This is a genomic window from Mesobacillus sp. QJM3NY_10, from assembly GCF_056173465.1.
The window spans coordinates 1942148-1998116 of record NZ_CM149675.1; the positions used below are offsets into that span (position 1 = coordinate 1942148).

Annotated in this window: 69 protein-coding genes and 1 riboswitch (2 of these 70 cut by a window edge); of the genes, 54 read left to right on the forward strand and 15 right to left on the reverse strand. The window is 40.9% G+C overall.

Annotation, left to right across the window (positions count from 1 at the left end; genetic code table 11):
- From AC0VX7_RS09570 to AC0VX7_RS09595, 6 genes are all read left to right on the forward strand, one after another.
- A protein-coding gene (locus tag AC0VX7_RS09570; protein ID WP_475427611.1) for a fumarylacetoacetate hydrolase family protein crosses the window boundary here: on the forward strand, positions 1–323 show its final stretch. 601 nt of this gene lie to the left of the window's left edge; the window shows 323 of its 924 coding nt (coding positions 602–924); its start codon lies beyond the left edge, outside the window; its stop codon occupies positions 321–323.
- A 15-nt stretch (positions 324–338) separates the two neighbouring features.
- Positions 339–1496, forward strand: coding sequence for a homogentisate 1,2-dioxygenase (locus AC0VX7_RS09575; protein WP_475427612.1), 1158 nt, complete (start codon positions 339–341; stop codon positions 1494–1496).
- Positions 1497–1877: 381 nt separating this feature from the next.
- On the forward strand, positions 1878–3536 hold the full coding sequence (locus AC0VX7_RS09580) for a ribonuclease J (protein ID WP_475427613.1): 1659 nt from the start codon (positions 1878–1880) through the stop codon (positions 3534–3536).
- A gap of 123 nt (positions 3537–3659) precedes the next feature.
- A complete protein-coding gene (locus AC0VX7_RS09585) occupies positions 3660–4073 on the forward strand; it encodes an SRPBCC family protein (RefSeq protein ID WP_475427614.1) in 414 nt (137 codons plus the stop codon).
- 1 nt (position 4074) lies between these two features.
- On the forward strand, positions 4075–4401 hold the full coding sequence (locus tag AC0VX7_RS09590; protein WP_475427615.1) for an ArsR/SmtB family transcription factor: 327 nt from the start codon (positions 4075–4077) through the stop codon (positions 4399–4401).
- A 151-nt stretch (positions 4402–4552) separates the two neighbouring features.
- Complete coding sequence (locus AC0VX7_RS09595; protein ID WP_475427616.1) at positions 4553–7735, forward strand: DEAD/DEAH box helicase; 3183 nt, start codon at positions 4553–4555, stop codon at positions 7733–7735.
- Between the two features lie 87 nt (positions 7736–7822).
- Here the strand turns inward: AC0VX7_RS09595 and AC0VX7_RS09600 are convergent, their stop codons facing one another.
- A complete protein-coding gene (locus tag AC0VX7_RS09600) occupies positions 7823–8662 on the reverse strand; it encodes an STAS domain-containing protein (RefSeq protein ID WP_475427617.1) in 840 nt (279 codons plus the stop codon).
- 226 nt (positions 8663–8888) lie between these two features.
- Here AC0VX7_RS09600 and AC0VX7_RS09605 point away from each other — a divergent pair, with 226 nt between their 5' ends.
- The 3 genes from AC0VX7_RS09605 (at position 8889) to AC0VX7_RS09615 (ending at position 9735) form a co-directional block, all read left to right on the forward strand.
- Complete coding sequence (locus tag AC0VX7_RS09605) at positions 8889–9014, forward strand: hypothetical protein (RefSeq protein WP_475427618.1); 126 nt, start codon at positions 8889–8891, stop codon at positions 9012–9014.
- Between the two features lie 187 nt (positions 9015–9201).
- A complete protein-coding gene (locus tag AC0VX7_RS09610) occupies positions 9202–9348 on the forward strand; it encodes a hypothetical protein (RefSeq protein WP_475427619.1) in 147 nt (48 codons plus the stop codon).
- A 231-nt stretch (positions 9349–9579) separates the two neighbouring features.
- Positions 9580–9735: a hypothetical protein gene (locus AC0VX7_RS09615; RefSeq protein ID WP_475427620.1), complete on the forward strand. Its 156-nt coding sequence runs from the start codon at positions 9580–9582 to the stop codon at positions 9733–9735.
- Here AC0VX7_RS09615 and AC0VX7_RS09620 read toward each other — a convergent pair.
- Together AC0VX7_RS09620 and AC0VX7_RS09625 are read right to left on the reverse strand one after the other, a co-directional pair.
- On the reverse strand, positions 9732–10253 hold the full coding sequence (locus tag AC0VX7_RS09620; protein WP_475427621.1) for an undecaprenyl-diphosphatase: 522 nt from the start codon (positions 10251–10253) through the stop codon (positions 9732–9734). The genes AC0VX7_RS09615 and AC0VX7_RS09620 overlap by 4 nt on opposite strands.
- 238 nt (positions 10254–10491) lie before the next feature.
- A complete protein-coding gene (locus AC0VX7_RS09625; protein WP_475427622.1) occupies positions 10492–10800 on the reverse strand; it encodes a DUF4257 domain-containing protein in 309 nt (102 codons plus the stop codon).
- Between the two features lie 258 nt (positions 10801–11058).
- Between AC0VX7_RS09625 and AC0VX7_RS09630 the strand changes: the two genes are divergently transcribed.
- The 15 genes from AC0VX7_RS09630 (at position 11059) to AC0VX7_RS09700 (ending at position 20773) form a co-directional block, all read left to right on the forward strand.
- On the forward strand, positions 11059–11496 hold the full coding sequence (locus tag AC0VX7_RS09630; RefSeq protein ID WP_475427623.1) for an NUDIX hydrolase: 438 nt from the start codon (positions 11059–11061) through the stop codon (positions 11494–11496).
- Positions 11497–11602: 106 nt separating this feature from the next.
- Positions 11603–12211: a kinase gene (locus AC0VX7_RS09635; protein WP_475427624.1), complete on the forward strand. Its 609-nt coding sequence runs from the start codon at positions 11603–11605 to the stop codon at positions 12209–12211.
- A gap of 18 nt (positions 12212–12229) precedes the next feature.
- A complete protein-coding gene (locus AC0VX7_RS09640; protein WP_475427625.1) occupies positions 12230–12739 on the forward strand; it encodes a DUF4253 domain-containing protein in 510 nt (169 codons plus the stop codon).
- 13 nt (positions 12740–12752) lie between these two features.
- Positions 12753–12836, forward strand: a complete 84-nt coding sequence (locus AC0VX7_RS09645; RefSeq protein ID WP_475428120.1) for a hypothetical protein — start codon at positions 12753–12755, stop codon at positions 12834–12836.
- Positions 12837–13179: 343 nt separating this feature from the next.
- Positions 13180–14199 (forward strand): DUF2332 domain-containing protein, encoded by a 1020-nt coding sequence (locus AC0VX7_RS09650; RefSeq protein ID WP_475427626.1) that lies wholly within the window; start codon positions 13180–13182, stop codon positions 14197–14199.
- Positions 14200–14231: 32 nt separating this feature from the next.
- Entirely contained in the window at positions 14232–14828 is a 597-nt protein-coding gene (locus AC0VX7_RS09655) for a hypothetical protein (protein WP_475427627.1), read from the forward strand.
- 21 nt (positions 14829–14849) lie between these two features.
- Positions 14850–15278 (forward strand): ester cyclase, encoded by a 429-nt coding sequence (locus AC0VX7_RS09660; RefSeq protein ID WP_475427628.1) that lies wholly within the window; start codon positions 14850–14852, stop codon positions 15276–15278.
- A gap of 12 nt (positions 15279–15290) precedes the next feature.
- Positions 15291–15518, forward strand: coding sequence for a hypothetical protein (locus tag AC0VX7_RS09665; protein WP_475427629.1), 228 nt, complete (start codon positions 15291–15293; stop codon positions 15516–15518).
- A 46-nt stretch (positions 15519–15564) separates the two neighbouring features.
- On the forward strand, positions 15565–16026 hold the full coding sequence (locus tag AC0VX7_RS09670; protein ID WP_475427630.1) for a GNAT family N-acetyltransferase: 462 nt from the start codon (positions 15565–15567) through the stop codon (positions 16024–16026).
- 102 nt (positions 16027–16128) lie between these two features.
- Positions 16129–16731 (forward strand): hypothetical protein, encoded by a 603-nt coding sequence (locus AC0VX7_RS09675; RefSeq protein WP_475427631.1) that lies wholly within the window; start codon positions 16129–16131, stop codon positions 16729–16731.
- Entirely contained in the window at positions 16724–17290 is a 567-nt protein-coding gene (locus AC0VX7_RS09680) for a ribonuclease FAU-1 family protein (protein ID WP_475427632.1), read from the forward strand. Before AC0VX7_RS09675 ends, AC0VX7_RS09680 begins: the two co-directional genes overlap by 8 nt.
- A gap of 11 nt (positions 17291–17301) precedes the next feature.
- Positions 17302–17637, forward strand: coding sequence for a hypothetical protein (locus tag AC0VX7_RS09685; RefSeq protein ID WP_475427633.1), 336 nt, complete (start codon positions 17302–17304; stop codon positions 17635–17637).
- A complete protein-coding gene (locus AC0VX7_RS09690; protein WP_475427634.1) occupies positions 17634–18050 on the forward strand; it encodes a hypothetical protein in 417 nt (138 codons plus the stop codon). The genes AC0VX7_RS09685 and AC0VX7_RS09690 overlap by 4 nt, the downstream gene beginning before the upstream one ends.
- A gap of 10 nt (positions 18051–18060) precedes the next feature.
- On the forward strand, positions 18061–18450 hold the full coding sequence (locus AC0VX7_RS09695; protein ID WP_475427635.1) for a hypothetical protein: 390 nt from the start codon (positions 18061–18063) through the stop codon (positions 18448–18450).
- A gap of 394 nt (positions 18451–18844) precedes the next feature.
- Complete coding sequence (locus AC0VX7_RS09700) at positions 18845–20773, forward strand: ATP-dependent DNA helicase (protein ID WP_475427636.1); 1929 nt, start codon at positions 18845–18847, stop codon at positions 20771–20773.
- 205 nt (positions 20774–20978) lie between these two features.
- Here AC0VX7_RS09700 and AC0VX7_RS09705 read toward each other — a convergent pair whose 3' ends face one another.
- Together AC0VX7_RS09705 and lexA are read right to left on the reverse strand one after the other, a co-directional pair.
- Positions 20979–21182, reverse strand: coding sequence for a hypothetical protein (locus tag AC0VX7_RS09705; protein ID WP_102262341.1), 204 nt, complete (start codon positions 21180–21182; stop codon positions 20979–20981).
- A 163-nt stretch (positions 21183–21345) separates the two neighbouring features.
- Positions 21346–21969, reverse strand: coding sequence for a transcriptional repressor LexA (gene lexA, locus AC0VX7_RS09710; protein WP_023614724.1), 624 nt, complete (start codon positions 21967–21969; stop codon positions 21346–21348).
- 154 nt (positions 21970–22123) lie between these two features.
- Between lexA and yneA the strand changes: the two genes are divergently transcribed.
- The 5 genes from yneA to AC0VX7_RS09735 all read left to right on the forward strand — a co-directional run bounded on the left by yneA (position 22124) and on the right by AC0VX7_RS09735 (position 26525).
- Positions 22124–22438 carry a cell division suppressor protein YneA gene (gene yneA / locus AC0VX7_RS09715; RefSeq protein ID WP_475427637.1) on the forward strand — a complete coding sequence of 105 codons (315 nt, stop codon included), beginning with the start codon at positions 22124–22126 and terminating at the stop codon, positions 22436–22438.
- Positions 22439–22462: 24 nt separating this feature from the next.
- Positions 22463–23107 (forward strand): YneB family resolvase-like protein, encoded by a 645-nt coding sequence (locus AC0VX7_RS09720; protein ID WP_475427638.1) that lies wholly within the window; start codon positions 22463–22465, stop codon positions 23105–23107.
- A gap of 78 nt (positions 23108–23185) precedes the next feature.
- Complete coding sequence (locus AC0VX7_RS09725; RefSeq protein WP_214737807.1) at positions 23186–23419, forward strand: DUF896 domain-containing protein; 234 nt, start codon at positions 23186–23188, stop codon at positions 23417–23419.
- Positions 23420–23750: 331 nt separating this feature from the next.
- Positions 23751–25760: a transketolase gene (gene tkt, locus AC0VX7_RS09730; protein WP_475427639.1), complete on the forward strand. Its 2010-nt coding sequence runs from the start codon at positions 23751–23753 to the stop codon at positions 25758–25760.
- 339 nt (positions 25761–26099) lie between these two features.
- The gene (locus tag AC0VX7_RS09735; RefSeq protein WP_475427640.1) at positions 26100–26525 is read left to right on the forward strand and encodes a VOC family protein; all 426 of its coding nucleotides are present in this window, start codon (positions 26100–26102) and stop codon (positions 26523–26525) included.
- 40 nt (positions 26526–26565) lie between these two features.
- On the opposite strand, the gene AC0VX7_RS09740 is transcribed toward AC0VX7_RS09735, so the two are convergent.
- The 4 genes from AC0VX7_RS09740 to AC0VX7_RS09755 form a co-directional block, all read right to left on the reverse strand.
- The gene (locus tag AC0VX7_RS09740; RefSeq protein ID WP_475427641.1) at positions 26566–28506 is read right to left on the reverse strand and encodes an ABC transporter permease; all 1941 of its coding nucleotides are present in this window, start codon (positions 28504–28506) and stop codon (positions 26566–26568) included.
- Complete coding sequence (locus AC0VX7_RS09745) at positions 28496–29257, reverse strand: ABC transporter ATP-binding protein (protein ID WP_215032020.1); 762 nt, start codon at positions 29255–29257, stop codon at positions 28496–28498. The genes AC0VX7_RS09740 and AC0VX7_RS09745 overlap by 11 nt, the downstream gene beginning before the upstream one ends.
- A 98-nt stretch (positions 29258–29355) precedes the next feature.
- Positions 29356–30360, reverse strand: coding sequence for an ATP-binding protein (locus tag AC0VX7_RS09750; protein WP_475427642.1), 1005 nt, complete (start codon positions 30358–30360; stop codon positions 29356–29358).
- Positions 30353–31048, reverse strand: a complete 696-nt coding sequence (locus AC0VX7_RS09755) for a response regulator (RefSeq protein WP_475427643.1) — start codon at positions 31046–31048, stop codon at positions 30353–30355. Before AC0VX7_RS09755 ends, AC0VX7_RS09750 begins: the two co-directional genes overlap by 8 nt.
- Positions 31049–31271: 223 nt before the next feature.
- Here AC0VX7_RS09755 and AC0VX7_RS09760 point away from each other — a divergent pair, with 223 nt between their 5' ends.
- The 3 genes from AC0VX7_RS09760 to AC0VX7_RS09770 all read left to right on the forward strand — a co-directional run bounded on the left by AC0VX7_RS09760 (position 31272) and on the right by AC0VX7_RS09770 (position 33122).
- Entirely contained in the window at positions 31272–32018 is a 747-nt protein-coding gene (locus AC0VX7_RS09760) for an SDR family NAD(P)-dependent oxidoreductase (RefSeq protein WP_475427644.1), read from the forward strand.
- 107 nt (positions 32019–32125) lie between these two features.
- A complete protein-coding gene (locus tag AC0VX7_RS09765) occupies positions 32126–32821 on the forward strand; it encodes a lysozyme family protein (protein WP_475427645.1) in 696 nt (231 codons plus the stop codon).
- A 151-nt stretch (positions 32822–32972) separates the two neighbouring features.
- Entirely contained in the window at positions 32973–33122 is a 150-nt protein-coding gene (locus AC0VX7_RS09770) for a hypothetical protein (RefSeq protein ID WP_475427646.1), read from the forward strand.
- 41 nt (positions 33123–33163) lie between these two features.
- On the opposite strand, the gene AC0VX7_RS09775 is transcribed toward AC0VX7_RS09770, so the two are convergent.
- Positions 33164–33799 carry an FMN-dependent NADH-azoreductase gene (locus tag AC0VX7_RS09775; RefSeq protein ID WP_475427647.1) on the reverse strand — a complete coding sequence of 212 codons (636 nt, stop codon included), beginning with the start codon at positions 33797–33799 and terminating at the stop codon, positions 33164–33166.
- A 252-nt stretch (positions 33800–34051) separates the two neighbouring features.
- Between AC0VX7_RS09775 and sirA the strand changes: the two genes are divergently transcribed.
- Positions 34052–34492, forward strand: coding sequence for a sporulation inhibitor of replication protein SirA (sirA, locus tag AC0VX7_RS09780; protein WP_475427648.1), 441 nt, complete (start codon positions 34052–34054; stop codon positions 34490–34492).
- Between the two features lie 169 nt (positions 34493–34661).
- Positions 34662–34877, forward strand: coding sequence for a YneF family protein (locus AC0VX7_RS09785; RefSeq protein WP_041966564.1), 216 nt, complete (start codon positions 34662–34664; stop codon positions 34875–34877).
- A gap of 483 nt (positions 34878–35360) precedes the next feature.
- Here AC0VX7_RS09785 and AC0VX7_RS09790 read toward each other — a convergent pair whose 3' ends face one another.
- Positions 35361–35522: a hypothetical protein gene (locus AC0VX7_RS09790; RefSeq protein ID WP_215031168.1), complete on the reverse strand. Its 162-nt coding sequence runs from the start codon at positions 35520–35522 to the stop codon at positions 35361–35363.
- A 138-nt stretch (positions 35523–35660) separates the two neighbouring features.
- On the opposite strand from AC0VX7_RS09790, the gene AC0VX7_RS09795 reads away from it, so the two are divergent.
- The 4 genes from AC0VX7_RS09795 to AC0VX7_RS09810 all read left to right on the forward strand — a co-directional run bounded on the left by AC0VX7_RS09795 (position 35661) and on the right by AC0VX7_RS09810 (position 38648).
- Entirely contained in the window at positions 35661–36116 is a 456-nt protein-coding gene (locus tag AC0VX7_RS09795) for a GNAT family N-acetyltransferase (RefSeq protein ID WP_475427649.1), read from the forward strand.
- A gap of 11 nt (positions 36117–36127) precedes the next feature.
- Positions 36128–36502 (forward strand): DUF2750 domain-containing protein, encoded by a 375-nt coding sequence (locus AC0VX7_RS09800; protein WP_475427650.1) that lies wholly within the window; start codon positions 36128–36130, stop codon positions 36500–36502.
- Positions 36503–36621: 119 nt separating this feature from the next.
- A complete protein-coding gene (locus AC0VX7_RS09805) occupies positions 36622–37887 on the forward strand; it encodes an MFS transporter (protein ID WP_475428121.1) in 1266 nt (421 codons plus the stop codon).
- 119 nt (positions 37888–38006) lie between these two features.
- On the forward strand, positions 38007–38648 hold the full coding sequence (locus AC0VX7_RS09810; protein WP_475427651.1) for a Type 1 glutamine amidotransferase-like domain-containing protein: 642 nt from the start codon (positions 38007–38009) through the stop codon (positions 38646–38648).
- Positions 38649–39046: 398 nt separating this feature from the next.
- Here AC0VX7_RS09810 and AC0VX7_RS09815 read toward each other — a convergent pair whose 3' ends face one another.
- Positions 39047–39400, reverse strand: coding sequence for a response regulator transcription factor (locus tag AC0VX7_RS09815; RefSeq protein ID WP_475427652.1), 354 nt, complete (start codon positions 39398–39400; stop codon positions 39047–39049).
- 193 nt (positions 39401–39593) lie between these two features.
- Here AC0VX7_RS09815 and AC0VX7_RS09820 point away from each other — a divergent pair, with 193 nt between their 5' ends.
- Genes AC0VX7_RS09820 through AC0VX7_RS09840 form a run of 5 tightly spaced genes read left to right on the forward strand, consistent with a single transcriptional unit; the run spans position 39594 to position 43497 of the window.
- The gene (locus AC0VX7_RS09820) at positions 39594–40235 is read left to right on the forward strand and encodes a class I SAM-dependent DNA methyltransferase (RefSeq protein ID WP_475427653.1); all 642 of its coding nucleotides are present in this window, start codon (positions 39594–39596) and stop codon (positions 40233–40235) included.
- A gap of 23 nt (positions 40236–40258) precedes the next feature.
- Positions 40259–40957 (forward strand): 5'-methylthioadenosine/S-adenosylhomocysteine nucleosidase, encoded by a 699-nt coding sequence (mtnN, locus tag AC0VX7_RS09825; protein ID WP_475428122.1) that lies wholly within the window; start codon positions 40259–40261, stop codon positions 40955–40957.
- Positions 40957–41424: an S-ribosylhomocysteine lyase gene (locus AC0VX7_RS09830; protein WP_475427654.1), complete on the forward strand. Its 468-nt coding sequence runs from the start codon at positions 40957–40959 to the stop codon at positions 41422–41424. The genes mtnN and AC0VX7_RS09830 overlap by 1 nt, the downstream gene beginning before the upstream one ends.
- 15 nt (positions 41425–41439) lie before the next feature.
- Positions 41440–42363 carry a PLP-dependent cysteine synthase family protein gene (locus tag AC0VX7_RS09835; protein WP_475427655.1) on the forward strand — a complete coding sequence of 308 codons (924 nt, stop codon included), beginning with the start codon at positions 41440–41442 and terminating at the stop codon, positions 42361–42363.
- Positions 42364–43497: a bifunctional cystathionine gamma-lyase/homocysteine desulfhydrase gene (locus AC0VX7_RS09840; RefSeq protein ID WP_475427656.1), complete on the forward strand. Its 1134-nt coding sequence runs from the start codon at positions 42364–42366 to the stop codon at positions 43495–43497.
- A gap of 257 nt (positions 43498–43754) precedes the next feature.
- Here AC0VX7_RS09840 and AC0VX7_RS09845 read toward each other — a convergent pair whose 3' ends face one another.
- A complete protein-coding gene (locus tag AC0VX7_RS09845; RefSeq protein WP_475427657.1) occupies positions 43755–45065 on the reverse strand; it encodes a nucleobase:cation symporter-2 family protein in 1311 nt (436 codons plus the stop codon).
- Entirely contained in the window at positions 45062–45667 is a 606-nt protein-coding gene (locus AC0VX7_RS09850; protein WP_475427658.1) for a xanthine phosphoribosyltransferase, read from the reverse strand. The genes AC0VX7_RS09845 and AC0VX7_RS09850 overlap by 4 nt, the downstream gene beginning before the upstream one ends.
- Before the next feature lie 129 nt (positions 45668–45796).
- Positions 45797–45898: riboswitch (purine riboswitch) on the reverse strand.
- Between the two features lie 198 nt (positions 45899–46096).
- On the opposite strand from AC0VX7_RS09850, the gene AC0VX7_RS09855 reads away from it, so the two are divergent.
- Positions 46097–47845 (forward strand): ABC transporter ATP-binding protein, encoded by a 1749-nt coding sequence (locus AC0VX7_RS09855; protein WP_475427659.1) that lies wholly within the window; start codon positions 46097–46099, stop codon positions 47843–47845.
- 3 nt (positions 47846–47848) lie between these two features.
- Positions 47849–49642 carry an ABC transporter ATP-binding protein gene (locus AC0VX7_RS09860; RefSeq protein ID WP_475427660.1) on the forward strand — a complete coding sequence of 598 codons (1794 nt, stop codon included), beginning with the start codon at positions 47849–47851 and terminating at the stop codon, positions 49640–49642.
- 546 nt (positions 49643–50188) lie between these two features.
- Here AC0VX7_RS09860 and AC0VX7_RS09865 read toward each other — a convergent pair.
- Positions 50189–50359: an aspartyl-phosphate phosphatase Spo0E family protein gene (locus AC0VX7_RS09865; RefSeq protein WP_102262370.1), complete on the reverse strand. Its 171-nt coding sequence runs from the start codon at positions 50357–50359 to the stop codon at positions 50189–50191.
- 300 nt (positions 50360–50659) lie between these two features.
- Between AC0VX7_RS09865 and AC0VX7_RS09870 the strand changes: the two genes are divergently transcribed.
- The 9 genes from AC0VX7_RS09870 to AC0VX7_RS09910 all read left to right on the forward strand — a co-directional run.
- The gene (locus AC0VX7_RS09870; RefSeq protein ID WP_475427661.1) at positions 50660–51367 is read left to right on the forward strand and encodes a cytochrome c biogenesis CcdA family protein; all 708 of its coding nucleotides are present in this window, start codon (positions 50660–50662) and stop codon (positions 51365–51367) included.
- 184 nt (positions 51368–51551) lie between these two features.
- Positions 51552–51911 carry a response regulator gene (locus AC0VX7_RS09875; protein ID WP_475427662.1) on the forward strand — a complete coding sequence of 120 codons (360 nt, stop codon included), beginning with the start codon at positions 51552–51554 and terminating at the stop codon, positions 51909–51911.
- A gap of 82 nt (positions 51912–51993) precedes the next feature.
- Positions 51994–52464, forward strand: a complete 471-nt coding sequence (locus tag AC0VX7_RS09880; RefSeq protein WP_475427663.1) for a CcdC family protein — start codon at positions 51994–51996, stop codon at positions 52462–52464.
- A gap of 220 nt (positions 52465–52684) precedes the next feature.
- Positions 52685–53233: an HAD-IIIA family hydrolase gene (locus AC0VX7_RS09885; RefSeq protein WP_475428123.1), complete on the forward strand. Its 549-nt coding sequence runs from the start codon at positions 52685–52687 to the stop codon at positions 53231–53233.
- A complete protein-coding gene (locus AC0VX7_RS09890) occupies positions 53230–53373 on the forward strand; it encodes a hypothetical protein (RefSeq protein WP_475427664.1) in 144 nt (47 codons plus the stop codon). The genes AC0VX7_RS09885 and AC0VX7_RS09890 overlap by 4 nt, the downstream gene beginning before the upstream one ends.
- On the forward strand, positions 53366–54277 hold the full coding sequence (locus tag AC0VX7_RS09895; RefSeq protein WP_475427665.1) for a gluzincin family metallopeptidase: 912 nt from the start codon (positions 53366–53368) through the stop codon (positions 54275–54277). The genes AC0VX7_RS09890 and AC0VX7_RS09895 overlap by 8 nt, the downstream gene beginning before the upstream one ends.
- A gap of 131 nt (positions 54278–54408) precedes the next feature.
- Positions 54409–55038, forward strand: coding sequence for a class I SAM-dependent methyltransferase (locus AC0VX7_RS09900; RefSeq protein WP_475427666.1), 630 nt, complete (start codon positions 54409–54411; stop codon positions 55036–55038).
- Positions 55039–55105: 67 nt separating this feature from the next.
- Positions 55106–55645, forward strand: a complete 540-nt coding sequence (locus tag AC0VX7_RS09905; RefSeq protein ID WP_475427667.1) for a hypothetical protein — start codon at positions 55106–55108, stop codon at positions 55643–55645.
- A gap of 196 nt (positions 55646–55841) precedes the next feature.
- Positions 55842–55969: the beginning of an NUDIX hydrolase gene (locus AC0VX7_RS09910; RefSeq protein WP_475427668.1), read on the forward strand. Its footprint extends 322 nt past the window's final position; only the first 128 of its 450 coding nucleotides appear in the window; it begins with the start codon at positions 55842–55844; the stop codon falls past the right edge of the window.

Genomic DNA, 55969 nt, shown 5'->3' on the forward strand with positions numbered 1-55969 from the left:
GTCCACATCTGGTCACGAAAGATGAGCTGGAATACCTCAAAGCGGGGAAAGGCTATGACCTTGAAATGGTTGCTCGTGTCAACGGCAAGGAGCTGTCCAAGGGTAATATGAAGGACATTTATTATTCATTCGGTGAATTGATCGAGCGTGCATCAGCTGGTACGACTTTGTATCCTGGTGAAGTAATCGGCTCAGGAACAGTCGGAACAGGCTGTATCCTCGAACTTGGAACGGATGTTCATCGCTGGCTTGAGCCGGGAGATGTAGTGGAACTTGAGATTACAGGACTCGGTGTCCTGAAAAATAAAATTATAGAAGAGTAGAAAGAAGGTGTTTTCATGTACTACCGCCAGCTGGGAGAAATCCCGAAGAAACGCCATACCATTTTTAAAAAGGAAGATGGTTCGCTGTTCAGGGAGCAGGTAATGGGAACAAAAGGTTTTTCTGGTACACAGTCCATTCTTTATCACCACCATATGCCAACAGAGGTAGTGAGAAGCGAATTGATCGGCAGCTACCTGCCTGAATATGAAGAGCAGGGTTCACTGAACCATCGGCACTTCCTGACAGACCAGATCACGCAAACTGGGGATGCGTTAAGTGGGAGAGAATATATCCTTGGCAATGATGATCTTTTGATTGGGTTTGCGAATATTACTGAACCGATGAACCGGTTTTACCGAAATGGCGATGGAGACGAGATGTTCTTTTTCCATCATGGATCCGGCAAGGTAGAAACAATGTTTGGAACTATAAACTATCGTCCTGGTGATTATGTCGTGATTCCAATCGGCACGATGTACAGGGTTGTTCCAGATGATTCCGAGCAGACAAAGGCGTTGATTGTCGAGTCGTTCAGCCAGATTACGACACCTCGCCGTTATCGCAATGAGTATGGGCAGCTGCTCGAGCACAGTCCATTCTGTGAACGCGATATCCGCGGACCGGAGTCACTGGAAACCTTCTCTGAAAAAGGGGAGCATGAAGTCATTACGAAGACACGCGGTCATCTGCACCGCCACATATTGAACCATCATCCGCTTGATGTGGTAGGCTGGGATGGCTATCTTTATCCTTGGGCATTCAATATAGAGGACTTTGAGCCAATTACGGGTCGGATTCATCAGCCGCCGCCAGTGCACCAGACGTTCGAAGGCCATAATTATGTAGTTTGTTCCTTCGTGCCAAGGCTTTATGATTACCATCCTGAAGCGATTCCGGCGCCATATTACCACAGCAACGTCAACAGCGATGAGCTGCTGTACTATGTGGAAGGCAATTTCATGAGCCGCAAAGGAATCAAGGAAGGCTCGATTACATTGCACCCAAGTGGAATCCCGCACGGACCACACCCAGGCAAAACAGAAGCAAGCATCGGCAAAAAAGAAACACTAGAGCTAGCGGTCATGATCGATACCTTCCGACCGCTGAAAACAGTAAAGAAAGCCAAGGATATCGAAGACGACCAGTATATGTATACATGGATTGAAAAATAAGTAAAGAAGGCCAATTCGCTAATGAGCGAGTTGGCCTATTTTTGTGGAGAAACTGGAAAAAACTATGGTTTTTTCCAGTTCGCCAATAAAATTTTATTTTCGCCAATAAACGTGTGAAAATCGCCAATAAAATCATTTTTTCGCCAATAAATTTGTGAAAACCGCCAATAAAATTAAATTATCGCCAATAAGTGTTTCTTGATGAATTAAAATCATAGAGTTTTCACCCAATAAACAGTTTACCGAATTGAAAACACTAATTTTCTTCAATAAAAACTAGAAATACCTGTTTGGTGAAGTCCAATTCCCTCTTAGAGACTAAATAATCGGTAAAAAATCGGCAATACTAACAAAATCGATTACGGATTAGGAGGCTATGACGTGACTTTATCTATATTCGCCTTGGGCGGTATCAATGAAATCGGAAAAAACATGTATGTTGTCCAATATGAGGACGATATTTTTGTGATTGACTGCGGCGGGAAATTTCCTGATGAAAGTCTATTAGGAATCGATTTAATCATTCCAGAGATGACTTATCTTGAAGAAAATCGGGAAAAAATCCGTGGCTTGATCGTGACCCATGGGCACGAGGACCATATCGGAGGAGTTCCATATTTCTTTAAAAAATTAAAAGCGCCGGTTTATGCAACAGACTTCACTCTCGGGTTAATTGAACTGAAACTTGGTGAGCACAAGCTCCTGAGAGGGACTGAGCTGAATAAAGTCAATTCCGATTCAGAATTGGATTTTGGCAAGATCAATGTTTCTTTTTTCAAAGTAAGCCACAGTATCCCGGATTGTCTTGGAGTTGTATTCCACACTCCTGAGGGAAATGTTGTCCATACGGGAGACTTCAAATTTGATTTGACGCCTGCTAATGATGAGCAATCAGAAATCCATAAGATGGCGAAGATCGGTACTGAAGGTGTCATGGCGCTGTTATCAGAGAGCACGAATGCCGAGCGTACTGGTTTGACGCCTTCAGAGCGAATGGTGGCAAGCCATCTCGAAGAAGCCTTCATGAAGGCAGATGGAAAAATTTTTGTTTCAACATTTGCCTCTAACGTCAATAGGGTTCAGCAGGTTGTCGAAGCAGCGATAAAGACGAACAGGAAGCTCGCATTACTTGGACGGAGTATGGTGAACGTAGTCGATGTGGCGATAGAAAGAGGTTACTTGAATGTTCCAGAAGGCATGCTGATTCAACCAAATGTGGTCGACCAATTGGATCCTGACAAAGTGGCGATTCTTTGTACTGGCAGCCAGGGAGAACCGATGGCCGCGCTTTCCCGCCTCTCAACTGGAAACTTCCGAGACGTCTCGATCTATCCTGGAGATACAGTGATCATGGCTGCGTCGCCGATTCCCGGCAATGAAAAGGATGTTTCCAAGATTATCGATAATTTGTTCAAACTCGGTGCGAAAGTCATTTACGGCTCCGGCAGCACAACTGGCATGCATGTTTCCGGCCATGGTTACCAGGAAGATCTCAAGCTGATGCTGACTTTGATGAAGCCAAAGTATTTCATCCCGATTCATGGTGAGTACAGGATGCTGCATCACCACCGCTTGCTGGCAGAATCCGTTGGTGTAGAAAAAGGGAATACATTCATTGTGAAAAATGGTGATATTGTTGACATTGAAAATGGAGAGGCGCGCCAGACCCGTAATGTGCCAGCAGGTGATACGTATGTTGATGGCGTAAGTGTCGGGGATGTCGGTGAAATCGTGCTTAGGGACAGAAAGCAGCTATCCGAGGATGGAATGCTAGTCATTGTCCTGACATTAAGCAAAGCAGAAAGGAAAATTATTTCTGGACCAGATACAATCTCGCGTGGGTTTGTTTTTGTGAAAAACTCCGAAGACCTAATGAGAGATGTAAACAGCATCGTGACGAAAACGGTGACAGAACTTCAAGAAGACAATGTCTATCGTTGGAATGTCATTAAACAGGGCATAAAAAAAGCAGTTGGTCAGCATATCTTCCAAAAGACAAGAAGAAGGCCGATGATTTTGCCGATTATTATTGAGATTTAATTTTCATAGTGGACCAGGTACTTTACTTTGTGCCTGGTCCATTTTATTGACATGACACTAAAAGGTGTTATATAATTATAAAGTGACACCAAATGGTGTTATTACATATTGGAGGCTAAAAACATGGATACACAAAGAGAAATACGTAAAAGTATCGTTCTAAATGCGCCAATTGAAAAAGTATGGAAAGCTGTCGCAACATCAGAAGGAATCGAAGCCTGGTGGATGCCAAATACATTTGAAGCCGAAGTTGGCAAGGAGTTCATTCTCCACGCAGGCCCATTTGGTGACTCGCCATGCAAAGTTACGGAATTGGATCCACCGAATCGTCTGGGTTTTGATTGGGGGAAGGATTGGCACCTTGTATTCGAACTGAAAGAGCTGGAAGGCAAGACCGAGTTCACCTTAATTCACTCAGGTTGGGATCCTGAAAAGGTTACGGAATTTGGACAGCCTCATACGATTATTCAGGGAATCATGGATAATGGATGGGATAAAATCGTTAACGAAGCACTTCCATCCTATATCGAGGGTTAACATGCCATCTTCTGCAGCGAGACATGATGTGTTCCAGGCTGTCGCGGATCCTACTCGACGTAAAATCCTGAAGTTGCTCGCAGACAAGGAGATGCCGGTAGCGTCCATAACCGAAGAATTTCCGATTACCAGGACGGCTGTCAACAAACACTTATTTGTGTTATCTGAAGCAGGTTTGGTAACAAGCAAAAAAATCGGACGTGAAACTCGCTATTCATTACAGCCAGAACCGCTTCAGGAATTGCAGGAATGGCTTTCGTTTTTCGAAATCTATTGGGATAACAAACTATCAGCACTGAAAAATTTCGTGGAATCGGATGATGACTAAGTTTCAGGTGTCCTGGAAGCCTCCATTTCCATTTTAAACATTTCCGAGCATGGGGTATTCTCCATGCTTTTTATTTTCCGCTTAACAAATGAGTACATAAGGTCTACACTAATAATTATCAATTAATGCATCTTCGGGGAGGGAGCAGAGCATGGATATCAAACTAAATCAAAAAGACATCAAGGATTTATGCGGAACTGTTTCCTTCAAGCGGGGAGATGCGTTTTACCGTGCGGGAAAAGTCGAGTTTACTGAGTACAATAAAAATCAGGTGAAAGCAACCGTGACAGGGGCGGATGTATTTCATATCACTGTTACGAAAAATGGGGAAGGCCGTTTCGCAGCTGAGTGCACATGTCCGAAGCTTGCGTCTGTCAAACATGAGTGCCAGCATGTGGCCGCAGTATTGCTGGCTATTTTAGATGAGCAAAAGCAAGTGACATCAAATGCAATAAAAAGCATTGATCGGCCTGGAAATGGGCTCGCAGAAGGACTGCTTACCATTTTCAGTGAAGAACCTCGAAGGACAAGCGGCCACCAGCTCCACTTTGAAACGAGGAAGACCCTTAACACGATGTTCGGAATTGAGCCGGTTGAAACCAGTGATCAGCAAATGATGCTGAGTGTCTCGATGAGTATTGGTCCAATTAAAATAGAAGATATCTCGGGATTCCTGAAGAGCGTTGCGAACCGGGAGACTGCATTGCTATCTGACTTGTTCACTTATAACCCAAAGCTTCATTGTTTTCAAAACGATATCGACTCTATCATTAAAATATTTATCCAAATCGTCCATGACTCAGAGTTATCGTTGAAGGATGAGAATGACTCCTCAACCTTAATCATTCCGCCATCCTTTTTGCATCAGCTAGTGCCGCTGCTGGAAAAGGCTCCGGATGTTAAATTAATAGAGGCGGGAGAAGTTACCGGGCAGTTTTCTATTTCGAACGAAAGGCTTCCGCTTTTGTTTAATTTTAAAAAAATCACTGAGAAAGACTATTCGTTAAAAATTGCTGGTATATCTGATCTGATTGTTCTTCATAAATATGACCTCGTTTGGTTGAAAACCCGGTTGATCCAGCTCAGCACCGAGGATTGCAGCAGATTATTTGAACTGAAAAATATGCTCGCACAAACAAGAACTGCTAGCATACCGATTTTACAGGACCAGATGGGTTTCTTTGTGGAAAAAGTCGTACCAGGCCTGCGCCGTATTGGGGAAGTCCAAATAGATGGCGACATCACAAAGCAATTTTTAACAGAGCCGCTGATCGCAAAGCTTTACCTTGATCGAGTGAATAACCGATTACTGGCGGGGGTCGAGTTCCAGTATGGAAAAATCGTTTTCAATCCGCTCGAGGAGAGGGAACCGAAAGTCAATTCGCTGTTAATCAGGGACATGGTCAAGGAGGACCAGATCCTTGAGTTGCTGGATGAAGGTTCTTTCGCGAAAACGGATGGCGGTTATTTTTTGCATAATGAAGAGCTTGAATATGAATTTCTGTATCATGTGATGCCAAAGCTGCAAAATCTTGTACAGGTATACGCCACAACAGCTGTCAGGAACCGGATTTTCCGGGAGCCGGCCCGGCCGCAAATACGTGTCAAGGTGAAAAAAGAGCGGACAAACTGGCTTGAATTCAAATTTGAAATGGATGGGATTCCTGAAAAACATATCAAGGATATCCTTGAAGCTCTTGAAGAAAAACGGAAATATTATCGTTTACGCAATGGGGCATTGATGTCACTGGAAACGAGGGAATGGGAAGAAATCCAGCGTTTCTTGAAGGCAGGTCCAATCCAGGATGAAGATTTGGAAAAGGGGTTAAATGTCCCGATTGTCTTTGGGATGCAAATGCTAGAATCTTTCGAGGATAGATCCATACTGCAGTTAGAGGATTCTTTCCGTAATTTTCTTGATGAAATCAGCACCCCCGGAAAAGTTAAGTTCGATGTCCCTGATAAATTGGAGCCAATTTTACGTGAATACCAGAAACATGGTTTCCAATGGATGAAAACTCTCGCAAGTTACGGATTTGGCGGAATCCTGGCAGATGATATGGGGCTTGGTAAAACACTGCAAAGTATCACCTATATTGCTTCAGAACTATCACATGTAAGGAAAAGGGAACAACCCGTCCTGATTGTTTGTCCATCGTCCCTGGTGTATAACTGGCTCAGTGAATTCTTGAAATTCACTCCTGATATTCAGGCAGTCATCATCGATGGCAATAGAGAGGAGCGGTCCAAGCTTTTAATGGATGTTTCGGGTATTGATGTTGTTATTACCTCCTACATGCTTCTGCGCAGGGATATTCACCTATACGAAAAAATCAAATTTCATAGTGTCTTTTTCGATGAAGCACAGGCGTTCAAGAATCCGTTGACTCAAACGGCAAAAGCAGTGATGAACATTCAGGCAGACCACCGCTTCGCGTTGACCGGTACGCCGATTGAAAACTCGATCGAGGAATTATGGTCTATTTTCCGAGTGGTATTTCCTGAGTTATTCCAGGGGTTGAAGGATTATAGTAACCTGACGAGCAAGACCATCGCCCGCAGGATTCGGCCATTTTTACTGCGAAGGATAAAGGAAGAAGTACTTGGGGAGCTGCCAGAAAAAATCGAATCAATCGATAGAGTTGAATTGCTGCCTGACCAGAAGAAGCTTTATGCTGCTTATCTGGCAAAGCTTCGCCATCAAACGCTGAAGCAACTGGATAAGAATACAATCAGGAAAAACCGGATCAAAATCCTGGCTGGCCTGACAAGATTAAGGCAGATATGCTGCCATCCATCCTTGTTTGTAGATGGATACAAGGGCAGTTCCGCTAAATTTGAGCAGTTGAAACAAATCATCGAGGAGTCCAGGTTTGCCGGTAGAAGGGTGCTCATTTTTTCTCAGTTCACGAAAATGCTCGACTTGATCGGCAAGGAGTTAGCATATGAGGGCATTCCTTTCTTCTACTTGGACGGACAAACACCTCCTGAAGAAAGAGTGCAAACATGCGAAAAGTTTAATGAAGGAGAGAGGGACTTTTTCCTGATTTCCTTAAAAGCTGGGGGCACAGGCTTGAACCTGACTGGGGCCGACACAGTCATTCTATATGATTTATGGTGGAATCCAGCTGTCGAGGAGCAAGCTGCTGACCGCGCCCACCGCATGGGTCAGAAAAATAAAGTCCAGGTCATTAAACTGATCGCAAGAGGGACAATTGAAGAAAAAATGAACGAGCTCCAGGACAAAAAGCGGAACATGATCGAAGAAATTATTGAAGAAAAAAGCTCAGCTTCCCTGACAGAGGAAGATATCCGCGAAATTTTGCAGATATAGCTTTGGGAATTAATCGGGATATCGATGAGTTACAGCTCATATAATAACAGGAAAGCCCCTAGAAATAGACTAGGGGCTTTTACTATATTATTTTATTACTTCGTTATCCAGATAGGACCTTAGTGTTTGCTGTAACGTACCTTTGGTTTCTGCCTTTTGATCAAAAGTGATTCCTGAATGAATCATTTTTGTTACAAGCTCAGGGCGCATTCCAGTAATGACAGCTTTTGAACCCATCATTGAAACACCGCTCAGAACTTTTTGGAAATGGGAGATGACGTTCATTTCCATGTCTGCAATTCCCGAAAGATCCATAATCAATGTTTGGACTTTCAGTTTTGAAATATCCATCAGTACCTTCTCTTCGATAATCTGCATTCTGTAGTCGTCCATCATACCGATTAGAGGAAGTACCGCAACGGAACTGCTGACTGGGATAATTGGTACGGATAAGTGTTCAACCAATTTCCTCTGCGAGTTAAGCAGTTCATCTTTATACTTTGTATAAGTCAGGAAGAAGGTATTCAGGAATTGGTCAACTCGGTCATTGATCCTTTTTTCGAGTTGGAAGAATTCCTCGCGGTCAGTAAATCGGTTATACATTTGATCATATTTATTGAGGAAGTGCCACAAAGTTCGGCGAATGGCCTGAATCCATTCCAGCTTGAAAGCAACAGTCAACGAATGTTCTGCCCAGGCGATTCCTTCTTGTTCAGCAAAAGCAACCAGATTCTCTTCTTGCTGCTCCACTATGTAGACAACTAAGTTTTCAGCGTTTTTTAAAAGGTCAATATTCCCTTTTTGGAGAATATCATTAATCTTTGAAGCGACATTCACCGCTTCTGATAACAAGTGTTGTTCAAAAAGTTCCCTGTTGGATTGAATGAAATCGGTCACTTCATCTCTTTGGTTAAAAGTTGATTCCATTTTTATGTACACTCCCCGGCTATATACTTAAATTTATTTAACAACATCTAGATAGTGTAAACTGTCCTTAATTTAACTGTAACAAACAATGAATGCAAACTCAAATTATCCTATTCCAGTCAGCCTGAAATTTATTTTTTTGAAGGATATGTGCTCAGAAAAACGAAATAATTATTTAGATCAGGATTTAAGGTTTTATAATTTAGCATGCTTAAGGAGGAAAACAATGGGGTGGTTCATCATTGTTATTATTGCGTACTTACCGATAATATACCGGATTCATCGACGACTTGATTTTCTGGAAAAAGAGGTTGAGCGGTTGAGCATAGAAAAGCGGGAATATGAGGATTAGGCCTCGAAGTTGGGCATGTGAAAAGAGTAGAACGGAAATATATTATGTTAAGTAATGTGGCAGCCATTTTTGATGCAATAAAGTCAATGATATTGACCCAGACGACAATAATTATGGGATTTATCGTTTAATGATCGATGAGCTGCATCAGCTGCGGCGGTAAGATTAATAGTTGAAGATTAAAAGAATGAACACGAAAGGAATCCCAACGATCATGATTGGTTATAACCAGGAAAACGAAGGGGCAAGAGCTACATACACGAAGGCTGAATTTGTTGAGGCGGAAATCGCACCATGGGGAGAGCAGTTGGCTGCTTACAACCTTGATGCTTAGGTTCTCTGATATGAAGGAGAGAAATCAGTGAAAGTAGGGAAAAAGTGTTCGTCATCAAGGCCATGACGGACAGAAATGAGAAGAAAATCCGAAAAAGTGTCCGTCATCAAGGCCATGACGGACAGAAATGAGAAGAAAACCTGCAAAAGTGTCCGTCATCAAGGCCATGACGGACAGAAATGAGAGGGAAATCCGGAAAATTGTCCGTCATCAAGGCTATGACGGACAGAAATGAAAGGAAAACCGGCAAAAGTGTCCGTCATCAAGGCTATGACGGACAGAAAAGAGAGGGAAATCCGGGAAAGTGTCCGTCATCGAGGCAATGACGGACAGAAATCAGAGGAAACCCGGAAAAAGTGTCCGTCATTAAGACTAATGGTTCGTTAACTGGCTTCTGGCTTGTTCCCGAACTTACTGAATGAAATGATGCGTGTCACGTAACTTGTCAGTGAACCAAGAATAGCGCTTCCGACGATATCGGATGGATAGTGGTGGCCAACCCATATGCGTGAAAATCCAGTTAGCGCAGACATCCACATCATGATTGCTCCTAATTTTCGATGGGACATCAATATTGAAGTCGAAGCCGCAAAAGCCAAGGTAGTATGCTTGCTTGGAAAAGATGAATCAGTTTTGGACGGAATCAGAATCCCGACTCGTCTTTTCTCGAAAGGACGAGGTTTATCGTAAAACAATTTTATGAAAAACTGCACAATAACACTTAGTAGTACTGAACTTCCCGTTTCGAGGGCAATTCGTTTGTTTTTCCGGTTTTTGAACAACAAAAATACAATTATAAAAAGATACACATAGCGGAGCCGGTTTGAAATAAAGATCATCAAATGATCAACGGGTGAAAGTCGGCCTGAAAGCTTGTTAATTAGCTGGAAAAGTTTTAAGTCCATATTGTTCTCCTCATGGTTTTAGTCTTACTTTTCCCTTTGTCTAAAGTTAAAATGTGAAGAAGAATGGATTAGTATATGGAAAATTTTAAATAATAGAGGGGGTAAAAAAGTTTGTGGAAATTATTCGAGGATAAAAATTTCCCAAGTTTATTTTTATCAAAAAAAAACAAGCACTCTGGAAGCTGCTTGACCAATGGCGTTAGCAAACTTCTTTCTCTTAGGCTGAGGTATTGATTTTTCATTTTCCAATATCCTCCCCACCCGGGTTACTGCTTCCTATTCGAAATAATTCCAGTCCTCTTAGTAAGGCATCACCCCCGAAACCAGCCATGATGGACATCAAAAAAACTCTAAGCAGTGAATCAGCTTCTGAAGATACTACTAATAGTGCGGCTGCTAATGAAGCGGTGAGGATTTCTTCCAAGAAACCAAGGTAAATGAATTTCTTTGTTCTTCTCGGCATGATGATCTTGCCTCGTTTTCTCACATGAGCTGTCAGTCCAACAAATCCACCAATGACCATTGCGAAAATAACGTTTTCTAACAAATTGATCACTCTCCTATTTTTGTTGGTCGACCTTCAGTAATTCTAGGTGTATTACTATTATACAAGTAGTAATGTTGGAAAAGCATGTGTAAATTTATCGAATTTTCAGTAAATTTATATGGTAAAATTTATGTGTAACTTTTTGGTAAAAAATCTTAATTGGGCCCTTTGAAAAAAGTTACAGGCCTTTAGGCTTAAAGAAGGGATACAAATGAGTGTATGCGAATACCAGCAGAACAATTGGAAAGGAGATCAGGAATGTTTGTTTTAAATGTAGAAGGCGCTATTTTCAGGGAAGGGAAGTGGCTGATTATAGAAAGGAGCTCCAAAGAGGAACATGCCGGAGGGCTTCTTTCGCTTGTTGGCGGAACGGTTGAAAACGAGGGGTTCTCAAAGGATTTACTTGAGCGGACTTTAAAAAGGGAGCTCTTTGAGGAAGTGGGCATCACAATAAAGAGTGATGTTAAATATGTTCGTAATACTTCTTTTATTCTCCCGGATGGAAGGGAAGTACTCGATGTCGTATTCTATTGTGAAATTGACGCTGGCGAACCATACCCAAAAAGTAAAGATGAAGTCGAGGCAGTATATTGGATGACAGCAGCAGAAATTTTTGCCCATCCCAAAGCTCCCATCTGGTTAAAAGAAAGCATTGAAGAGGCAGAAAAAATAAATATTAAATTGCAATACAAATGAGGCCGCCTTTAAAAGGCGGCTTTATTTTTGCCTGAAAAAGGAAATATGTGTCGACCTAGCGAATAAGTATATGTATTTTTCAACTTTGAAATGTGAGGCTATGATAATGGAAGTTGTAGAAGAATTATTGAAAAAAATTGTTTGTGCTGGTCGTCAAAATAAACGCGTTATTATAGGTGTAGATGGTCTCAGCAGGTCAGGAAAAACGACCTTGGTGAAGAAAATCGCTTCATTGCTTTCTGAGAAACGCATTGGAAATATGGTCATTCACCTGGATGACCATATCGTTGGACGGTCAAAAAGGTACAATACCGGACACGAAGAATGGCAGGAATATTATTACTTGCAGTGGGATGTAGAGTCGCTAAAGAAATCCTTGTTTGATAACTTGACTCAGTCAAACGAATTCGTTCTCCCTTTTTATGATAATGAAAGAGATCGACATGATTATAAGGAGATAAAGTTAACAGGCAATCAAGTTTTTATTGTTGAAGGTATTTTTCTTCAGAGAGAGGAATGGAGACCATATTTTGATTTTACCGTCTTTATAGATTGTCCAAGAGATATAAGGTTCGCACGGGAAAGCTATCAAACCCAGCAGAACATTGAAAAGTTCAGGAACAGATACTGGAAAGCGGAGGACTACTACATGAATAACTTCCGGCAGGTAGATAAAGCCGATCTAGTCATTCCTTATTATGAACTGATTAAATAAAACTGCAGGTGATGCAAAATGAATTGGAAAAAGCTATTTAGCTTTGGCAGGAGTAAGAAAAACGAGTTTAAAGTAGAACAAAGCGGAATTTCACAAGAAGCACTGGCAATCGTCAAAAGAAATATAAAGGGTAGATTTCATCCTTTTTACAAAGAGGATTTGTATACTGAAAAACCAGCTGATATTGCGGGGATTTGTCTGGAAGTCAAACAGGAAGAAGCGGAGCCCCTGGTTTTAAAACTAAGGGAGGAACTTAAGTCGATAGACTATTTGGTTTTTATATGCGACTCTGAGCGTGAAAAAATCAGCATCATCCCTGGCACCGATAAGTTTGATATCCTTAGGATCCAGCAGACGAATGGGAATAACTACGATATCAGTAATGAAAGGGTTATTTCTAAACTTAAGGAATGGTATAGGCGATATCCATTTATCATCATTGGGGCAGATTACGATTGGGTAGAAGCGAACTTTGAAGTTTTTCCTGAAGGGAAAGCCCTAAAAGCCATTTGCAAAAGAAATTTATAAATTCTGTCCTGATATAGTTGAACAGGGCTCAGGAAGCATCAATGGTTTAATTGAAGAAATGAGAGAAACAAGGAAGCTGATCTTATGGTGGGACTGATAAGAAAAATAAAGTGCTGCGACACAAATTATTAATAGTTTCTATTTTTATAGGCTGGATTGTGGTGACCATTACTCCTCTCTTTGATTCCGTCACTGTCACTTCGAAATATGATCTAACTAAACATAGACTTGGGCTGCCATTGCCAATAATTGAACAGCATACCTCGTCAACCCCGTTGGAGGACGCCTATCCGTTTGAACTGGGATTCGTTAGTCCGCAAGAGCATCCCACAACATTAATAGCAGGAAACTATTTGACTCTTGTGGTGACAGCAGTGTTTGCTGTTTATTTGATATTATTTGGTATTGTGTCTTTATGTAAAAGGATAAGGTGATGTTTGATGTCAAATGAGCTTTCTATGAAATTCAGAAGATTTGCGATCCATGAATGCAGTGAGTCTAGTCCGTTATATGAATTTCTTTCTTTAAAAATTGCTGAAGATGCAGAGATGATACAACTGGCATCTTCAGCACAGAAGGGGCAGCCGGTGCCCAATTTGTTTTTCGGTGCTGTTCACTTTTTATTATTGAAAGGTTATAAGCATACCATAACAGATTTTTATCCGAGCATAACTAATCATCCAGGGAAGGCAGAAAATGCATATCCCGCTTTCGTGGATTTTTGCCGGAGATACTCTGAAGAAATTATTGAATTGTTAAAATCTAAAATCGTCCAGACGAACGAGGTCAGACGGTGTTCATATCTATATCCTGTATTCAGTCAAGTTTTTCAAATGACTAAAAACTCATTGGCACTAGTAGAAATTGGAACAAGTTCAGGTTTGCAACTTTTCGTGGATAAGTATAGGTATTCATACGGCCCAGATAAAAGTTTCGGGAATCTTGATTCGGAAGTTCACCTAAGATCAGAAATAAGAGGAGATCAATCATTCCTGAATCAATTGCCCCATTTTGACGTTGCAACAAGAACAGGAATCGATCTGCATATAAATGATGTTAGAAATGCAGAGGATTACTTATGGCTAAAGGCATTGATTTGGCCAGAACACGGTGAAAGACGGGAGTTATTTGAAAGAGCAGCAAGCTATGTGAGCAATCAGACATTGAATTTAATTCAGGGTGATGGAGTGGAATTGCTTAATTCACTGGTTGCTGAGATACCAACAGATCAAACTATCTGTATTTTCCATACCCATGTTGCCAATCAAATGCCCGCCAAGACTAAGGAGAAGCTGCTCGGGCAAATAAAAGAAATAGGAAAACGAAGGGCGATTTTTCATATATACAATAATATTTACGATGCAAAGCTTCACTTCGATTATTATCTCGATGGAGAAGAAAGCTTGAACACAATTGGGGAAACCGAAGGCCATGGCCGCTGGTTCAAACTGAGGTTGTAGGATATTGAATTTTTCCTATTAGGGTGATTTAAATGGATAAAGGCTCTTTAATTATTTCTTTCATAGGTATGGCCATAGCCATTTTATACTTATTTTATTATTTATTTATCAGTAAAAAGACAGTTGGATTGGAGCAAGAAGTAGAAGAGAAGATAAAAGTCCGTCCAATCGCCAATGTAATTCGTTATCTGATCTTCCTTGCTATCAATTCATTCCTTGCAAATATGTTTTTTGACATCGGGTGGCTGTTATGGATTAGTTTTCTTTCAGCAGCTGCTTTATGGATCTTGCTGGTTGAGCATCAGTTTAACTTTTCATACATAATCAGTATCATAATTATTCTTTTGATTTTTTGGGGAGCTGCTGTACCGAAGCATCAACAATCGTTTCTAAATCATATCAGTGATCATACAGAATACAACTGTTTTACCATTGAATGTGTGAAAGTCTCTCAAGTTGTTATAGAGGATAAGTTGAAGACTGAGATTGAAACTTATTCTATCCAGGGCTACTCGTTTGATTGGTATCTGCTGTTCGCCAAAGGAGCATTATTGCTAAAAGATGAACAAGGTAATATGGAGGAATTCACAGGTTTTAACATTGGTGGTCTGTGGCTGGTGGACAAATAACTTTTGATCAGGAGTGGGGATATGATTAGCGATGATAAGAGATTACTAGCTGAAAGATGGTTCAGTGAATATTTTACAGAGGGGAAAGTAGAAGTGATTGAAGAACTGACTACAGAGGATTTTATTTACCATTCACGAAATGGTGAAAACTCACGGAGTTCGATGGTCGACTTCATGAAATGGTACCGATCCGTTTTTCATGACGATGAATGGGTGCTGGAAGATTTGATTGAACAGGGCGATAAGCTAGTGGTGCGTTATACCGGATGGATGACATACAAAGGCGGCTGGTTCGATATCCCGTCAGAAAATCAGCGTGTAAAAGAGACGGGCATCATGATTTTCATATTTGAAGGCAATAAAGCGAAGGAATTGTGGTGTGAGAATAGTGATGCTGGCATTTTATATGATTTAGGTGCATTGAAGAAAAACACCCATGAAGTTTTTTAGGAGGGATGAGACATGGCTGGATCAATATTTTGGCTATTGATTGTAGCGTTCGGTTTCCTGTTTATTGGGGGCTTGATAAGTAAATCCTGGAAGCTTCTTCTTATGAGCGGAATGGCTGTTACCCTGCCGTCCCTTTATTTTCTGGGAGCTAATAATGCTTTTAGGCTGTTAGCTCTCGTTCCATTGCTTCCCTTCGGATTGAGTTATTTTTTTGTGAAAAAGAGAAAAGAAAGCAGATAAGTAGGAAGTAGAACGTCACCTAAAAGCAGGGAAAATGGAGGGGAATATGGAAATTCGATTAGCAAATCAAGGGGATATTGATCAATTAATAAAAATGAGATGGGACTTTACTCTCGAAGACTATCCCGAAATGGGGGAGGGAGTGGGGTATAGCTCCTTTGAAAAAGAATGCAGAGGGTTTCTTGAATCTGCGCTGGAAAGTGGGCAATGGTTTGTCTGGATTGCCGAGAATAAAGGGGAAATCGTTTCCCATATTTACATTGAATTGATCCATAAGGTACCACGTCCAGGCAGGGTTACCAATCCGTTTGCTTATATGACCAATGTATATACTGTTCCCGAATATAGGGGAAAAGGAACTGGGAGCAAGTTGCTGTCACGTGTAAATGAATGGGCTGAAGAAGAGAAGCACGAGTTCATCATCGTCTGGCCAAGCGATACGAGCATCGAGTTTTACGGGAGAAATGGCTACACACAGTGTACTGAGCCAATGGAAAAGCATTTTTAATGTCGATAGTTCAATAAATTTTTCTGGAGTAAATTTTTGGAATATTTGAAACCTTCTTCCTTGATAAACGTATTAACAATTATCTAGGGAGAAGGAGGGAAAATGATGGCGCGTCTAAGTTTCAATACAGAGAATTCATCTAATATAATCCTTGTGACAGCAATTATTTTAATCATCAGTAGTTTGTTCATGCCTCTCGTTTTTGTTTATATTATTCAGGATTATCTTTACCTGTCAGCTGATAAATGGTTTTATGATACACCATCATCTGCATATGTAATTTTCATGATTGGCATGCTTTGGATAGCGGTAGCTCTATTTCTGCATTTATTTTTCGCATGGAAGTTTGAATGGAAAGGAATTAAGTGGATTACACTTCTCATCATGCTAGGATGCTTACCATTCTTCATGTTCGGCGTGTCAAACTATTATTACCTTGATGACCAGGGAATGCATTTTAATGATTATAAAACGTTCAACACCGTCAACTCCTATTATTGGGAGGATGTTAAAGAAGCAAAAGAAATTTTTGTGAAAAGTAATGGAGTAACCGTAGTGGACCATTTAAATCTTGTCACAAAAGCTGGAGAAGTGATTGAACTGCCTTACAACAGCAAGGTGCAGAACAACAGATTTAAAATCATGGAGAAACTGCAAGAAAACAATATTCCCCTAACTAATAATATGGGAGATTTATATGAATGACATTAAGTTAAAAAGAAAATATGGTGACCGGGCTGATTGGACTCGTGTCGTTAAAAGGGAATTCATTCAGGGTTTCTTCGATGAAGATGGTTTTAAGGGTCACGTTACCTTGTTAAAGGTGATCAAAATAACTGAACCTTTATATGCCCAATATGGGGATATAAAGGTCTGCATAGTAGACGAAGGGTATACCTGGCTACAGCATTTCCCTGAGGGGACACCTCATTCAGTCACTACTATGTTTAATGCAGCAGGGGAGATTGTCCAATGGTATATCGATATTTGCTATCGAAATGGCATTGATAATGGCCGCCCGTGGATGGACGATCTCTTTTTGGACATCATAATCCTTCCTACAGGAGATGTCTTTCATAAAGATGCCGATGAACTAGAGTTGGCTTTATCTTCTGGTGTTATTGATGAGGAACTATATCATATTGCAGTCTCTGAGACTGATGCTATAACAAAGCAGATCGAAGTGAATGAATTTGATTTACTGCATTTAACGAAGGTACATAAAGAGTGTTTGGAACAGAGGCTAACTAGTCGACGGATTTGAGGGGTGTAAAAGTGTTTGTGAAATTATATAGTTACCATATAAAGTCTGACAAAGAAGAAGAATACCTAAAAATCCAGCAAGAAGCAGAGGGTATTTATTCTAGATTCATTGACGAAAAGGCACTTCATCTCCAAAGCAAGACGGATAAAACGAAATGGCTGGAGATACACATCTATAAGAATGAGAAAATCTATAATGACTCCATTCAAATCATAAATCAGCAGCCGGAGATTCAGGTATTGTACAAGCGGTTTCTTGAAGTGATCACCTCGGTTAAGGAAATGGCAGAAGAAGACTATCAACTGATTGATTTTTTAGGCGGTAAACAGGACTGGGGATTGAGATGAAAAAACTTACTATAGGGTTACTTGTGATTTTCCTTTGCATTGCAGGGTGTAGTGCCAGTTTTGAACCGGAGCTCACGAGGATAGATGTGCAAAAAATATCTGAAGAGGGCCTAAATGATGGTGAAGAAAAGATCATTGTCTCAAATGAAAGGCTGAAGAAGATCCAGCAAGCCTTAGATGAAGTCAAATGGTCACCAAATACAAAAGCTGAAATGGTTAGAAAAGAGGATATACTCGCCACGTTCTTCATTCAGGAAGAAAAGAATATGCCAGAAAGATTATATCATTATCGGATATGGTTTGAAGGGGAAACGGCTACGATTATCAGTGATAAAGAAAATGAGGGTTACGGAAGGTTAACAGATAAAGAGCAAGTCGAGGTTCTTGAAACTGAATTGTTGGCTGGGGAGTAGGAGATTGACAATGGAAAACAAAAAAGAGAAGTGGATTACAATCATACTATATTCAGTATTTCTAATAGGCCTGCTTGTTACGATTTCCATTCTATTAACAGATATCGACACGCCAAATTCCTTTAGATTTGTAATTGGGTTTGTTATATTCTTGCTGTTATTTGGGCTTTTTCAAATGATCCTCGTCATTATGAATATTAAGAAATTGCCTGGGATTGATATTAAAAGGCGGATATTGAAATTCGCGGGAACGTTTGTATTCTTAATGACTGTTTCTTACATATCAAACTATTTATTTTGGCCTGAACGGCTTGATAATCTGGACTTTGGAGCTCCGCTGGGATTGGCTCTTGGCATTACTTTTTATGATTTATTGTTTAAAAAAAGTGAGGTGAGGTAAAGTCGCTTCATTTCTCCTCACTTTTTAAACTAACTTACAGAATTCTCTCTTATCCCTGAATAATCGTCAGGATTTTCCTGACGGATGATGTAATCATTTCTTTTCATACTTCTTGTACTCCCTCCATATCAAGTTGGAAGTTTTAGATTCCGAGTCAGTAAATTCTTTATAATATTGTTTTTCATTTTCGCCTGACATTAATCCATCTCACTTGTTTCACATGCATAAAAACTCCTATCAATTAGGTTCAGGATTATTTTAACAGTTAGTTCCTAATAATGGAATTGTGGTTTTTACCTATATTTTATATTTCATTTCTTTCACTAAATGACTGATTATCTGTTATGATAAAAGCTGGCTTTTTTGCCGGAATCAATAGTCGAGGAGAACCTGAATGACAAATAAACTTCCATTTACAATAAGTAAAAACGATACATTCTTTGATTTATTAGGGGATTACATTGGTGATGTCTTTTACGATATTTTGCCTGAAAAGGGCTATGAACTCCGTGATGAGCAGATTTATATGGCATTCCAGGTGGAGCAGGCCTTTAAGAATAAAGGAATTGTTTTCGCCGAAGCTGGCGTCGGCACCGGAAAAACCTTCGTCTATCTCATTTATGCCATTCTATACGCAAGATACATGGGCAAGCCGGCGATTGTCTCCTGCTCTGATGAAACACTGATCGAGCAGCTCGTAAAAGAGGGCGGGGATATCGAAAAGCTCGAAAAGGCGTTAGGGTTGAAGGTCGATGTCCGATTGGCAAAAGCGAGAGAGCAGTATGTGTGCGTGAAGAAGCTTGATGACCTTTCAAACACATCAAATGAAAAAGAAATCCTGGACGTCCATGACCAGCTGCCAGATTTCATCTTTGATGAAGGGGTCTCTATGAATTCATTCACTCGTTATGGCGACCGAAAAGAATATCCATGGGTCACGAATGAAAAATGGGCATCAATGGCCTGGGATCCCCTTCAGCAATGCTCAACTTGCAGTTGGCGTCACCGCTGCGGCCAAACATTGAACCGTGATTACTATCGTCATGCAGGCGATTTGATTATCTGCTCACATGACTTTTACATGGAGCATGTCTGGACGAAAGATTCTCGTAAACGGGAAGGGCAGATGCCATTGCTTCCAGAAGCAAGTACAGTGATTTTTGATGAGGGGCACTTGCTTGAGTTCGCAGCGCAAAAGGGGCTCACATACAGGTTCAACTCACAAACTTTGACAACTGTACTGACGGGATATATGCACCAGGACGTTCGAGAGGAATCTCTTTACTTAATTGAGGATATTATAGAGCTTCATGATGCATGGTTTGACCTTTTAGTGGAAAATTCTTCTTCAATAGAAGGGTCTAATCGAAAAGAAGTACCAATGCTGCCGAGTATCAGGAGAAATGCAGAAACCCTGGAGAAAAAGGTTTCCGATTTAATGGACCAGCTAGTATTTGACTCGGAAATGTTCCTGATTGACGAATACCATTTAAAAATCATGGAAGAATACCTCGAGTTTTTTGCATATGGTCTTTCAATTTTCTTAAAGAACGACGAAGGGATTTTCTGGCTAGAAGAGAATGAAGTGCAAACATCTCTAGTCATCATGCCTCGACTCGTTGAGGATATATTGAAAAAAGAAGTATTTGCCCAAAACATCCCGTTTGTATTTTCTTCAGCGACCCTGTCCCAGGCTGGAGACTTCAGCTATATAGCGAAAAGCCTTGGAATTGAAACATACTCATCCTTTACTGTAGCTTCACCATTCGACTATGAAAAGCAAATGGAATTCGTAGCACACATCGAGGATGATGAACTAAAGAAATGGAACAAAATAGGGGACGACATTATTAGTAAGAATGGCAGCTCGCTTGTACTGTTCTCTTCTATGCAAGAAATGGAACGATTCCGGGCATGGACTGAAAAACAAGAATGGAGTTTCCCTATCTTGTTTGAGGGAGACCGCGAAATCAGTGAAACCGTAAAGGAATTCCAGAATGACGTCGATTCTGTTCTCTGTTCCTTCAACCTGTGGGAAGGCCTTGACGTACCAGGAGAGTCACTGATTCAAGTCATCATTTCGTCATTGCCATTCCCGCCTCATGACCCAGTCTTCCAGGCGAAAAGAAAGCATGCGGATCATCCAGCTGCTGAGGTAGATATACCCTATATGCTCCTACGCCTAAGACAAGGAATGGGACGATTGATCAGAACCAATCAAGATAGCGGAACCGTACATGTATGGCTTAATCAAAATCAAAAAGCTGCGTACTATGAAGAGTTAAAAGGTGTACTGCCTGTTCAAAATATTCAATGGAAATAAAAAGATCCCGAAAGGACTAATCCTTTCGGGATTTTTCTGGCTGGATAAGAAAGTATAAAATTTTCACTTCGAGAATTGTCCAGCTCCAGCGCCTAGCCCCTCGAGTCGCTTCGGTCCTGCCAATGAAGTCAAAGAACGACTTCACTGTCAGGACCTCCAGCGCTTGTCGGGGCTGACCAAGGCGCTGGAGCTTTTCTTATAGGTGTTAGTCTCTGCAACCGCACTTTCTGCGTCGGCGGTCACGATCGTCATCTCGATCATCCCGTGCACCGGCTACTAAATCCTCGATCAAACAACGGCGCACAGCACGGCAAAGGTCATCAAAATCAACAGTTGCCCTGACTCTGTCTCTGTCACGGTTAGGGTAAAATACGCCTGCTACATCATTGTCATTACGATTGTATCCCATTAGAAACTCAACTCCTTTCCATCATGAAAGATACTTACACAATATCTTATGTGGAGAAGGACAAGTTGTTAGGGTCTCTACCTATTTTTCTAATAAATGTGCTAGTCTCATATGATAAAAGTTCAATAGAAAGAAAAAAAGCAAGCGGAGCCCGCTTGCTTTTTTAATGCATATGCCGGTATACACCGATTACTTTACCAAGTATGGATACGTTACGTAGGATGATTGGATCCATCGTAGGGTTTTCCGGCTGGAGCCTGAAATAATCCTTTTCCTTGAAGAAACGCTTAACTGTTGCTTCATCATCCTCTGTCATTGCTACAACAATGTCTCCGTTATTAGCAGTCTTTTGCTGCTTAACAATAACATAGTCACCGTCGAGGATGCCTGCTTCAATCATACTGTCACCCATGATTTCAAGCATGAAAACCTGCTCATCATGTGGAACAAGGCGATCAGGAAGAGGGAAGTACTCTTCTACATTTTCAATGGCTGTGATCGGCATACCAGCTGTTACTTTACCGACAACAGGTACATTAACCACTTTATATTTAGGAATGCGGCTATCTTCTTCTATTTCCAGGATTTCTATTGCACGCGGCTTAGTAGGATCGCGTCGGATCAAGCCTTTGCTCTCAAGTCTTGCAAGGTGTCCGTGGACAGTGGAGCTTGATGCAAGCCCAACCGCTTCACCGATTTCGCGTACAGATGGCGGATACCCTTTTTTCTTGACTTCGCCTTTTATGAATTCAAATATATCTTGTTGCCGCTTAGATAACTTTGTCATATTTACGCACCTCGTATATTTTCTTGTCCTAATTATACCATGTCTATTCCACAGATACAAACATAAGTTCGAATTTTTGAGTTGACACGAAACAAACGTTCGATTTATAATAAAATTAATTAACCGAACATACATTCGTTAAGGGGTGCCGTAAATGAAAAAACTTTGGGAAAACTATTCATATGCCTTGATCCTGCTTGCAGTCAGCTTAATCTTTTCATTCGTAGCAAAAGCGCAATTAAATAACGAAGATGCATACATAACTGTTACTATAGAAGAAGGACAATCACTGTGGGAAATTGCAGAGGTGTTTGCCAGCGAACATAATTTTACCGAAAATGAATTCGTTAGCTGGGTAGAAAAAGAAAACGGAATTATTGGGGAAATAGTCTTTCCGGGAGATGAACTGGTAATCCCTGTTGTGGCTGAACAGATGGAGCCTACCCAGATTGCCGGAGCAGAAAGATAGATTGGACTAGAATAAGGTGACAACATGAAAGCAATCATTTATTGCCGCGTAAGTACAACGAAGGAAACGCAGGAAACTTCGCTGGTCAGGCAGGAAGAAGAGTTACTGCGTCTGGCAAGCAGTTATGGTTTTGAAGTAGCGAGTATTATTAAAGAAAAAGCTAGTGGCTATGATCTTGAAAGGGAAGGGATCCTGGAACTGCTGGAATTGATCAAGGACAAGAATATAGGGGCATTGCTCATCCAGGATGAAACAAGACTTGGAAGAGGTAATGCCAAGGTTGCGATTCTTCATTGTATCCTAAAAGAAAATGTAAAATTATATAGTGTCTCCCATAGTGGAGAACTCCAGCTTTCTGAATCAGATTCCATGGTGCTGCAGATTGTCAGTATGGTGGAAGAGTATCAGAGGAAAATCCATAATATTAAGATTAAACGTGGCATGAAACGAGCGATTGAGCATGGTTATAAGCCACAGCGCAATCTGAAAAATCAAGGTGAGCATTCCGGCCGTGACCGGAAAGAGATGCCGGTTGAGGAAATCGTCAAGCTGCGGAATAATGGATTGACATTTGCTGAAATTGCCGCCACATTAAGAGGATTTGGGTACGATGTATCTAAGGCAACAGTGAACCGAAGATACCTTGAGTTCATAGAGACAAAAGAATAACGAAGCTCTAATCTTGTAAAATCGCAAGAATTTTAGTAAGATGTCATTTGACGTAATTTTTTACAAAGGAGCTTTACAATGCTATCAAGTGATAAAATTGCTAGAATCAATGAACTGGCAAGGAAAGCAAAATCATCTAAGTTGACGGAAGAAGAAGCAAAGGAACAGACGAAGCTTCGTGCAGAATATCTCCAGTCTTTCCGGTCTTCTATGCTCAATACACTTAAAGGTGTTACCATTGTGGATCCAGAAGGCAATGACGTTACGCCTGATAAGCTCAAGGAAGAAAAAGCGAAGAATAAGCTTCATTAAATATATACTAATTTGGAATACATGCGACATGTATTCCATTTTTATTTTGTTGTATTTATGATAAATAATCGACTAGTTTGTTTCATCTCCCTAAATAAGTGGAAATTAGACTCAGGTAAGATCCAGAGGTAATAATGCGTCGCACTAAAAATCACTTCTTTGGATTTTTTTCACCCACAAAGGCGATCATTTACATATCAACAGCGAGTTTGTGTCAAAATAGATAACAATACGGCCATTTCTGTCTCTTTCAGGCACAATTTGTTGTATAATAATTTCTCTCGCTATAATATTAAGGATGTAGCCAGTACCTATAGAAAGGATGTATTTAATGTTTAAAGAAATTGATATGCTTTCAATTGATTCCATTCGTACCTTATCAATTGATGCAATTGAAAAGGCAAATTCCGGCCACCCAGGCATGCCAATGGGGGCAGCTCCAATGGCATACACATTGTGGACTCGTTACATGAACATCAACCCTAAAAACCCAGAATGGTTTAACCGCGATCGTTTTGTATTGTCTGCTGGACACGGTTCAATGCTGTTATACAGCTTGCTGCACCTTGCAGGATATGATCTGACAATGGATGATATTAAACAGTTCCGCCAGTGGGGCAGCAAGACTCCAGGACACCCTGAGTTCGGTCACACTGCTGGTGTAGACGCGACAACTGGACCACTTGGCCAGGGAATTGCTATGGCAGTTGGTATGGCAATGGCTGAACGCCATCTTGCTGCTGTTTACAATAAAGATAACTATAATCTCGTTGATCACTATACATACAGCATTTGCGGTGACGGCGATCTAATGGAGGGTGTATCTGCTGAAGCAGCATCACTGGCAGCTCACTTGAAGCTAGGCAGAATGATCGTGCTTTATGATTCAAACGATATTTCTCTGGATGGAGATCTTGATAAGTCATTCTCAGAAAGTGTTGAAGGTAGATTCAAATCATATGGCTGGCAATACATTCGCGTCGAAGATGGCAACAACCTTGAAGAAATCGCAAAAGCAATTGAAGAAGCTAAGACAGATGAAGATCGTCCTACTATGATTGAAGTAAAGACTGTCATTGGTTATGGTTCACCAAACCTTTCAGGTAAATCGGATGTTCACGGCGCTCCACTAGGTGCTGATGAATTGAAGCTTACTAAGGAAGCTTATAAATGGACTTTTGAAGAAGACTTCCATGTTCCAAGTGAAGTATATGATCACTTCAAACAGCAAATCGTTAATAAAGGTGAACAAGCGGAACAGGCTTGGAACGAGCTTTTCGCAAAATATAAGAGTGAATATCCTGAACTGGGAGCCCAGCTTGAGAAGGCAATGAAGGGTGAGTTAGTAGAAGGATGGGATAAAGACATTCCTGTATACGAGGAAGGAAAGAGTCTTGCGAGCCGAGCTTCCTCTGGAGAAGCACTTAACGGAATCGCGAAAAACCTTCCTTACCTGGTCGGTGGATCGGCTGACCTTGCCGGATCAAACAAAACAATGATCAAAGGATCAGGTGACTTCTTCCCGGGTTCATTCGAAGGGCGTAACATCTGGTTTGGTGTTCGTGAATTCGCTATGGGTGCTGCGATGAACGGTATGGCACTTCACGGTGGACTTAAGGTATTTGGCGGAACATTCTTCGTGTTCTCCGACTATTTAAAGCCGGCAATCAGACTTGCTGCATTAATGGGCTTGCCTGTAACATACGTATTCACACATGACAGCATTGCGGTAGGGGAAGATGGTCCTACCCACGAACCAGTTGAGCAGCTTGCTGGACTTCGCGCTATGCCGAACCTGTCAGTCATCCGTCCTGCAGATGGTAACGAAACAGCGGCAGCGTGGAAGCTTTCAATTGAATCAACTAAGACACCTACAGCTCTTGTGTTGACTCGCCAAAACTTGCCAACAATCAAAGATACTGACAAGAATGCTTACGAAGGCGTATCTAAAGGTGCTTACGTCATTTCTCCAGCTGGAAAAGACAATGCTGATGCATTGCTTCTAGCAGCAGGTTCAGAAGTCGGCCTTGCCGTGAAAGCACAGGAGGCTTTAGCTTCTGAAGGCATCGACGTTGCTGTTGTGAGCATGCCTTCATGGGATCGCTTCGAACAGCAGTCCAAGGAATACAAAGAAAGTGTTATTCCGAAGTCTGTCAAAAAGCGCCTTGGAATCGAGATGGGCTCTTCACTAGGCTGGCACCGTTACGTTGGTGACGAGGGTGAAGTACTTGCGATCGATACATTTGGTGCATCTGCTCCAGGCGAAAAGATCTTAGAAGAGTACGGTTTCTCCGTTAACAATGTAGTAGCACGCGTAAAGGCATTGCTTGAGCAAAACTAATTAACATTTAAAATGACGAGTATGGAATTTGATTCCGTACTCGTTTTTTTGTAAATTATAAAATAATTTCAATGTGGATAACTATACGGGTTTTCTTAATCCAGCTCCAGCGCCTAGCCCCTCGAGTCGCTTCGGTCCGCCCAATGAAGTCAAAGAACGACTTCACTGGTCGGCCCTCCAGCGCTTGTCGGGGCTGAACAAGGCGCTTGCGCTTTTTGTTCTTAGATACCAGTTTGATCTCCTTGCTGTACGGGCAAGATAAATCATTGTATTATAATGGAAAATGTGGTAGGATTAAAAAAAGAACAGATGTTCCTATTTTAAAAAAGAGGTGCTGTCATGATAACAGGTATTGTTCCTTATCTAGTAACAAATGGAAATGGCCAGGAGGCAGTGAAATTTTATCAGCATGCATTAGGTGCAGAAGTCATCAGTCTGCAGACATTTGGAGAGATGCCTCCCAATCCAGAGTATCCGCTTCCTGAAGAGGCAAAAGATCGGGTCCTGAATGCACAATTGAAAATTGGTAACGCCAGCTTAATGTTATCGGATACTTTCCCCGGCCATCCATACCAGCTTGGATCCCAGGTAACGATAGCAATTTTAATCGATGATGCATCAGAAGCAAAAGAAATATTTGATCAACTGCAGGAGGGCGGAAAAGTAACGATGCCACTGCAGGAAACATTTTGGAGTCCTGCCTATGGGCAGGTGACTGACAGATTTGGCGTGGAGTGGCAAGTTTCCACAGAGAATCGGAAATAAATGATAAAAAGCCAGGCTGCTTACGCAGTCTGGCTTTACATCATAGTGAATCATGTATAACCTTCTTTGAATGGATAACCGATAGTATGCCGAAGGTTGAGTAAAGTAAAGTATAGAGTACCATGACAATGAACATTGGCAGCCAAAGTTCTGTCCCGAATAAGAACCAGCCGGATTTCACTGCAAAATAGCTGTGCATCAGGCCGATTACTAATGGTATCCCAAAGTTAAAAGCTTGTTTTGCCTGGATTCCTCTTAATAAATCTCCCTGGGTAAATCCCAGTTTTCTCAGAATTGTATAATTTGGTTTTTCATCCTCGCTTTGATCCATTTGTTTAAAATAAAGGATACAGCCTGAAGTGACGAGAAAGGTTAATCCGAGAAAGCCGACAATAAACATGGCAAGTCCCATCTGTCTTTTTTGAATATTTGTGTTGTCAAGCCGGGATTCATTCATGCCTTCTTCGTTGTACTTTTTCTCATTGAACAGGGTATTTGCTTTAATCAAGTCTTTTTCATCCTTGATATCAACACCAATATATAGGGACGAACTTTTTTGGATACTAGGGTTCAAATCACCTTTTAGTTTTTTGAAAACACTGTTTTCAACGACTACAACAGGAGAACCGCCAAAATATCTTGAGACTGGATAATCTTTTTTCATGCCAAGATATCGCAGGGGAAGGGTATTCTTGTTGCCGATGAGTTCAATCGGTCCAGAGTCTTTCATAGAGATGAATTTCATCATGATGTCGCTGTAGCCCGTCAGATAGCTCTCGTCTTTGGCAAGTTCAAAACCATCGACAGACTTTTCGCTTATAACAGAAACACTCATTGCTTTAGGGTCCTGGGTATATTCCTCCATTTTCAAGCCAATAATCGCCTCTGCGTTAATCACTGCTTGGAGGACCTCGATTTTTGTTTCTTTAAAAGGAATCCCGTTAGCACTTAAATCTTCTCCAAATCGATTAAAAGCGTCATCTGTTACAAATGAAAAATTAGCTGGAACATTATTTTTCGCAATCTGTTCCGCTGAATAATAAGATATATAGCTTAAAGACAATAAGCCAATGGCCAGTGCAGATACTGTCGTTATGATTGTAAGCAGGACTGCGTTGGTTTTCATCCGAAACATGATGGAAGATAAAGAGAGTACTTCATTAATATTTAAATAGCCGTCCTTCTTCTTTCTTATAAGATTGGCGATCGTACTTACAGAACCTTTATAAAATAGATACGTTCCAATAATGACAGAACCAAGGATAAAAGTCATGGCCAGGAACAATTGAGAAACTGTTGTGAAATTACCATTGAAAAGTTGGGAAGAAACATAGTATCCTGCTATAATCAGTAAAATCCCGAGGAAGCCAATGATGCTTTCCAAAAGAGAAAGCTTTTTCGCTTTTGATTCTGATGAGGATATCACCCGGAATAAAGATAAGATGCTCTGCCTCTTAATGAAAACAAAATTCATCAGCATGATAACTCCAAAAATACAGGTGAACACAATCAATGTCTGAGTTAAAGCTGTAACAGAGAAGTTCAGTGACGCAATTCCATCCACCTGGGTTATTTTAAACAAGATCAGGAGGATCAGTTTGGAAACAGAAAAGCCTAGAAATATGCCAAGTGCTAAGGAAGTGTAGTACAGGATAATATTTTCAGCGGTGAGAATCTTGAAAATTCTGCTCTTGGTCATACCTATTAACTGAAATAAGCCGATTTCCTTGCTTCTTCTTTTGATAAATATGTTGTTGGCATAAAGTAAAAATATAGTCACGATTCCTACTAGTAGAACGGAAGCTGCTTTGATTGCAGCTCCACCTTTAATGGACCCTTTTGTTTCGTCCATGGCGGGATCGTATTGAAGGGTGACAAACGCAAAATATAGGGCAACACTGAAAATCAGCGCAAATATATATAAATAGTAATTTTTTAAGTTTTTCTTCAAATTGCGCAGCATGATTTGATTAATGCTCATAATGGACACCGCCCAATATCCCTTGTGTTTTCATGATGTCCTTGAAAAACGCCTGCCGTCCTTGATCACCCTTATTTAACTCTGTAAAAATTTGTCCATCCTTGATAAAAATCACTCGGCTGGAGTAGCTGGCGGCAACCGGATCGTGAGTAACCATGACGATGGTCGCTTTTCGCTTAAGGTTCAATTCACTCAGCTTATTTAAGAGATCCGATGCTGATTTTGAATCAAGTGCTCCTGTCGGTTCATCCGCAAAAATGATACTTGGTTCATGGATGAAGGCTCTTGCTGCTGAGGTACGCTGTTTTTGTCCACCGGAAATTTCATTTGGATATTTATCCTGGATGTCTTTGATCCCCAGTTCAGCAGCTAAAGTCTCGAACTTTTGGTCAGCCTCTTTCTTTGGTGTTTTACTGATAGACAGTGGCAAAAGAATATTTTCTTTTACTGTTAATGTGTCCAGCAGGTTGTATTCCTGGAATATGAATCCTAGATGCTGCTTACGGAACTGGGCCAACTGTTTTTCCTTCATTTTAGTAATTTCATTTCCATCTATCTTAATCGACCCATTACTCACAAGATCAATAGAGGATAAGACGTTCAACAAAGTGGTTTTTCCCGACCCGGATGCACCCATGATACTGACGAACTCACCCTGTTTAATTTTTAAATCAAGTCCCTTCAAGACTTCTTGCTTATTGAATTTATTGCCGTAAGTTTTATGAAGTTTAATAGCTTCCAAAACGATCATCATTCCACATCCTTTCTTAGATATCCTCATTATAAAATCCATCAATTGTCTTTTCCTTCGAATCAGCGAACAATCAACAAAGGCATGTGACATTTTTGTCACATGCCTGTTATCCTGACAAATTCATTGCTTTTAGGAAAGGTGAGCCTGAAGGTACTTCCTATTCCAGGCTCAGATTCTGCGGTAATCTGTATCAAAAGTGGCTTAGCCGCCTTGCTGGCCAAATATAGTCCCATGCCTGTTGCTGCTTTATCCTGATGGTGAGCTGTTGAGGTAAAACCTTTATCAAAAATTCTTGGCAGGTCCCGAGAGTCAATTCCTCTTCCGTTATCATTCACTTCCAGCGCAACCTGTCCGTTCCTATCAAAGCTTCTTATTGATATATCTGAATCCGCACTGTATTTCACTGCATTCGTTAACAACTGTCTAATAATGAAAGATAACCATTTTGCATCTGTCAGCACTTCTCTAATTTGTAAATCCACATCAAAACCAATGCCTTTTTGGATACACCATGTTTGTAAACTCTTAATTTCCGCAAAAATTATGCCTTCCAAATCTGTAGTTTCAATATACAAGTCATTTTCCATAAACGGGATCCGTTTTTGATGGAGTTGTTGATCGAGTAAAAGATGGATTCGAAGCCATTCATATGTCATCTCTTTTTTCAAAGATTGGTCACTTAAACGGTCTATCATTAGGTGCAAAGCAGTAAGGGGTGTTTTTACCTCATGAATCCATGAAAGCATTTCATCTTTTTCCTGCTCTAGATAAAAGTCACTTAATTCTGCAGTCTTCCTTAGGCCTTCTGATTGTCTGGACATACTTTCGGTGACGATTTTTTCAAAGGGAGTATCTGGGTGAGGTATCCTTGATAGGTCAAACTCCTCATCCTTTTCGGAAATCTCATGATAAAATTTAGTCTCTTTTGGAAATCGGAAGAAAACAAAGATTGTAAAGATAAGCAAGGATAAAAATGCATAATAAAACACTGAGCTTAGAGAAATCGCTGGATCTATATAAGCAATAAAGATTAAAAGTGCCTGAAGGGCTAAGAACAGGAAGATCCAGCTGCGACGTTCCTTAAGGTAAGATCTAACCATTAGTCATTTCCTCTTCAACTGCGATATAACCCTGACCTACCTTTGTTTCGATTTTATTGCCCAAACCAATCTCCTCAAGTTTTTTTCGAAGGCGATTCACATTAACTGTCAATGTGTTATCACTAATAAACCGTTTATCCTCCCAGAGACTGTTTATAATTTGATCGCGATTCACTATTTGATTTTTCTTGTCGATAAGGATCTTTAATATGTACATTTCATTCTTGGTTAATTCTACTGTTCCACTATTATTGGCGACCATGTTTTTATCAAAATCAATCGTTGCGCTGCACCAGGTTTTAAGGCTACTTTGGATTGTACTGTAATCATAGACACGTCGAAGAATAGCCTGTATTTTTGCGATCAGCACATCAAAATGGAATGGTTTTTGAATAAAATCATCCGCACCAAGCTGCATCGACATGACCATATCTGTTGGATGGTCCCTGGATGAAAGGAAGATGATAGGAACATTTGAATGCGAACGGATCATACGGCACCAATGAAAACCATCAAATTTAGGCAGTTGAATATCGATGATCACCAAGTCAGGCTTAATCATGGCAAATTCCTGCATGACCTTTTCAAAATCGGAAATTCCATATACGTCATAAGACCATTGGGATAGCCGACTCTTGATTTCACTAAAAAGAGAAGAATCATCTTCAATTAACAATAACTTAAACATTATTTACACCACACTTCTAAATACTCCATAATAATTCTATAGGAAAAATATATTACAGAACAGGATTTTTAAAGAGGCTTCCTTATTTAAATGTAAATCGAGTGTCTTATTTGGGTATTTTGTTTATGACTTTTGTTTAACATCTAATCTAATCGGGATAAGAGTGAAGGGTATATAAAACGGGAAAAGCTATAAGGTATATGTTATGAAAGGGATGAAAGAAATGGCAGGAAGTGTAGAGGGAAAGGTAGTTATCATAACTGGAGGAGCAAATGGGATTGGCAGAGGAATAGCGAAGGCTTTTGTTGAGAAACAGGCCATTGTTTGCATTGCCGATAAAGATGAAGAAAAGGGTAGGGAAGTTGTCCGCTTTCTGGAAGAGACAGGCGGAAAAGCCGCCTTTTACAAAACAGACGTCAGGAAAGAAGAGGACATATTAAATCTAGTAGAGAAAGTGCTGAAGGATTTCGGCAAAATTGATATTTTAATCAATAATACAGGGGTTTCGAGATTCAAGCCTTTATTTGAGCTGACGACTGCCGAATGGGAGGATGTAGTGTTTACGAATCTACGGAGTGTTTTCATTGGTTCGCGTGAAGCTGCCCGCAGGATGGAGGCAGGAGGTCGGATCATCAATATTGCTTCTACAAGAGCAACAATGTCTGAGCCGAACTCAGAAGCTTATGCTTCATCCAAAGGCGGGATTGTTGCATTGACCCATGCACTGGCAGCTTCTCTTCAAGAGAAGGGGATCACAGTCAATTCTATAAGTCCTGGCTGGATTCAAACAGAGGACTATGATGAGCTCAGGGAGAAGGATCATCTTCAGCATTGGTCTAACCGTGTCGGGAAACCCGAGGATATAGCTAAAGCCTGCCTCTATTTAGCTGACCCAGATAACGATTTTATAAATGGACAGGACCTGGTCATCGATGGTGGAATGACACGTAAAATGATCTATGAAGAATAATTAAATGAGAGGGAGCTGCAAAAATGATTGCGGCTCCCTTTCAACTTTCAATTTTTTTTTATAGAATAGGAGGAGGAGAAAGTACGCAATTGGGAGAGAAGTAATGCATGAAATACACGAAAAAGAAGCCCAAAAAGAAAAAGCAAGTCCAGAGAAACTTCAATCTGGCAATCTTATTATTTATTGCCTTTATTGGTTTTGTCCTGCTTGATAGATTCCTGGATTTATATAATCAGAGTTTCACTAAAATGAATGTTGGTGTGAATAGTTCAATTGGAGAAGTTGCCAAGTATACTCCGATGATAGAGGAAGAATTAAAAAAGGTTGGGCTGGACGGACATACCGTCACAGTCGCAGCTTTGATGATGCAGGAAAGCCGGGGGAAGGGCGGGGATCCTATGCAAGCCTCTGAATCTGCTGGCCTTGCACCAAATACGATTCAGGATCCTAAACAAAGCGTCCAACAAGGTGTAAAGTATTTCAATCGAGTTGTAGAGTATGGAAATACGAAGCAAGTGGACTTCCCCACAGTCATCCAGTCATACAATATGGGAATCGGCTATATTGATTTTGTAGCAAAAAACGGTGGTAAGCACAGCGAGGAACTGGCTAAGAAATTTTCGATGATCCAGGTTGAAAAAAATCCCCAAACATATAATTGCGGCGGTGATAAGAACAATTTCCGTTATCCTTATTGCTATGGTGATTTCACCTATAGCACAAAGGTTGCAAAACATATGGAATCAATTACGGTGAGCATTCCAGCTGAATTAAACGAGGCAAGTACGAAGCGTTCTTTTTAAATTGATTGATATGATAAACAGTCAAAACATCCGAATATTCGGGTGTTTTTTTTGTTATGGAAAATTTTTCGGATAAAGGAGGAAAAAAGAATGAACACGGTAAATATATTAGTAACAAATACCTATACTAATACTCAGGAGGTGTGTATAAATGTTTGAATATGGAAAGGACATTCCACTGGACGGCGCGGCAGTAAATCAGGCGGCTCAACAAGGAAACTTTGAAGAACAGGAAATCTCGGAAAATGCTGTTTTCAATTTCGACCATCGCAAGGACATTCCATTGGATGGAGTAAAATAATTCAGTAAAAAAAAGCCTGAAAACAGGCTTTTTTTGCTGGTTTAAAATTGTTTAGCAAGCTCGTTCGCGCGTTGAATCGCTTGTTGCTTGATTTCCTGAGCTTTATCAGGCGTAGCTGCCATACCTTCTACCGCCAGTGTTTCAACATCAGTCACACCCATGAAGGCAAGAACTGCACGAAGATAACGGTCTCCAAATTCCAGATCTTTAGCAGGACCCTCTGAATAAACACCGCCTCGTGCCTGGATATGAAGGGCTTTTTTACCACCTAGCAAACCAACCGGTCCTTCTGCAGTATACTTAAATGTCTTACCGGCGATTGCAATATTGTCAATGTAAGCTTTCATTTTTGGAGGGAAACTGAAATTCCATAAAGGAGTCGCAAAGATATACTTATCTCCTGCGATAAATTGGTCTGTCAGTTGATTAATCGAGCTGACTTTTTGTTTTTCATCGTCACTAAGCTGTTCGAAAGCAGATCCTTGCTGTAATTTGCCCCAGCCACTGAAAACGTCTGTATCAATGAAGGGAACGTCCATTTTATAAAGGTCCAATCTGATGACCTCATCCTCAGGATTGTTTTCACGGTAGGCTTTAATGAACTCCTCCCCAACCGATAAACTGAACGATTCTTCCACCGGTTTTGGATTCGCTGTAATGTAAAGTACTATAGCCATGCATAGTCATCCTTTCTCTTTCTGATTAACATTGATATATTCCCCTGATTACAAGACAGTATTCCTTTTCTGGGATAAAATTTGTGAAACTTTTAATTTCGTGACAGCTGAATCTTATGAATTTATAATGAAAAAGTAAGAAAGTTTTGAATTCGACATAATTAGTGGTTTTTTTCGGCATCTTTAGACAAACGCAGACTGAACGTTTTCCTATAATAAAGACAAAAGCTTGTCTGCAGAGGAGGGGATCAAATGAGATCCTACCAGCTATATCTAATAGAAGATGAATTTGCCTCCCATTATTTCGGAAGAGAACGGATGTTTTACCAATTGTTTTTGGAATATAGTCAAGCAAACAACGATTTGAAATCTATCATTGCAAAGCAAGTCAAGTTCGTTACAAAATCCATTCCTGTGCTTCGCATCCATCAGCTCCTGCATCAACAGCTTTCCAAGGCAAAAGGATTTCATGTTGAGGACGGCACATATATTTATGAAAATAACACAAATAACAGTTCAGCCATACTTAGAGTGCATGAGAGATGGCTGGAGTTAGATTCCCATGGACAAGTCGACGCGGAAACTGTCTTTTTTGAAATCCTCCGCAAATGTGAATCATCCTTTCTTGCTATCGATCTTGAATCAAACAAATACGGCTGGCTTAAGCCGATTAAAGAACGTAAATATGTATAATGAAGGTTGATGCACTAATTGCCGATTGTTTTTAGTGCATCCATTGTGAAGTTAATGCAAAAAGTTTTCAAAATGAGTTTATTTAATAGAGAAAAAAACCTACAGATATTGTATAATAGCAGTTGGTTTAGTACACTGTATGTTAGACAACATGAAGGAGGAAGTTTTTATGTGGGATCTAATTCTAGTTGGTATACTGGCATTGGTTGTCGGTGTAGCTCTAGGATTTTTCATTGCTCGTAAATATATGGAGAGCTACTTGAAGAAAAATCCGCCAATCAACGAACAAATGCTTAAAATGATGATGATGCAGATGGGTATGAAACCATCCCAGAAGAAAATCAATCAAATGATGTCAGCAATGAACAAGCAGACAGGAAAATAATAAAGGACAAGCACTCATTCATTAGCGATGGGTGCTTTTCTTATTTGTAGAGTCTCTTAAAGACATTTTGAGGTGTGGATTGGATTGAAATGTCTAAGAAGAAGGATTTAATGGACATTTTGAGGTGTGGATTGGATTGAAATGTCTAAGAAGAAGGATTTAATGGACATTTTGAGGTGTGGATTGGATTGAAATGTCTAAGAAAAGAGATTTAATAGACATTTTGAAGGCGTGGGAGAGACCGAAATGTCCAAGAAGAGGGGTTTAATAGACATTTTGAAGCATGAGAGGAGTCGAAATGTCTAAGAAAAGGGATTTAATAGACATTTTGAAGTGAGGAAGGGATCGAAATGTCCAAGGAACTTAATAGACACTTTGAAGGATGGGGATAATCAAAATGTCTAAGAAAGAACTTTATGTAATGTATTAATCTCATCTGTTACTAATAAAATGTCTGCAAAAAAACAACGCCAGAAGATGGCGTTATTTTTGTTTGCCTGATTTGTCCTCAGCCTTAGTTTTAGCGCCTTGCTGAAAAATAGAATCGAAAAATTCGTCCGCAGTTTCCATTACGCCTCCATGAAGCTGGCCGTCAGCACCTACTTTGTTTTTATCACCTTTAACTGGATTATGGATTCTTACCATAGTATGCTCACCTCCTATAATTAGGCTTTGTCATCAAAGATCAAAATAACCGGCCAACAGCAAATGTTAAACAATGGCAGGACATCTGTTGGCAAATACAGAATATGAATCCTAAGGAATTTAAAAAGGGGATTATATATGTATCAATATTTCAACGGACTTGTCATACGGGAAGGCACGGAAGGAATACCGGCGGAAAAGGTTGAGAAGCTTTTTAAAGACGCGGGCTGGGTAAGGAACACTCCAGATTGGCAAAAGGAAAAGTTTTCACTGATATTCATAAATTCCACCTGGGCATTTACAGTGTGGGACCAAAATGAAATGGTTGGGATGGTCAGGGTCATCTCGGATCAGATTATGGCAGCGAACATTATGGACCTGGCAATTTTATCGGAATATCGTGGAAAAGGCATTGGCCAGAAGCTCGTGCAGCTTTGCGTGCAAAAACTTCCCCATGGAGACTGGTTTGCCCATACTTCTGCCAACAATTTTAGCTTTTATGAAAAATGCGGTTTTGAGGTAAAGGACCTTTCGCAAAATGGTACTTGTGCGTATTATGGGTACATCCAGGCACGTAAAGATGGACATCGATAGGAGGGCTGTAATTGAATCAACGTGAATTTGAAGCGGTCATCAGGCAGCCAGCTGCTATAAGGTATGAATACTTCATCAAAAAAACAGCAGATTATGAAGAGGTATGGGGACTATATAACGAAGGCTGGGCAACTGCTCAAGATGACTTGGGCAATACACTGCTCCCATTCTTCCCTAATGAGAAGTTCGCAGAAACCTTTGCGAAGAAAGAATGGGAAGATTTTAGTCCAAAAAGAATTGAATTGGACCACTTCCTTGAAAAGTGGCTTCCGGGAATGAAATCTGACGGAGTAAAACCTTCCATTTTTCCAACGGACACAGATTCTGCCGTAATCGATGTGGACACGGTGAGGGAAGATTTGGAATCTGCGCTGGAGAAGTATTGAATTTACATTTGAATTAAAATGATATCCATAATATACCCGATATAGTATAATTGTAACATCATGATTTTAAGAAAGAGAGAGCTGAAAAAATGTCACGTCAAACTGAAGATGCAGCGGCAATGGAGAGTCAACCCGAGTGGCTGCAAGCTTATGTAGAATCACCTGAAAAACAAAAAGCTTTATATAAAAAGACATTATTAATAGTTGTTTTATCTCAGATTTTCGGCGGTGCAGGTCTTGCTGCAGGTATTACTGTGGGTGCGCTGTTGGCTAAAGATATGCTTGGCACAGAGAGTGTCGCCGGTCTTCCGATAGCTCTTTTCACCCTGGGATCTGCTGGAGCGGCTCTCGTTGTAGGACGTCTTTCGCAACGCTATGGCAGGCGCGCGGGCCTCGCTTCAGGATTTTTAACAGGCGGAATTGGCGCCATTGGGGTAATCATTGCAGCGGTAACGAATAATATCTTTTTGCTTTTTGCGGCGCTTTTAATATACGGTGCCGGAAGTGCGACAAATTTACAGGCGCGGTATGCAGGGACGGATTTAGCCAGTTCGAAACAACGTGCGACTGCAGTCAGTATCGCGATGGTGTCCACGACGTTTGGTGCTGTAGCTGGTCCTAATCTTGTCGAGGTAATGGGGGAGTTTGCAATATCTGTAGGGGTTCCGGCTTTGTCCGGACCATTCATTCTCGCAGCCGCAGCTTATATCGTTGCTGGATTAGTGCTATTGTTTTTCCTCCGACCCGATCCGTTTGTGGTCGCCAGGGCGATTGCATTGGCAGAACGGAATGCTAAAGCCAGCTCTCCTGATTATGTAGAGGAAGAACTAGTAACGGATAAGAGGGGTATCGGAGTTGCCGCCCTTATTATGGTCCTTACACAAATGGTGATGGTAGCGATCATGACGATGACTCCGGTGCATATGGGTAGCCATGGACATGGTTTAAGCGCAGTTGGGATGGTAATTGGATTCCACATAGGCGCAATGTATCTGCCATCGTTATTGACTGGTGTACTTGTTGATAAAGTTGGGCGTGCGACGATGGCGGTCGCTTCAGGCGTTACACTGCTGATTTCCGGGGTTGTGGCTGCGGTTGCTCCGGGTGAATCTATGATGTGGATCACCCTGGCACTCATTCTGCTCGGTCTCGGTTGGAATTTTGGCCTGATCAGCGGAACCGCACTGCTTGTCGATGCGACAAATCCAACAAACCGCGCAAAAATGCAAGGAACTGTGGATGTGATGGTCGCTTTGTCGGGAGCCACGGGCGGGATGCTTTCCGGGATGGTCGTTGCGAATTCAAGCTTTGCCTTCCTGTCGCTGGCAGGAGGCGTACTATCCTTAGTTTTAATACCATTTGTGGTTTGGTCGAATAAGAAGTAACTGTTTTTCTGATGAGTCTGGATGGTCCAGGCTCTTTTTTATATGGTCTTTTTAAGAGGTTTTTACAGTTTCTTTATCGAATTTATTTTCATGAAAATTTGTAGAAAGAGTTGGTCCAGATGAGTAAATTAGTGTTGCTGAGTGATTTAAGAAATATGAATCCTTCTTTAAAAAACAGAATCAAGGAATTAACAGGTGCAACGCCTTTTAAGTTAGCTTATATCCCATCGCGAACAGATACACATAGATGGTATTTTGAAAAGGCAAAGCCAGAGTTAACGAGTTGGGGTGTTACAGACTTCTTATATTTTGACGTAGACCAGGAGTTCGAGGAATCACAGCTTAAGGAGTTCAAAAGCTGTGACGGCATTTTCCTGTCAGGGGGAAATACCTATTTATTTTTGAAAAACCTGCAGGAACAGAACATTGTTAAATATATTAAAGAAATGGTGAACGAGGGAATACCTTTAATTGGTGTTAGTGCGGGAAGCATCATGATGTCTAAGTCGATCAAGATTGCCGAATTCCATGATGAAAATGAAGTTCAGTTAAAAGAATTAAATAGCTTAGGATTGGTCGATTTTGAATTTATGCCACATTGGAACAAAGAAAATCATCAGCTGGATGAGCTATTAAAATATTCCCTTCTCCAGGAAGAAAGTATTTATACATGCCATGACGGCGATGGAATAGTCATAGATGGAGATGAGGTAGAGTTTTATGGAGGTATAAAGGAGATACGAAAAGGTGTTTTGTTATAAATTCCAATAAGGGTATGTATGATATACATTGCTCTATCGGACAAACGGAAGGCGGAACCCGAGAAAATTGTCCGATAGAAGAGCTCTAACGGACAAACGGAAGGCGGAGACCGGAAAAATTGTCCGATAGAAGGGCTCTAACGGACAAACGGAAGGCGGAGACCGGAAAAATTGTCCGATAGAAGGGCTCTATCGGACAAACGGAAGGCGGAGACCAGAAAAATTATCCGATAGAAGGGCTCTATCGGACAAACGGAAGGCGGAGTCAGAAAAAGTGTCCCATAGAAGAGCTCTATCGGACAAACGGAAGGCGGAGATCAGAAAAATTGTCCGATAGAAGAGCTCTATCGGACAAACAGAAGTTGGAAACCGAGAAAATTGTCCGATAGAGGTCTAAACTATAACAGCTCTTTTATTTTCGAAACTACATCCTTCGGGCTGAATGGCTTCAAAATGTATTCGCTGGCCCCTAATTCTTCTCCTCGTTTGAGGTCATGTGCTTCCCCTTTAGCAGAAAGCATGATCACGGGTGTGTCTTTAGTTTTCCTGATTTCCTCCAATACTGAAAAACCATCTCTTCCAGGCATTAAAATGTCCAGGATGATAATGTCAAAGGAATCCTGTAGCGCTTTCTCCAAAGCTTCATCGCCATTGTCCGTGACTTCCACAATAAATGCTTCTCTTTCTAGGTACATCTTTAATAAATGGCTAATTCTTTGCTCATCCTCAGCAACTAGCACTCTCTTCCCCATGTTTTCCCCCTGAAATGTCTTTGTTTAATAGTAAGTATACACTATTGTTGAGTTGTTTTCTTTAATGCCGAGGGAATTTAACCCGATAAAATAAATTGATTTAGAAAATTGAGTGTGCTAATATGTGACCTATAATATTTTAATTCATACTATACATATAGGAATTATAATAATTAAAAAGCGGGTGAATAATTTGGGCAGAGAATTTATCCCCTTGTTTGACGAATGGGCAGAGTTTTACGACGAGACGGTTTCTGGTCAAGACGCTGAATATAAGGATGTTTTTGAAAATTATGAGGAAATTTTAGATTTAGTAGCTCAAAAGTCAAAGGGTAGGGTACTTGAATTTGGTGTTGGGACAGGAAATCTTACCGAAAAACTAATCGGCTTGGGCAGAGAGGTATATGGAGTAGAGCCTTCAAAAGTAATGAGGGAAAAAACGAAGGCTCGGTTCATGAATCTAGAATTATACGATGGAGATTTTATTCAATTTCCAAATCTTCCTGGAAAAATAGATTCAATTGTCAGTACCTATGCTTTTCATCATTTAACTGATGATGAAAAGGATACCGCCATAAAGCTATACAGCAAAATGTTAGAAACAGGTGGAAAGATTGTATTTGCGGATACTGCTTTTTTAAATGAAAGAGACCGTAATGAAAGGCATAGGATAGTAAAGGAACAAGGATACGAGAATCTCCTTAAGGATTTGCAGAGGGAGCACTATACGACTCTTGAGGTACTAAAGCAGATCTTCGAGATACATGGCTTCCAGGTTAATTTTGAAAAGTTAAACTCCTATGTTTGGCTAATGGAAGCCGTGAAAGAAAATTAAAGATAGTATGGGGGAGAGGCATGATGAGAGTTGGAATTATCGGTGCAATGGATGAAGAAATAGATTTGCTTCGCAGCAAACTCAAAAACAGGGAAGATACGTATCTTGCTGGTAGTGAATTTTATCAAGGAGAGATTGATAGCTTGCAAGTAGTCCTGCTGAAGTCAGGAATCGGCAAAGTAAATGCGGCAATGGGGACAGCGATCCTTATTGATAAATTCCAACCCGATGTCATCATCAATACAGGTTCTGCTGGCGGTTTTCACAAAAACCTAAATGTCGGTGATGTCATCATTTCGACAGAAGTAAGACATCACGATGTAGATGTAACTATCTTTGGATACGAATATGGCCAGGTACCAAGGATGCCTGCTTACTTCGCCCCAGATGAAAAGCTTGTCACGGTAGCGTTAAAGAGTGCTGAAAAGATTGATGGCATCCAGATTGTTAAAGGATTAATCGCTTCAGGTGATTCCTTCATGAATGACCCGGAGAGGGTAGAGTTCATCAGATCCAAGCTGCCTGATTTGTATGCAGCAGAAATGGAAGCAGCAGCAATCGCTCAGGTAGCCCATCAATTCGAAATTCCATTTGTTATTATCAGGTCGCTTTCCGATATTGCAGGGAAAGATTCAAATATCTCGTTTGATCAATTTCTTGAAACGGCCGCAAAAAATTCCGCAGAACTGATTTTACTAATGTTAGAGGAGTTGAAGAAGTAATGGTAAAGAAAATGAATGTTGAAAGCTTTAATTTAGATCACACGAAGGTGGCGGCACCATATATCCGTTTGGCGGGAACAACACAGGGCGCCAATGGGGATGTTATTCATAAGTATGATATTCGATTCTGCCAGCCGAACAAGGAGCATATGGAAATGCCTGGCCTTCACTCGCTTGAGCATCTTATGGCTGAAAATATTCGTAATCATCATGCCAGTGTCGTAGATATTAGTCCGATGGGCTGCCAGACGGGATTTTATTTATCGGTAATCAACCATGATGATTACGACAATATTCTTGAAGTGTTAGAACAAACTCTGAATGATGTGCTTGAGGCAGATGAAGTTCCTGCCTGCAATGAAATTCAGTGTGGATGGGCTGCAAGCCACAGCCTGGAGGGTGCAAAAGAAATTGCAGCGAAAATGCTGGCAAAGAAAGATGAGTGGCGCCAGGTTTTCGCTGAATAAGGAGAGTTAAATGCAATGACGGTTTACCGCAGTATCCATGAAATAATTGGCCATACACCCATGGTTGAACTTACCCAATTCCATATGCCTTGCGATGTCCGTTTATATGCAAAGCTGGAATACTTAAACCCAGGGGGCAGCATTAAAGACCGACTGGGATTAGAGTTGATTGACGAGGCTTTCCGCTCAGGCAAACTGGTTAAAGGCGGTACACTAATTGAGCCAACTGCAGGTAACACGGGGATCGGGCTGGCGATGGCAGCGATCAACAAAGGTATTGATGTTGTTTTTGTAGTGCCGGAAAAATTCAGCATTGAAAAACAGACGGTGATGAGGGCTCTCGGCGCTAACATCGTCCATACACCTACTTCGGAAGGGATGGCTGGAGCAATCCGAAAAACTGAACAATTGCTGAAAGAAATTCCTAATTCCTACTCACCATCCCAATTTTCCAATCCGTCAAATCCAGAAACTTATTATAAAACATTGGGACCCGAGATTTGGCACGACTTAGATGGTGAGATTGATATTTTCGTAGCTGGTGCCGGTACCGGAGGAACATTCATGGGTACAGCGAAGTTTTTAAAAGAAAAAAATCCAATGATAAAGACCGTCATTGTTGAACCGGAAGGATCGATCCTAAACGGAGGCCAGTCCGGGTCCCATAAAACAGAAGGAATCGGCATGGAATTCCTTCCGCCATATATGGATTCTGCTTTATTTGATGAGATCTATACTATTTTCGATAAAGATGCATTTAACACCGTGAAGGAACTCGCGGCTAGAGAGGGAATACTCGCTGCAAGCTCATCTGGCGCAGCTCTTCACGCAGCTTTACAAGAAGCACGTAAAGCCCCTCCTGGCACAAACATCGTTACGATCTTCCCAGACGGAAGTGAGCGATATCTTAGCAAAAAAATCTACGAGGGGGGAATTTAAATGAAACGCAAAACAAAATTGATCCACGGTGGTATTCCTGGCGATAAAACTACAGGAGCCGTGTCGTTTCCAATTTACCAGGTAAGTACTTACAAGCAAGATGATGTTGGAGTCCATAGGGGATATGAATATTCACGGACAGGGAACCCGACGAGGTTTGCCCTGGAAGAGTTAATCAAAGACTTGGAAGAAGGGAAAAGAGGATTTGCCTTTGGTTCGGGAATGGCGGCAATTACTGCAGTGATGATGTTATTTAACGCAGGTGACCATATCATCCTGACTGACGATGTATATGGCGGGACATACAGGGTTATGAACAAGGTCCTTAACCGGGTCGGAATTGAATCGACATTTGTGGATACTACAGACCTTGAAGCGGTAAAGGCAGCGATTCAGCCGAATACTAAGGCTCTATATATCGAGACACCAACAAATCCACTCTTAAAGGTAACGGACATCAAGGCATGTGCAGAGCTGGCAAAAGAAAATGACTTGCTGACAATCGTGGACAATACTTTCAGCACACCATACTGGCAGATTCCATTGACTCTCGGTGCTGATATGGTTCTTCACTCTGCAACTAAGTATCTTGGCGGACATAGCGATGTAGTAGCTGGATTGGTTGTCGTAAACGATGAACACCTGGCTGATGATCTTCATTTTGTCCAAAACTCTACCGGAGGGATTCTGGGGCCACAGGATTCCTGGCTGCTTGTGAGGGGAATTAAAACTTTGGGCCTTCGGATGGAAGCGCATGAGGCGAACACCAAAAAGATCGTCGAGTTTCTACAGGGTCACAAGAGTGTGGAGAAAATTTATTATCCAGGTCTCGAATCTCACCCACAGCATTCAATCGCCAAAGAACAGGCAGGAGGATTTGGAGGCATGGTCAGCTTTGATGTAGGAAGCGGTGAAAAAGCAGCAAAGGTATTGAGCAAAGTAAAATATTTCACCCTTGCTGAAAGTCTGGGAGCAGTAGAAAGCTTAATCTCTGTTCCAGCAAAAATGACCCATGCATCAATTCCGGCTGAGCGCAGAGCAGAATTAGGAATTACAGACGGGTTAATCAGAATCTCGGTCGGAATTGAAGATGTAGAGGATTTGATTGAGGATTTAGAACAGGCACTTCAATAGAGAGAAAGATTAGTAATGACACAGGTTATAGGGGGCTGGCGCTGAAATAGGTTGTTCGGGGAAAAAGAGGTCACCAATAGAGCCGATTGGCACACGAAAAACAAGATTTTGGAAAAAGAGGTCACCAATAAAGCCGATTGGCGCCCGAAAATCCGGGATTTTGTAAAAACAGGTCACCAATAGAATAATAGAATGAAAATAGGCACCGGATTCAACCGGTGCCTTAATTTTATGCCCCCAAGTATGTTATCAAAACATTAAGAAGCCTTCTGCTCAGCAAAAGTTGCTTGCTGGGCTGCTTTATTAGAGTTAAAAACATTGAATACTAGATTCAATACGATAGCGGTTAAGCTTCCTGCGACGATGCCGTTATCTGTAAGGATTCTGATGCTGGAAGGCATTTGCGCGAATAGTTCAGGCACGGCTGTCACCCCGAGTCCCATTCCTACAGAGCAGGCGATGATCAAAAGGTTCTCCTGTGATGAGAACTCTATCGCGCTAAGCATTTTAATCCCATAAGCGACAACCATTCCAAACATGGCAACCATTGCTCCTCCTAAGACAGGGGTAGGGATAATCGTAGTCAGGGCGCCAATTTTCGGTACGAGCCCGAGCAACACAAGGAATGCACCTGCTGTGTATATGACATTCTTCGTCTTCACTCCGGACAGCTGAAGGAGTCCTACGTTTTGTGAATAAGTTGTATAAGGAAAAGCATTAAAGAATGCTCCGAGGATAATCGCAAGTCCTTCCGCACGATATCCATTTTCTAAATCTTTTTCTTCAAGCTTTTCTTCACAAATATCTCCAAGAGCAAAGTATACTCCTGTAGATTCCACAAGACTGACCATCGCTACGAGAATCATCGTGAGGATGGCTGATACTTCAAATGTTGGCAGGCCAAAATAAAACGGTGCTGGCATATGCAGCCATGAAGCTTCCGAAACAGCACTGAAATTCACCATTCCCATAAAATATGCAACGATTGTTCCCCCAGCCAATCCCAACAGAATAGCAATGGCACGAACAAATCCTTTAAAGAAACGGAACAACACAATAATGAACAGCAGGGTACCGAATGCAAGTCCGATATTTGTAAGAGAACCAAAGTCAGGGCTGCCCTGTCCACCGGCCATATTATTCATCGCAACCGGAATTAAAGTGATTCCGATGATGGTTACAACAGATCCGGTCACAACCGGAGGGAAAAACCTGACAAGCTTGCCAAAGTACTTTGAAATTGCGACGACAAATATACCTGAGACAAGGATGGAGCCGTAAATTGCTGAAATGCCATATTGTCCGCCAATCGCAATCATCGGACCTACGGCAGTGAAAGTACAGCCCAGTACCACCGGAAGGCCGATTCCGAAGAATTTATTGCGCCATACTTGTAAAAGGGTAGCGATCCCGCACATAAAAATATCAATCGAAACTAAATAAGTTAACTGTTCTCCTGTTAAACCAAGGGCTCCGCCAACAATTAGCGGAACAATTACCGCTCCTGCATACATTGCCAGTACATGCTGGATTCCTAAAGATGCTATTTTTATTGGATTCTGTTTCATCGTGTCAATTCCACCTTTGTCTCAGTTGTTTGTTGTTCAAATCTGACTAAGCCATCCTCAAGCGAGCTTATGATCGCCAAGGATTCGACTCGATAGCCTTTTTCCCTCAGAAGGGATCCACCATTTTGGAATCCTTTTTCGACCACAATCCCGATACCCGCAATGGAGGCTTTTGCCTTGGTGGCTATTTCTGCAAGCCCAAGAGCTGCTTGTCCGTTGGCGAGGAAATCGTCAATGATCAATACCTTATCGTTTTCTGATATGTACTGATTTGAAACAGAAATTTCGCTTGTTTCTTCCTTGGTAAAAGAGAAGACAGAGGCTGTAATCAAATTATTTACGAGAGTAAGAGATTTTCTTTTCCTGGCAAAAACAACAGGTACATTTAGCTGCAGTCCAGCCATAACAGCGGGAGCGATACCGGATGATTCAATCGTCAGTATTTTGGTGATCCCACTATCGGCAAACCGCAGAGCAAACTCTTTCCCAATTTCAAGCATCAGCTGCGGATCAATCTGGTGATTCAGGAATGAATCTACCTTTAATACTGATGATGACTGGACGATTCCTTCGTTTTTAATTTTCTCAATAAGCAGTTCCATCGTATTCCTCCTCTGTAATGAGGGCTCTAAAATACAAAAAAGCCCAAACCTTGCATTCACATCATAAAATGAGTGAAGCAATGGCCTTGGGCTAATGAACAAGCTGCGGGCAAATAGAGGTTGAGTTCGACCCCTGCATTGCTCACTCATAGTCGGATCATTTACGGTAATCCGGTAGAAACTTGCAGGCCATATCCCCGCGATTATATGAGTGAATCTATTGATTTAATGATATTATATCACTATTTTAAATACATTCAACAAATAATGTCGAAAAAACCGAACGAATCATTAGTAATAAACCATAATATTCGTTTATTTAGAGTGAGGTTGAAGTGTCTGCCTGTAGATCTAAAAGAAAAAATCTTCCCCATTTTACAAATATTTGATAAACTATTTAAGCATTTGAGGGGTTTGGGGGATATACATATGAGCGTATTCAAGGATTTATTATGGTATTTCAAATCGGAGAAAAAGGCCTATCTTACAGGGGTTTTCCTGCTGTTATTTGTGGCGTTTCTCCAGCTTGTCCCGCCGCGCGTCATTGGAATAATCGTAGATGAAATTACCAATGGTACGCTTACGGCTGGAAAACTTGGAAAATGGATGTTTGTATTAGCCGCTACTGGGTTTGCGATGTACTCACTTCGTTATTATTGGCGGATCATGATTTTTGGTTCTGCGGTAAAGCTGTCGCGATTATTAAGGAATCGGCTGTATAGCCATTTTACCAGTATGTCGCAGTCTTTTTACCAGAAAAGAAGGACAGGGGACTTGATGGCCCATGCTACAAATGACCTTTCGGCGATCCAGCAGACAGCAGGTGCCGGTGTACTGACATTTGTTGACTCTGTCTCAACCGGCGGCTTTGTCATCATCGCGATGGCAGCGACAATCAGCTGGAAACTGACTTTAATCGCATTGATTCCAATGCCATTCATGGCTTTGCTGACAAGCTGGTACGGGACGATGCTTCATAAAAGATTTCATAAGGCCCAGGAAGCTTTTTCTGATTTGAATGATAAGACACAGGAAAGTATCACGGGAATTAAAGTCATTAAAACATTTGGCCAGGAAAAAGAAGATATTGAGGATTTTCGCAAACAGTCTGAGGATGTTGTGAAAAAGAACATTTCCGTCGCGAAGGTTGACGCTTTATTTGACCCGACGATTTCTATCATTGTTGGCATCTCATTCTTTTTGTCGATTGCTTTCGGGGCAAGGTATGTGTTGAACGGCGAACTGACAATTGGACAGCTGGTATCTTTCACTTCATATCTGGGCTTGCTGGTTTGGCCGATGCTTGCATTCGGCTGGTTTTTCAATATCGTTGAACGTGGAAGGGCTTCTTATGATCGTGTTTCAGCATTGCTTGATGAAAAAATCGACATCCAGGACAAACCGGATGCCCTGGATATTGTCCCGAATGGCGATCTAAAATATGATATTGAGTCATTCACCTATCCTGGCGACCAGGAACCTTTATTAAAGGATATCCATTTTGGTTTAGGGAAAGGGCAGACGCTGGGAATCGTCGGAAAAACAGGAGCCGGTAAAACGACACTCTTGAAGCTGCTGATCCGGGAATTCGACCTTTCGGAAGGAAGCATTAATATTGGCGGCAGGAACATCCAGGATTACAAGATGGATCGATTGAGACAGGCAATTGGATACGTTCCACAGGATCATTTCCTTTTCTCCGCAACTGTCCAGGAGAACATTGCTTTCGCGGACCCTAGTGTTGATAAGGAGGTCATCTATAATTCAGCTAGAGTGGCGAACATCCATGATGACATTCTTGAATTTACCAATGGCTATCAAACTGTTGTCGGGGAGCGCGGAGTTTCGCTCTCAGGCGGCCAAAAGCAGAGGATTTCGATTGCCCGTGCATTGGTGATGAATCCGGAAATCCTGATCCTTGATGATTCGTTGTCGGCGGTCGACGCGAAGACCGAGGAACAAATTTTATCAGCATTGAAAGAAAATCGAAAAGATAAGACAACAATTATCACTGCACACCGCTTAAGCGCCATCCACCACGCGGATCTGATTGTTGTCCTTGAAGATGGACAAATTGTTGAGCGCGGTACCCACGACCAGTTGATGGAGAACGAAGGCTGGTACAAGGATATGTACTTAAGGCAGCAGCTTGAAGAACTTGTCGAGCAGGGAGGGTGATCAATGGAAAAAACGCCTGTACTAAACGCTAAAGAGCAGCGATCCGTGCTGTTCCGGCTTCTTGCTTATGCAAAGCCGCATTTAAAAATGATTTTTGTCGCATTCGGATTCCTGCTGCTCGCCACTGTTGGGGATGTGCTCGGACCGATATTGGTGAAAATTTTTATCGATGATTACTTGAGGGAAGGCTACATGCCATTCAAGCCATTGTTAATGCTCGGTGCTGCTTATATCGGCATCCAGATCCTTAATGTGCTCGTTTCTTATTTTCAGCTTCTGAAGTTCCAGGAAATTGCGCTGAAAATCATCCAGCAAATGAGGATTGATGTCTTTACAAAGGTGCAGCAGCTTGGATTGAAATATTTCGATAAAACACCTGCCGGCTCACTTGTATCCAGAGTGACCAATGACACTGAAGCAATCAAAGATATGTTCGTCAGTGTCATTGCGACGTTCATCCAAAGCGGCTTCTTGCTGTTCGGAATTTTTGTCGCAATGTTTATCCTGAATGTGAAACTGGCTTTGTTCACAATGCTGATTTTACCGTTCATCGTGTTCATCATGAGTTTGTACCGGAAACTGAGCTCAAAGTTTTACCAGGATATGCGTGAACGGCTGAGCCAGCTAAATGCAAAGCTCAGTGAATCACTCCAGGGTATGTCGATTATCCAGATGTTCCGCCAGGAAGAAAGATTGAAAAGGGAGTTCGGTGAAATTAACGATAAGCATTTTGATGCGGGCATGAAAAACATCAAGGCAGATGGGCTGTTGTTACGCCCAGCTGTTGACCTGGTCTATATTTTAGCGTTAATGATCGTTCTTAGCTTTTTTGGGATTACTTCTTTTGACAGTCCAATTGAGATTGGGGTATTGTATGCATTCATCAATTACCTGGATCGCTTTTTCGAGCCAGTGAACAATATGATGATGAGACTTTCCATGTACCAGCAGGCGATTGTCGCTGCATCACGTGTTTTCAAACTGCTTGATGAAACTGAGCTTGCTCCGGGTCAGACTGGAAAAGAAGCTGACAAAGTCAATGATGGAAAAATAGAATTCAAGGATGTCAGTTTTTCCTATGATGGAAAAAGGGATGTCTTGAAAAATATCAGTTTCACCGTGAATCCTGGGGAAACTCTTGCATTTGTAGGCCACACTGGAAGCGGGAAAAGTTCAATCATCAACCTGTTGATGCGTTTCTATGAGTTTGAACGCGGCGATATTTTAATTGATAATCATTCGATAAAAAATTATCCGGTAAAAGAGCTGCGCAATAAAATGGGGCTTGTGCTTCAGGATCCGTTCTTGTTCTACGGAACCATCGGTGATAATATCAGGTTGCACAATAGCGATTTGTCTGAAGAAGATATTAAGAGGGCGGCTGAATTTGTCCAGGCGGATTCTTTCATTGATAAACTTGAAGATGGATATGCACAAAAAGTGACAGAGCGAGGCTCAACTTTTTCGAGCGGACAGAGGCAGTTGATCGCATTCGCTAGGACGATTGCGGCTAATCCGAAAATTCTTGTCCTGGATGAAGCGACTGCAAATATTGATACGGAAACTGAAGAGGCCATCCAGAGTGCACTATCCAAAATGCGTAAAGGCAGGACAACGATTGCCATCGCCCACAGGCTTTCGACCATCCAGGATGCAGATCAAATCATTGTACTTCATCATGGAGAAATAGTTGAACGAGGTACACATCAGGAACTGCTCGCCCAACAGGGGCTTTACCACAAGATGTATCTCCTGCAGAATGGTTCAGTAGAACGATTGGAAGATGTGGTTGGATAAATAAATAAATTATGTAAAATGGCGATTACTAAAAGGTAATCGTCTTTATTTTGATTTAAATCGGAATATGAAAATACTGTCCTGACTGGCAGGTTAGATCACAACGGTTTTATTTATTCTTATCAAGGCAGAAATGAAACTTTTTTGCCTGAATATCGTACTATTATCCATTAAAGTAATTATATTTTGGGGAAGAGGGAAAAAGATGGGATTGAAGAGCATGTTAAAGAAGGAAATTAAAAAACAAGTGAAGAAGCAAGTAACAAAGAAAGCTGGAAAGAGTGCTGGAAAAATAATCGGAAAAGTAATGAAAAAGTTTTAGTTTTGCTAGGAAAAACATATAGCCGTGCATACCATGAAATGAGAGGCTGCGCAGAGTTATCTACACTTCATGTATGAGGGCTATGGATTATTTGGAGATACACAGTGTATCCATTTGTAAGAAACGTATTGCACGAATGCGTCATCCCAAATAATGAATAAACCAGAACCAGCTTAAATAGACAAAAATAAAACAGCTATAACGCTTGTGGCGTTTAGCTGTTTTTAATGTGCTGCTATCTTTTTAATGTATACGCGATTATATTCATTTAACAGTTCATCAAGTTCCTGGCTGTAATGGATGGCGATTGTTGAATTGAGGCCGTTCTTAGATGCTATTTGTATTAGCTCTTCGCGTTTCTTTTCAATGAGGGTAATCAGTTGCTCTTTAGACAATGTGAAAATCCTTTCTTGTTTTATCTCTTGGAAGTTTATTAACAAATTTATGTAAAATGGTTATAAATATAGAAATTATTACAAGTGCTATATTAGTATATAGCATAAACTCCCAAATTTCAAAAGAAACATTTGTAAAATATTTTCCTGTAAAAAATATACACCGTACTTTATTACCCAGCTTTTAAGAAGTTAAACACCTTTTTTATAGAAATTAATAAATTGTTCACAGTTAAACTATAATAATAGTAAATGGTTTTGTTAGAATGGGACTAACGAATATGGACTGGGGATGGAATTATGACAGATATAAATATACTCATTGCTATGGGAGCGGGATTCCTTAGCTTTATTTCTCCATGCTGCTTACCGCTTTATCCGGCATTCTTATCTTATATTACTGGTATGTCTGTAGGAGAACTGAAGAGCGAAAATGCGATGCTGCAAAGGCGCAGTCTGCTGCATACATTGTTTTTCTTGCTGGGCTTTTCGGTGATATTCATTGCGATTGGATTCGGTACCTCTTTTGTAGGCCAATTCTTCATTCAGTACCAGGACCTCATCCGTCAGCTGGGTGCAATCTTTATTGTTGCCTTCGGGTTGATGGTCATTGGCTTCTTTAAGCCTGAGTTCTTGATGAAAGACAGGAAAATAGAATTCAAGAACCGCCCATCGGGTTACTTAGGGTCCTCATTGATTGGAATGGCTTTTGCGGCCGGTTGGACTCCGTGTACTGGCCCGATTTTGGCTTCTGTCATCCTGCTTGCAAGCTCAAACCCTGGCTCTGGAATGCTTTATATGATTGCATATACTCTGGGTTTTGCGATTCCATTCTTCATTCTTTCATTCTTCATTGGAAAGATGCAGTGGATCCGGAAACACAATGTGAAAATTGTAAAAATCGGCGGCTATATCATGATATTAGTCGGAATCATGTTGTTCTTTGACTGGATGACGAAGCTGATTTCGATTCTATCAATGTTTTTTGGCGATTTTACGGGTTTTTAACAAGCACATTGAAGTTTGAAATCAGAAGGATCAATATGAGAGTATATTCACTGGGGATTTTTCAAAGTGAGAAATTTGTCGGTGTCTTTACATTGAAAATAATGGTTAAATATAGTTATATAGTAATTAAGAGGAAATTAAATAGATTAATATATTTGTTGTGATTGTCGGGGAGGATACATCGATGGCCAGAATTTTGATAGTTGACGACGCAAAATTTATGAGAATCACCTTAACCAATATTCTGAAGAATGCAAACCACGAAATAGTAGGGGAAGCTGAAAATGGACGTGAAGCAGTCGAGCTGTATCGCGAGCTGAAACCCGATCTTGTGACAATGGATATAACAATGCCGGAAATGAGCGGACTGGACGCCGTAAAAGAAATCAAAAAGGATTTCAAAGATGCAAAAATCATCATGTGCTCAGCGATGGGCCAGCAGAAGATGGTGGTGGATGCGATCGAGGCTGGAGCAAAGGATTTCATTGTAAAGCCATTCGATGATTCACAGGTAGTAGATTCTGTATCAAGAGTATTAAGATAAAAAACAGCCATTTAAGTCTATCTTAAATGGCTTATTTTCATTATAATAATGTGGACACTATAAATAAGGGATGAAATATAGAATGAATTATGTTCTGGCGTCAACAGTTGGAGCAATTGGCATGGCCATCTTTGTGACATTCATGAGGATGAAGGCTGCCAAAAGACCAGCATCTGCCAAGAAAATTATTTTACCGCCAATCTTCATGAGCACGGGTGCGCTCATGTTCATCTTCCCGGTCTTCCGTGTTCATTTTTTACAGATTATAGAGGCACTTTCAGTAGGGGTCCTATTCTCAATCCTGCTCATTAAAACTTCGAAATTTGAAGTCAGAGGACGGGAAATCTTTCTCAAAAGATCCAAGGCTTTCGTCTTCATTTTAATCGGTCTGTTGATCGTGCGTGTAATCGCAAAACTGGTACTAAGCAGTTCAATCGATTTCGGTGAGTTGAGCGGAATGTTCTGGATTCTTGCTTTTGGAATGATTGTCCCATGGCGAGTCGCTATGTATCTGCAGTTCAAGAAGCTTCAAAATGAATTGCGTAACGGTTAGTAAAAAAAATACGGATAAAACAGGTCCCCTTGCCATTTGGTGAGGGGATTTTTTTGTGGTTTACTACGTTTAAAATGGAAACTTTGGATATAAATGTATTTTAGAGAATGGTATGATGGAAATAATAGAAGCTTCAGTAAAGAATGCGGGTGCAGGGTGAAAATAATAAGTACCTGCAAAAACTAGATTCCACTTGGAGTTTAAAGGGGGAGATATAGTGATGAATATCCAGGCTGTTTTTATTGACCGGGATGGGACTCTTGGAGGAACTGACAAAGTGATTTATCCCGGAGATTTTGAGTTATTCCCCGGTGTCCAGAAATCAATCAAGCTATTAAAAGAAAACAATATTTTAGTCTATTCGTTTACGAACCAGCAAGGGATTGCGAACGGAGAAGCCACAGTTGACCAGTTTGAGAGTGAGTTAAAATCGTTTGGGTTTGATAAGGTATACATTTGTCCTCACCTCCATGATGAAGGCTGTGCCTGCAGAAAACCTTCTCCCGGAATGCTGAAAAGAGCTGCAGTTGAAAACAAGCTGGACTTAAATCGTTGTGTAGTAATCGGAGATAGATGGACGGACATGCTGGCTGCTGATGAAGCGGGCTGCTTGAAGATTTTGGTCAAAACGGGCAGCGGCCAGGATGCTTATGATAAATACATAAACAAGCAGTATTTTGGCAGATGGGGAGAAATCCAACTGGATTTTCATGCCGAGGATTTAAATGAAGCCATAAACTGGCTGAGTGAGGAAGGAATAAAGAAATGACAATTATAATAACCATTGTTTTATTGGTATTCATGTTTGATTTTACAAAGCTCAGGCAGCAAAATGAGGAAATGATTGAACAAAACGAAAAAATGATTTCTTTGCTTGAGGAGCTGGTGAAAAGAAGAAGAGATGAGTAGACCGAACATAAGGTTGTGGGTGACGATTTTCTTCATCATACTAATTATATTTTTAGTCAGTATATTCGGTCTGATCAAGGCGTTCCAAAAGGAACTGAATGCAAGGACTGGAGAGAATTCAACTTTTCTTACGACAGCCAAAGCGGTTTTCACTTTTAATTATGACAGTGAGTTAGAGGTAAAACTTAAAGCTGATAGAATGAAGCATGTGTATGAAAATATATTGATTTACTATCAGGGAGAAAATGAAAAGTTGATTCCATTGACAGTTGAGACGCTGGAATGGGCAGAGCAGATCTCTAGTGAAATTCTTAATGGTTATGAGCAGAGACCTATTGATCTAATTTTTATGGATCAAGAAAGTTTAAACCACCTTTCAAATTCAGAAGATGTAGCCGGATATTATTCTCATTTTGATAAATTGATGGGAATCTACGTTCATCCTGAAGATGTGGAAGATATTTTACAAAGCTTTGAAACACAGCTATATTTCTTTCAAAGAAAGATTTTGCACGAATACGCTCATTATGCTACCTTCAGAAAAATAGAGGAAGCGGAAGGCTCTGGTGATCTTTTTCCGGAATGGTTCATTGAAGGGATTGCAGAATATGTTGGCAATGATCAGACAGAGGTGAATTATGATTCAAATCGATTTGATTTCCTGCCTTTGGAAAGCATCAGCTTGGAAGATGATTGGGAGAAAGCACGCAGGATAGATGGAGCAAATCCTTATATGCAAAGTTATTTCACAGTAAACTACCTGATACAAATGTATGGTAAGAATATTGTCGTTGATTTGATAGAACAGACAAATGAAACTGAGGGATTTTATAAAGCATTTGAACAAATTACGGGGATAACTACTTCCGAATTCGGACAGGATGTACTTGAATATTATCAATAAATGAACTCTATGAAAGGTGGCGTTTGTTATGAAACAGGCAGAAAAGGTCTGGGGAATAAGAAAAATAATGGAGAACATCGTGGTCTAGATAAGAACGTGGCTGGATGTTCTCGAAAATTGGAGGAGCATTCATGTTAAATAAACAAGGTTTTGATTTGTGGGCAGACGGCTATGACAAAACAGTACAGGTTAGTGAAGAAAGTGCAGTATATCCATTTGCAGGCTATAAAGCGATCTTGAATACGATTTTCAATGAAGTCATGGAAAGAGAAAATTCAAGGGTTTTGGATATTGGTTTCGGGACAGGAGTTCTGACTGCCAGGTTGTATGAAAAGGGACATCGTGTAGATGGTATTGATTTTTCACCGAGAATGATTGCTCTGGCGCAGCCTAAAATGCCGAATGCCAACTTAATAGAATGGGATATTGTCAAAGGCTTGCCCGATGAAATTAAAATGAAAAAGTACGATTATATCGTAAGTACTTACGCATTGCATCATTTAACAGACGAAGAAAAAGTCTCTTTTTTGAAAAAATTAATGCCACTGCTATCAGAGGGCGGGAAAATTCTGATAGGTGACATTGCCTTTCAAACGAGGCAGCAGTTGGAAGCTTGTAAAAATGACAGCAAAGAATTCTGGGACGATGATGAATTTTACTTTGTTTTTAATGAGATCCGTTCTGTGTTGGAGGATTACTGCAAACTGGAATTCCTGCCTCTTTCACATTGTGGCGGAGTGATAGAAATTACAAAGAAATGATAGAAGTAGCACTGCTTTATTAATGGTAAGGCAGTGCTACTTTTATCTATGGAGGAAGAATTGAAGGATGAAGTATTTTAAATTAATATCCTTTTTAATATTAGCTATTCTTTTGGGTGCGGTATTAACAACCTTCCCCACAGTCAGCCATGCTTGCAAATGTGTGGAACTGCAAAGTGTTGAAAGAGAGTTGGAAAGCTCTAAAGCGGTATTCAGCGGAAAGATCATAGACATTAGAACCGAAAAGAATAATAGGAATATATTATTTGAGGTCGAAGAAACATGGAAAGGTGTATCACATACACAAATCATTTTGAAAGATGAATGGTCCAGCTGTTCTCTTGATTTTGTCGAGGGAGAATCTTACTTGGTATATGCGTATGATTTCCAGGGTGAATTGACAACCAATATATGTGACCGAACAAAGGAATTAAGCGGTGCAGGGGAGGATTTAGCGACACTAGGAAAAGGGACAACGCCAACCGAGGAAGTTGATCTGAAAAATCAGTTGCGAAATCCTGTCGTCCGCTACATCTATATCTGGCTTCCGTTGGTCAGCCTTTTAATAGTGACTGCTGTATTCATTAGAAAGCGGTCAGGGAATTGACATGATGACGGACAGAAAGAGTGAGGTTGAAGGAGAAAGTGTACGTCATGTTTGAGTTTAAAAGAGCTAATACGTGAAAATTTTTAGGAAGTGTTCTTTTAAAGAATCGTCTTTAATTTTTGGTAAAAAGAAGGAAAAAAGCTACTTCTGGCGAATTCTGTTTACCTAGTAAATTTTTACTTATCAGGGAGGAAATATGGGATACATAGAGGATTTGCGGAAGGATATCGGTCACCAGCCTCTGATCTTGGTTGGGGTTGCAGTGGCGGTGATCAATGAAGAGGGAAAGTTTTTACTTCAGAAAAGACGCGATGGGCAATGGGG

Coding starts and splice junctions, on each gene's coding strand:
- AC0VX7_RS09575 (WP_475427612.1), top strand. CDS start 339: ATGTACTACCGCCAGCTGGGAGAAATCCCGAAGAAACGCCATACCATT.
- AC0VX7_RS09585 (WP_475427614.1), top strand. CDS start 3,660: ATGGATACACAAAGAGAAATACGTAAAAGTATCGTTCTAAATGCGCCA.
- AC0VX7_RS09590 (WP_475427615.1), top strand. CDS start 4,075: ATGCCATCTTCTGCAGCGAGACATGATGTGTTCCAGGCTGTCGCGGAT.
- AC0VX7_RS09595 (WP_475427616.1), top strand. CDS start 4,553: ATGGATATCAAACTAAATCAAAAAGACATCAAGGATTTATGCGGAACT.
- AC0VX7_RS09600 (WP_475427617.1), bottom strand. CDS start 8,662: ATGGAATCAACTTTTAACCAAAGAGATGAAGTGACCGATTTCATTCAA.
- AC0VX7_RS09605 (WP_475427618.1), top strand. CDS start 8,889: ATGGGGTGGTTCATCATTGTTATTATTGCGTACTTACCGATAATATAC.
- AC0VX7_RS09610 (WP_475427619.1), top strand. CDS start 9,202: ATGAACACGAAAGGAATCCCAACGATCATGATTGGTTATAACCAGGAA.
- AC0VX7_RS09615 (WP_475427620.1), top strand. CDS start 9,580: ATGAAAGGAAAACCGGCAAAAGTGTCCGTCATCAAGGCTATGACGGAC.
- AC0VX7_RS09620 (WP_475427621.1), bottom strand. CDS start 10,253: ATGGACTTAAAACTTTTCCAGCTAATTAACAAGCTTTCAGGCCGACTT.
- AC0VX7_RS09630 (WP_475427623.1), top strand. CDS start 11,059: ATGTTTGTTTTAAATGTAGAAGGCGCTATTTTCAGGGAAGGGAAGTGG.
- AC0VX7_RS09635 (WP_475427624.1), top strand. CDS start 11,603: ATGGAAGTTGTAGAAGAATTATTGAAAAAAATTGTTTGTGCTGGTCGT.
- AC0VX7_RS09640 (WP_475427625.1), top strand. CDS start 12,230: ATGAATTGGAAAAAGCTATTTAGCTTTGGCAGGAGTAAGAAAAACGAG.
- AC0VX7_RS09650 (WP_475427626.1), top strand. CDS start 13,180: ATGTCAAATGAGCTTTCTATGAAATTCAGAAGATTTGCGATCCATGAA.
- AC0VX7_RS09655 (WP_475427627.1), top strand. CDS start 14,232: ATGGATAAAGGCTCTTTAATTATTTCTTTCATAGGTATGGCCATAGCC.
- AC0VX7_RS09660 (WP_475427628.1), top strand. CDS start 14,850: ATGATTAGCGATGATAAGAGATTACTAGCTGAAAGATGGTTCAGTGAA.
- AC0VX7_RS09665 (WP_475427629.1), top strand. CDS start 15,291: ATGGCTGGATCAATATTTTGGCTATTGATTGTAGCGTTCGGTTTCCTG.
- AC0VX7_RS09670 (WP_475427630.1), top strand. CDS start 15,565: ATGGAAATTCGATTAGCAAATCAAGGGGATATTGATCAATTAATAAAA.
- AC0VX7_RS09675 (WP_475427631.1), top strand. CDS start 16,129: ATGATGGCGCGTCTAAGTTTCAATACAGAGAATTCATCTAATATAATC.
- AC0VX7_RS09680 (WP_475427632.1), top strand. CDS start 16,724: ATGAATGACATTAAGTTAAAAAGAAAATATGGTGACCGGGCTGATTGG.
- AC0VX7_RS09690 (WP_475427634.1), top strand. CDS start 17,634: ATGAAAAAACTTACTATAGGGTTACTTGTGATTTTCCTTTGCATTGCA.
- AC0VX7_RS09695 (WP_475427635.1), top strand. CDS start 18,061: ATGGAAAACAAAAAAGAGAAGTGGATTACAATCATACTATATTCAGTA.
- AC0VX7_RS09700 (WP_475427636.1), top strand. CDS start 18,845: ATGACAAATAAACTTCCATTTACAATAAGTAAAAACGATACATTCTTT.
- AC0VX7_RS09705 (WP_102262341.1), bottom strand. CDS start 21,182: ATGGGATACAATCGTAATGACAATGATGTAGCAGGCGTATTTTACCCT.
- lexA (WP_023614724.1), bottom strand. CDS start 21,969: ATGACAAAGTTATCTAAGCGGCAACAAGATATATTTGAATTCATAAAA.
- yneA (WP_475427637.1), top strand. CDS start 22,124: ATGAAAAAACTTTGGGAAAACTATTCATATGCCTTGATCCTGCTTGCA.
- AC0VX7_RS09720 (WP_475427638.1), top strand. CDS start 22,463: ATGAAAGCAATCATTTATTGCCGCGTAAGTACAACGAAGGAAACGCAG.
- AC0VX7_RS09725 (WP_214737807.1), top strand. CDS start 23,186: ATGCTATCAAGTGATAAAATTGCTAGAATCAATGAACTGGCAAGGAAA.
- tkt (WP_475427639.1), top strand. CDS start 23,751: ATGTTTAAAGAAATTGATATGCTTTCAATTGATTCCATTCGTACCTTA.
- AC0VX7_RS09735 (WP_475427640.1), top strand. CDS start 26,100: ATGATAACAGGTATTGTTCCTTATCTAGTAACAAATGGAAATGGCCAG.
- AC0VX7_RS09740 (WP_475427641.1), bottom strand. CDS start 28,506: ATGAGCATTAATCAAATCATGCTGCGCAATTTGAAGAAAAACTTAAAA.
- AC0VX7_RS09745 (WP_215032020.1), bottom strand. CDS start 29,257: ATGATCGTTTTGGAAGCTATTAAACTTCATAAAACTTACGGCAATAAA.
- AC0VX7_RS09750 (WP_475427642.1), bottom strand. CDS start 30,360: ATGGTTAGATCTTACCTTAAGGAACGTCGCAGCTGGATCTTCCTGTTC.
- AC0VX7_RS09755 (WP_475427643.1), bottom strand. CDS start 31,048: ATGTTTAAGTTATTGTTAATTGAAGATGATTCTTCTCTTTTTAGTGAA.
- AC0VX7_RS09760 (WP_475427644.1), top strand. CDS start 31,272: ATGGCAGGAAGTGTAGAGGGAAAGGTAGTTATCATAACTGGAGGAGCA.
- AC0VX7_RS09765 (WP_475427645.1), top strand. CDS start 32,126: ATGAAATACACGAAAAAGAAGCCCAAAAAGAAAAAGCAAGTCCAGAGA.
- AC0VX7_RS09770 (WP_475427646.1), top strand. CDS start 32,973: ATGTTTGAATATGGAAAGGACATTCCACTGGACGGCGCGGCAGTAAAT.
- AC0VX7_RS09775 (WP_475427647.1), bottom strand. CDS start 33,799: ATGGCTATAGTACTTTACATTACAGCGAATCCAAAACCGGTGGAAGAA.
- sirA (WP_475427648.1), top strand. CDS start 34,052: ATGAGATCCTACCAGCTATATCTAATAGAAGATGAATTTGCCTCCCAT.
- AC0VX7_RS09785 (WP_041966564.1), top strand. CDS start 34,662: ATGTGGGATCTAATTCTAGTTGGTATACTGGCATTGGTTGTCGGTGTA.
- AC0VX7_RS09790 (WP_215031168.1), bottom strand. CDS start 35,522: ATGGTAAGAATCCATAATCCAGTTAAAGGTGATAAAAACAAAGTAGGT.
- AC0VX7_RS09795 (WP_475427649.1), top strand. CDS start 35,661: ATGTATCAATATTTCAACGGACTTGTCATACGGGAAGGCACGGAAGGA.
- AC0VX7_RS09805 (WP_475428121.1), top strand. CDS start 36,622: ATGGAGAGTCAACCCGAGTGGCTGCAAGCTTATGTAGAATCACCTGAA.
- AC0VX7_RS09810 (WP_475427651.1), top strand. CDS start 38,007: ATGAGTAAATTAGTGTTGCTGAGTGATTTAAGAAATATGAATCCTTCT.
- AC0VX7_RS09815 (WP_475427652.1), bottom strand. CDS start 39,400: ATGGGGAAGAGAGTGCTAGTTGCTGAGGATGAGCAAAGAATTAGCCAT.
- mtnN (WP_475428122.1), top strand. CDS start 40,259: ATGAGAGTTGGAATTATCGGTGCAATGGATGAAGAAATAGATTTGCTT.
- AC0VX7_RS09830 (WP_475427654.1), top strand. CDS start 40,957: ATGGTAAAGAAAATGAATGTTGAAAGCTTTAATTTAGATCACACGAAG.
- AC0VX7_RS09835 (WP_475427655.1), top strand. CDS start 41,440: ATGACGGTTTACCGCAGTATCCATGAAATAATTGGCCATACACCCATG.
- AC0VX7_RS09840 (WP_475427656.1), top strand. CDS start 42,364: ATGAAACGCAAAACAAAATTGATCCACGGTGGTATTCCTGGCGATAAA.
- AC0VX7_RS09845 (WP_475427657.1), bottom strand. CDS start 45,065: ATGAAACAGAATCCAATAAAAATAGCATCTTTAGGAATCCAGCATGTA.
- AC0VX7_RS09850 (WP_475427658.1), bottom strand. CDS start 45,667: ATGGAACTGCTTATTGAGAAAATTAAAAACGAAGGAATCGTCCAGTCA.
- AC0VX7_RS09855 (WP_475427659.1), top strand. CDS start 46,097: ATGAGCGTATTCAAGGATTTATTATGGTATTTCAAATCGGAGAAAAAG.
- AC0VX7_RS09860 (WP_475427660.1), top strand. CDS start 47,849: ATGGAAAAAACGCCTGTACTAAACGCTAAAGAGCAGCGATCCGTGCTG.
- AC0VX7_RS09870 (WP_475427661.1), top strand. CDS start 50,660: ATGACAGATATAAATATACTCATTGCTATGGGAGCGGGATTCCTTAGC.
- AC0VX7_RS09875 (WP_475427662.1), top strand. CDS start 51,552: ATGGCCAGAATTTTGATAGTTGACGACGCAAAATTTATGAGAATCACC.
- AC0VX7_RS09880 (WP_475427663.1), top strand. CDS start 51,994: ATGAATTATGTTCTGGCGTCAACAGTTGGAGCAATTGGCATGGCCATC.
- AC0VX7_RS09885 (WP_475428123.1), top strand. CDS start 52,685: ATGAATATCCAGGCTGTTTTTATTGACCGGGATGGGACTCTTGGAGGA.
- AC0VX7_RS09890 (WP_475427664.1), top strand. CDS start 53,230: ATGACAATTATAATAACCATTGTTTTATTGGTATTCATGTTTGATTTT.
- AC0VX7_RS09895 (WP_475427665.1), top strand. CDS start 53,366: ATGAGTAGACCGAACATAAGGTTGTGGGTGACGATTTTCTTCATCATA.
- AC0VX7_RS09900 (WP_475427666.1), top strand. CDS start 54,409: ATGTTAAATAAACAAGGTTTTGATTTGTGGGCAGACGGCTATGACAAA.
- AC0VX7_RS09905 (WP_475427667.1), top strand. CDS start 55,106: ATGAAGTATTTTAAATTAATATCCTTTTTAATATTAGCTATTCTTTTG.